Consider the following 57,671-nt stretch of genomic DNA (forward strand, 5'->3'; position numbering starts at 1 on the left):
GGTTACATTCCGAACCCGGAAGCTAAGCCTCACAGCGCCGATGGTACTGCAGGGGGGACCCTGTGGGAGAGTAGGACGCCGCCGAACAATCATTCCAAAAAGCCCCCTCCCCATCCGGGAGGGGGCTTTTTGCGTTACCCTCTGCCAATGCAGAACCTGACCCTGACCTGGCAGTCCGCCGGGGGCGCCGCGGCCGGCCTCTTCGCGGGTGCGTATGTCGCGTCGAGGGTCCGGAAGCCGTCGCTGTCGAGGCTGTTGCGGGAGGCCGGCACGCTGCTGGCGCTGTTCGCGCTCTGGCAGCTGGTCGGGCACCTGTCGGTGATGAGCGCGGACCACGCGCTGGACCGGGCGAGCTGGATCCACCACACCGAGCAGGTGATCGGGCTGCCCGACGAGGCGGCCTGGCAGGCGGCGGTCACGCCGTACCCGGTGCTGGTGCGGCTGGCGAACTACTACTACGCGGCCATGCACTTCGCGGTGATGCTCGGCGTCCTGCTCTGGGTGTTCCTGCGCCACCGCGAGCGGTACGCCTGGGTGCGGAACACGGTGGTGATCACGACCGCGGTCTGTCTGCTGGTGCAGTTCATCCCGGTGGCGCCGCCGCGGATGCTGCCGGAGAGCGGCTTCGTCGACGTGGCCGCCGAGTACGGGCAGTCGGTGTACGGGGCCGCCGTGGGCGGGGTCGTGGTGGCCGACCAGCTGTCGGCGATGCCCTCGGTGCACGTCGCCTGGTGCGTGCTGGCCGCGGTCGCGGTGATCCGGGTGTCGCGCAGTTCGCTGCGGTGGGTCATGGTGCTGCACCCGGTGCTGACGATCGCGGTGGTCGTCGTGACGGCCAACCACTTCTGGGCGGACGGCATCGTCGCCGTCGTGATCCTCCTCTTCGCCTACGCCGTACTGGCGTTGGTGGCACGCCGACGGGGCCGGGCCTCCGCCGAGACGGAGACCCGACCCCGCCGCTCCGCCGAGGAGCGGCTCGAACAGGTCGGCTGAGCCGACAGGCCGGTCGAACCGTCAGCGGCTCACTTGACCGGCAGGGCGAGCTTGCCCCAGGCGCCGTTGCTCAGTGCGGAGGTGGCCCAGTACCAGGCGGCGAGCCCGGAGACGGCCGCGACCCAGCCGGCCAGCTTGGCCAGGCCGCCGTAGCCGCCGAAGGTGGCGATGGCGGACAGCAGCAGGGAGAGCGTCAGCAGGCCGTAGACGGCACGGCTGACCAGGCCCGCGCCCCAGCTCGCCGCGGTGAGGGAGAGTGCGAGCAGGGCCCACAGGAGCAGGAACAGGCCGGCGGCGTTCTTGCCCGCTCCGCCGGCCGCCGACCAGGTCGCCCAGAAGGCGCCGAGGCTGGTGAAGGCGGTTCCGGTGAAGCCCTCGCCGCCGCGGAGCTGCCAGAGGCCCGCGATGAAGAGGGTGACGCCGCCGAGCAGGTGGGCGAGACGGGCCGCGTCCCCGACGCCGGCGCCGTGCAGGATGCCGGTGGAGAGCAGACCGTAGGCGAGGAGTGTCAGGCCGAGGGCGAGGTACCCGAGGTTACCCGCGTCGGCTCCCGTGGAGCGGGCGTTCGTTGCCCCGGTAGCGTCGTTGCTCACCGGAGGCTCCTTTCACTTTGGGCGCGCGCAGGGCGCAGTGACTCTGTGGTGGGGTGTCGATGAGTGGATGCGCGCGACCGCGCCGAGGGCGCACGGCTGCGAGCGTGCGCGGGCTGCGGTCAGAAGTGATGGGTCAGAAGTGATGGGCCAGCGGAGAGCCGCTGGTCACGTCCCCGCCGGGGGATTCCCCGGTGAGATCGGTGTACCCCACCCAGGGCGCTTGTACCATTGTGAAGATAACAATTTGTGACTGCGTCAGCTGCGGAGCGTTCACCAACCGCGTCACAACGCTCAGGGCTGGCGCTGGTTGGGCACCCGCAGGGTCAGGATCGCCATGTCGTCGGACGGCGGCTCGGGGGCGAAGCGTTCGACCGCGCGCTGGACGCGGGACGAGACGGCGCCGGCGGTCAGGCCGGTGCAGCCGGTGAGTACCTCGGCGAGGCCGTCGTCGCCCAGCATCCGTCGGCCCTCCCGGCGTTCGGTGACGCCGTCGGTGACGCACAGCAGGACCTCGCCGGGGGAGAGCACCAGGTGCTCGGCGGTGAGGTCGAGGTCGTCCATGACGCCGAGCAGCGGCTGCGGGGTGGCGGCGCGGTCGACCCGGCCGTCGGTGCGCAGCCGCAGCGGCAGCGGGTGGCCGGCGCAGACCAGGGAGAGTTCGGTGCTGCCGTCCGGGAGGGGTGTCAGCTCGCCGTAGAGCAGGGTGAGGAAGCGGCTGCGCGAACCCTCGTCCAGGATGGCCGCGTTGAGGCGGCGGAGCACCTGCGGGGCGTCCAGGCCCTCGCGGGCGAGCAGCCGCAGTGAGTGCCGGGCGAGGCCGGTGACCGAGGCGGCCTCGGGGCCGGTGCCGCAGACGTCGCCGATGGCGAAGCCGTAGGTGCCCTCGCGGATGGTGAACAGGTCGTAGAAGTCCCCGCCGACCTCGTTGCCCTCGCCGGCGGCCTGGTAGTAGACGTCCACCTCGACGCCGGGGATCTCCGGCAGGTCCGGCGGGAGCAGGCTGCGCTGGAGGGCCTGGCTGGTGGCGGTGCGCTCGGAGTAGAGGCGGGAGTTGTCGAGGGCGAGGGCGGCGCGGCGGGAGAGGTCCTCGGCGAGTTCGAGGATCTCCTGGCGGAACCGGACGCCGGCCGGGACGCCGAGCGCCAGCAGGCCGATGACGCGGTTGCGGGCGGTCAGCGCGATGGCGACGGTCTCGCCGAGCAGGCCGGCGAGTTCGGGGCTGTCGGTGAGGCCGCCGGCCTCGGCGGTGTCGGCGGGCGCCGTCCAGAAGCGGACGCCGTGGGTGGGCCCGGCTTCGGGAACGGGGGTCTTGTCGAGCAGGTCGCGCAGCGGGTCGATGCGGTCCTCGTCCTCGTGCAGGACGAAGGCGAGCCGGGCCGGGGAGGTGTGGTCGCCGGTGGTGTAGACGGCACACCAGGAGGCGAGGGTGGGGACGGCCATCTGGGCCATCAGCGCGAGGGTCTGCTCGTGTTCGAGGGTGCCGGCGAGCAGGTCGGAGGCCTCGACCAGGAAGGAGAGCGAGCCGCGGCGCAGCCGTTCCAGCTCGGTCAGCCGGGTGCTCTCGACGGCGAGGGCGACCCGGTCGGCGGCGAACTGCAGGCGCAGCGCGTCCTCGTTGTCGTAGCGGCCGGGCGCGGTGGCGGCGATGCCGAGCGAGCCGATCAGGCGGCCCTCGACCTTGAGCGGGACGGTCAGCAGGGAGCGCATGCCGCTGTCGGTGAGCAGGGGCAGGCCGGTGGGGCGGGCGCTGAGGTCCTCGTGGACGGAGGGCAGCCGGGCGGAGTGGTAGCGGTTGCCGGTCTCGACCGGGAAGCGGGCGTGCCGGCGGTGTCCGGAGGTGAGGCCGGTGGCGGCGCGGACCTCGAACTCGGTCTCGTCGTCGGTGGTGAGCAGCAGGTACGCGGCGTCGCCGTCGAGCAGGTCGCGGGCGCGTTCGACGGTGCGCTGCAGCAAGGTGTCGAGGTCGTCGGTGGCGACCGGGCCCGCGAGCAGGTCGAGCCGGGGTCCGGCCGGGTCGGGGCGCTCGCCGGGCAGGGCGCGGGCGGGGGAGCGCAGTACGGCGCGGTCGGGTTCGAGGACGAGCAGGCAGAGCGTGGAGGGGACGCCCTCGGTGTCCCGTACGCGGACCTGGACGCCGTACACCTCGACCTCGCGGCCGTCCTGGCAGCGGATCCCGTAGCCGCCCTCCCAGCGGGCCAGCCGCAGGGTGTCGGTGAGGCCGGGGCCGCGGCCGGCGGACTGCGGCCAGACGGCGAGGTCGGCCCAGGGGCGGCCGAGGACGGCGGTGGCGGGGTACCGGAAGAGGGCCTCGGCGTCCGGGTTCCAGGCCAGGACGTGGCCGTCCTCGTCGAGTTGGACGACGGCGACGTGCACCGGCCCGGCGCTGCTCGGCAGGTCGCTGCCGGGGGTGGCGGGAACGGCGTAGCGGGTGCCGAGCACGTGTGCGGGCAGCTGGAGGCGGAACCAGACGGTCTTGCAGCCGGCCGCGTACTCGACGCCCCACCGCTCGGCGAGGGCGGAGCACATCAGCAGACCGCGGCCGCCCTCGCCGTCGGGGTCGGCGTAGCGGTCGGAGGAGGTGACGGGCCCGTCGCCGAGGGAGGGCAGGCCGCGTTCGGGGTGGTGGTCGGTGACCTCGATCCGGACGGTCTCCTCCTCGCGCAGGCAGCAGACCTCGGCGGCGGTGCCGGCGTGCACGACGGCGTTGGTGACCAGTTCGCTGACCAGTACGACCGCGTCGTCGACGACCTCCGGCAGGCCCCAGCCGAGCAGCGCGTCCCGGACGAAGCCCCGGGCGGCGGCCGCGGACCGGCCGTCGGGGTCGAAGGTGGCGGCTGCGCGCGCGGTGACCACGTTGCCACTTCTCCTCTGCTGCTCTTGCCCTGGCTGTCCGGGGTGCGGCGCCGACCTCCCCGTGCGCGCCGTCGGGGTGAGCGGCGGCGCTGGGTCGGGTCGTGGCCCGGTGCAGCGCTCCACCCTACTTTCCGCTTGGTTCCCCGTGGGGGCGGGGCGTCGAAACAGGCACCTGAGGGTGATTCTGCCCACCTGTTTCGGACGGTGCGGTACCAACCGTGCGCAACCGGCCGTACACCGGGCGCGAGTGCTGCCAGACTGGGGGGTCCGCGATGACCGGTTCGGGCAGTACGGTCGTGTGGGTGCCGGTGCGCCGTAGGCCGCCGGTACGCAGCCCAGCCGGGCCGGTGCCCGGGCGCGTGCCGGGCCCGGCACGGGCGGTCACCGGACAGTTCACTATGTGGGAGGGGCCCGTTGAGTTCGGCCACCAAGGACGCAACCGGTACGACGCCGCCCGCCCAGCGCGGTGGCCGCTCCGGGACCGCGCCGCGGAACGCGGCCGGCCGGCGAGTGAGCCACAACCGCGGCGCGGAGCCCGCCGAGCTGCGCAAGCTGCTGTCCGCGCTGACCGCGATGCGGGACGGCAACTTCCGCCGCCGGCTGACGGTTCCGGGCGACGGGCCGCTGGCGGAGATCGCCGCGGTGTTCAACGAGGTCGCCGAGCGCAACCAGCACCTGACCGGTGAACTGGCCCGGGTCCGGCGGGCGGTGGGCCGCGAGGGGCGGCTGAACGAGCGGCTGGAGACCGGCGCGGGCGAGGGCGCCTGGATGGCGGCGGTCGACAACTGCAACGCGCTGATCGACGACCTGGCCCGCCCGATGGCCGAGGTGGGCCGGGTGCTGACCTCGATCGCCGAGGGCGACCTGGACCAGAAGATGGAGCTGCGCTCGCTGCACAGCAACGGGGTGAGCCATCCGCTGCGCGGCGAGTACCTGAGGATCGGGCGGACCGTCAACGGACTGGTCGACCAGCTCTCGGAGTTCACCGACGAGGTGACCCGGGTGGCCCGCGAGGTCGGCACCGAGGGCAAGCTCGGCGGGCAGGCCAAGGTCCGTAGCGTGTCGGGCAGTTGGAAGGACCTGGCGGACTCGGTCAACACCATGGCCGGGCGGCTGACCGCGCAGGTGCGCAACATCGCCCAGGTGACCACGGCGGTGGCCAAGGGCGACCTGTCCCGCAAGGTCACCGTCGAGGTGGCCGGCGAGATGCTGGAGCTGAAGAACACCGTCAACACGATGGTGGACCAGCTGAACGGCTTCGCCGCCCAGGTCACCACGGTGGCCCGGGACGTGGGGACGGAGGGGCGCCTGGGCGGTCAGGCGCAGGTGCCGGGCGTGGCCGGGGTCTGGCGGGACCTCACCGACTCGGTGAACTTCATGGCCGACAACCTGACCGGCCAGGTGCGCAACATCGCCCAGGTGACGACCGCGGTGGCGCGCGGGGACCTCTCGCAGAAGATCGAGGTGGACGCGCGCGGCGAGATGCTGGAGCTGAAGAACACCATCAACACGATGGTCGACCAGCTCTCCGGCTTCGCCGAGCAGGTGACCCGGGTGGCCCGCCAGGTGGGCACCGAGGGGCGGTTGGGCGGTCAGGCGCAGGTGCCCTGGGCGGCCGGGGTGTGGCGGGACCTCACCGACAACGTCAACTTCATGGCGAACAACCTCACCGACCAGGTGCGCAACATCGCCCAGGTGACCACCGCGGTCGCCAAGGGCGACCTGTCGCAGAAGATCCAGGTGGACGCGCGTGGGGAGATCCTGGAGCTGAAGAACACCATCAACACGATGGTGGACCAGCTGGGCGCCTTCGCGGACGAGGTCACCAGGGTCGCCCGGGACGTCGGCACCGAGGGCATCCTCGGCGGCCAGGCCAGCGTTCCGGGTGTGGCCGGCATCTGGAAGGACCTGACCAACTCCGTCAACCTGATGGCCAACAACCTGACCAGCCAGGTCCGCAACATCGCCGAGGTGACCACGGCGGTGGCGCGCGGGGACGTGTCGAAGAAGATCACCGTCGATGCCCGGGGCGAGATCCTGGAGCTGGTGACGACCGTCAACACCATGGTCGACCAGCTGTCGGCGTTCGCCGACGAGGTGACCCGGGTGGCCCGTGAGGTGGGCACCGAGGGGATCCTGGGCGGCCAGGCGCGGGTGCGCGGGGTGTCGGGCATCTGGAAGGACCTGACCGACAACGTCAACTTCATGGCGTCCAACCTGACCGGTCAGGTGCGCAACATCGCCGAGGTCGCCGGTGCGGTGGCCCGCGGCGACCTCTCCAAGAAGATCTCCATCGACGCCCAGGGCGAGGTGGCGGCGCTCGCCGCGACCCTCAACACCATGGTCGACCAGCTCTCCTCCTTCGCGGTGGAGGTCACCAGGGTGGCCCGCGAGGTGGGCACCGACGGCACCCTGGGCGGTCAGGCGAGCGTGCCGGGCGTGGCCGGCATCTGGAAGGACCTGACCGACAACGTCAACCTGATGGCGAACAACCTCACCGGCCAGGTGCGGAACATCGCGCTGGTGATCACCGCGGTCGCCCGCGGCGACCTCTCGCAGAAGATCGACGTCGACGCGCGCGGCGAGATCCTCCAGCTCAAGACCAGCATCAACACCATGGTCGACCAGCTCTCCGCCTTCGCCGACGAGGTCACCCGGGTCGCCCGCGAGGTGGGCACCGACGGACGGCTCGGCGGCCAGGCCCGGGTGCCCGGGGTGGACGGCACCTGGCAGGACCTGACCGAGTCGGTGAACGAACTCGCCAATAACTTGACCCGGCAGGTGCGCGCGATCGCCCAGGTCGCCACCGCGGTGACCAGGGGCGACCTGAGCCTGCGGATCGACGTGGACGCCGCGGGAGAGCTCGACGAGCTCAAGGACAACATCAACCAGATGATCGCCAACCTGCGCGAGACCACCCGCACCAACCAGGAGCAGGACTGGCTCAAGACCAACCTGGCCCGGATCTCCGGCCTGCTCCAGGGCCGCCGGGACCTGGAGGCGGTCGCCTCGCTGATCATGACCGAGCTGACCCCGGTGGTCTCCGCCCAGCACGGCGCCTTCTTCCTCGCCCAGCCGGCCGGGCGCACCGCCGAGCTGATCACCGAGGACGACGACGAGAACGACACCGTGCTGCGCCTGATCGGCAGCTACGGCTACCAGCGGCGGGCGATGCCGACCACCTTCCGCCCCGGCGAGTCGTTGATCGGCCAGGCCGCCGTGGAGAAGCGCGCGATCATCCTCAAGGAGGCGCCGCCCGGGTACCTCAAGATCGCCTCCGGCCTCGGCGAGGCCTCCCCGGCCCACATCGTGGTGCTGCCGGTGCTGTTCGAGGGCCGGCTGCTGGGCGTGATCGAGCTCGCCACCTTCAGCTCCTTCACTACCGTCGCACTGGACTTCCTGAACCAGATCGCCGACCTGATCGGCGTCACCGTCAACACCATCAGCGTCAACACCAAGACCGAGGGACTGCTGCTGGAGTCCCAGCGCCTCACCGCCGAACTCTCCATGCGGTCCGCCGAGTTGGAGGCGCGCCAGGAGGAACTGGAGCGCACCAACGAGGAGTTGCAGGAGAAGGCCGAGCAACTCGCCCAGCAGAACCGTGACATCGAGATCAAGAACAGCGAGATCGAGGAGGCCCGGCAGGTCCTGGAGGAGCGCGCCGAACAGCTCGCCCTGGCCTCCCGCTACAAGAGCGAGTTCCTCGCCAACATGTCGCACGAGCTGCGCACCCCGCTCAACTCGCTGCTGATCCTGGCCAAGCTGCTCTCCGACAACAACGAGGGCAACCTGTCGCCCAAGCAGGTCGAGTTCGCCGACACCATCCACGGCGCCGGCTCCGACCTGCTCCAGCTGATCAACGACATCCTCGACCTGTCCAAGGTCGAGGCCGGGAAGATGGACGTCCGCCCGGCCCGGATCGCCCTGGTCCAGCTGGTCGACTACGTGGAGGCCACCTTCCAGCCGGTCGCGCTGGACAAGAACCTGGACTTCGCCGTCCGGGTCTCGCCGACCCTGCCGGTCACCCTGCACACCGACGAGCAGCGGCTCCAGCAGGTGCTGCGCAACCTGATCTCCAACGCGGTGAAGTTCACCGACGCCGGGGCGGTGGACTTCTCGATCCGCCCGGCCGGCCGGGAGGTCCCGCAGCACGTGCGCGAGCGGCTGCTGGAGTCCGGCTCGATCCAGGGCCCGGACGACGAGCTGATCGCCTTCTCGGTCTCCGACACCGGCATCGGCATCCCCGACAACAAGCTTCGGGAGATCTTCGAGGCGTTCAAGCAGGCCGACGGCACCACCAGCCGCAAGTACGGCGGCACCGGCCTCGGACTGTCGATCAGTCGCGAGATCGCCCGGCTGCTCGGCGGCGAGATCCACGCCGAGAGCGAGCTGGGCAAGGGATCCACGTTCACGCTCTACCTGCCGCTGCGCACCGAGGCCCCGGACGCTGGAGAGCCGCGCCCGGGCGAGCGCCACCCGGTGTCGAACTCCCAGCCGCCGCGCGCCTCGGTCGGCGTGACCCCGGTGGGCCTGCCGGTGCCAGTCGGCGAGAACCCGGCCGACCACTGGGCGCAGGAGGTCCGCGAGCTGGCCGAGGAGCGCCGCCGCGGTGCCGTGGAGCGCCGGCGCAACGCCGCCCTGGAGAGCGCCGCCGGGCCCCGCCCGGTGGAGCCGGTGCCGCCCCGGCCGGTCAACGGCGGCCGGCGCTTCGACGGCCAGCAGGTGCTGATCGTGGACGACGACGTCCGCAACGTGTTCGCCCTCACCAGCGTGCTGGAGCAGCACGGCCTGACCGTCCTGTACGCCGAGAACGGCCGCGAGGGCATCGAGATGCTGGAGCAGCACGAGAACGTGGCGCTGGTCCTGATGGACATCATGATGCCGGAGATGGACGGCTACGCGACCACCGAGGCGATCCGCCGGATGCCCCAGTTCGCGGGCCTGCCGATCATCGCGCTGACCGCCAAGGCGATGAAGGGCGACCGGGAGAAGTCGCTGGAGGCCGGTGCCACGGACCACATCACCAAGCCGGTGGAGACCGACCACCTGCTGTCGGTGATGCGCGAGTGGCTGAGCGGGGACCGCGCGTGACGAGAGGGCGAGGCGTGAATCCCGGGACGGACCCCGGGGTTCGCGCCTGCCGGTCGGTCGGTTTGCTGGCGGTCGGGCCCGGGAACCCGGTAGGGTCACCGATCGTTGCGAACAGTGACCGGATGGCAACGCCCTGCTGAGCGTGCGCCGGAGCACTGGCTGCGCGCCGCTCCGGATCGGGTCACAACGGAGCGATGTGCCGGGCGAGGGGGTGCGGCTAGCATGACCGGGGTAGCTGTGGGCGGTACGCGGGTGCCGGCACCGGGCGGCAGGCAGGCGACAGGAGGGCGGGCCCTGATGCAGAAGGCGAAGATCCTCCTGGTCGACGACCGACCGGAGAACCTGCTGGCGTTGGAGGCGATCCTCTCCGCCCTGGACCAGACGCTGGTGCGGGCCGCCTCCGGCGAGGAGGCGCTCAAGGCGCTGCTCACCGACGACTTCGCGGTGATCCTGCTGGACGTCCAGATGCCCGGGATGGACGGCTTCGAGACCGCCGCCCACATCAAGCGCCGCGAGCGCACCCGGGACATCCCGATCATCTTCCTGACCGCGCTCAACCACGGTCCGCACCACACCTTCCGCGGCTACGCGGCCGGGGCGGTGGACTACATCTCCAAGCCCTTCGACCCGTGGGTGCTGCGCGCCAAGGTCTCCGTCTTCGTCGACCTGTACGTGAAGAACTGCCAGCTGAAGGAGCAGGCCGCGCTGCTGCGGCTGCAGCTGGAGGCGGGCGGCGGCGAGCCGGCCCTCGGCGGGGTGCTGCTGGGCGAGCTGTCCGCGCGGCTGGCGGCGGTCGAGGAGCAGGCGGAGTCGCTCGGCAAGCAGCTGGACGGGGTCGAGGACGCCGGAGTGGCGGCGACCGCGGCGCACCTGGAGCGCAAGCTCGCGGGGCTGCGCCGGGCGCTGGACGCGATGCGCCCCGGAAGCTCCTGATCCACTGCCCCACGTTCACCCGTCCGGGTGGTTCCGTGTGGCGTCCGGGTGAATCCCGGTCAGGGTGATGGTGTGTCTGCGACACGTCGGGGCGGCCCGGCTCGGGCGCATGTGCACCCGTGGTCCACACCGGTAGGCTGCTGACCCATGGCCACTCGCACGCCCGGGAACGCAGCACGTAAGACGAGTCCGGGACCGTCCAAGAAGGCCGCGGCGAAAGCCCCGGGCAAGCCGCCCGCGAAGAAGGCGGCGGCGAAGAAGGCGGCTCCCGCGAAGAAGGCGGCGGCCAAGTCGGCCGCACCGCCCGCGAAGCCGTCCCGGTCGGTGCTGATGGCCGCGCTCAACGCCCTGGGGAGCCCGATCGCCGCGGTCTTCCGGGGCTTCGGCGACGGTGCCAAGAACCTCGACCCCGCCCACCGCAAGGACGGGGTGGGCCTGCTGGTGTTCGCGCTCGCGCTGGTGACCGCCGCCGGCACCTGGTTCAGCCCGCAGGGCTGGCTGGGCACGGCCGCCACCGCGGTGGTGTCCGGGCTGTTCGGCCGGCTCGACGCACTGGTGCCCTTCCTGCTGGCCGGGATCGCGATCCGGCTCTGGCGCCACCCGGAGCTGCCGGAGGCCAACGGCCGGATCATGATCGGACTGAGCGCGCTGCTGGTCGGCGTCCTCGGCCTGGTCCACATCGGCTGCGGCGCGCCCACGATGGGCAGCGGCGCCTCCCGGATAAGGACGGCCGGCGGCATCATCGGCTGGGCCGCGTCCACCCCGATGATGGCCGCGGCGGGGGCGGCGCTCGCCGTGCCGCTGCTCCTGCTGCTGGCCTTCTTCGGGCTGCTGGTGGTCACCGCCACGCCCGTCAACCGCATCGGCGAGCGGGTCCGGGGCGTCGGCATACGGCTCGGTGTGGTCGAGCCCGGGCCGGAGGACGAGCTGCGCGGCGGGCGTACGCCGGAGCGCGAGCTGTCCAGCGAGCCGCCGGAGGACGCCGACTACGACGCGCTGCCGTTCACCGTGGACACCGGTGGTGACGACCCGACGGACGAGGTGGCCGCCCGCCGGCGCCGCCGCCGGCGCAGGCAGAGCGACGCGGACGACCAGCCCGACGCCCTTCGGGTCTCCCTGGACAAGGAGCCGCTGGACCCGTACACCACCCGCAACCTCGCCGCCGGCGCGGCCGCCGACCTGGACGGCGCGCTGGTCTACGGCGTGCCCGCCTCCTCCGCGGTGGCGGACATGATGCACCAGGTGCAGGACCACACCGCCCCGCCGGAGGAGCCCGCCGTCCCGGCCGCCCGCAGCGGCGGCCCGGGCGCGCCCGAGGAGCACGGCCCGGCGCCGGTGCGGATGGAGCAGCTCCAGCTCGGCGAGGGCGTCACCTACGCGCTGCCCTCGCTCGACCTGCTGGAGCGCGGCGGCCCGGCCAAGGCCCGCAGCGCCCTCAACGACGACGTGGTCGCCCAGCTCACCGGCACCTTCTCCGAGTTCAAGGTGGACGCCAGGGTCACCGGCTTCACCCGCGGCCCGACGGTCACCCGCTACGAGGTCGAGCTCGGCCCGGCCGTCAAGGTGGAGCGGATCACCGCGCTCGCCAAGAACATCGCGTACGCGGTGGCCAGCCCGGACGTGCGGATCATCAGCCCGATCCCGGGCAAGTCCGCGGTCGGCATCGAGATCCCCAACCGGGACCGCGAGATGGTCAACCTCGGCGACCTGCTGCGCTCGCGCACGGCCGCCGAGGACCCGCACCCGATGGTCGTCGGCATGGGCAAGGACGTCGAGGGCCACACCGTGATGGCCAACCTCGCCAAGATGCCGCACATCCTGGTGGCCGGCGCGACCGGTGCGGGCAAGTCGTCCTGCATCAACTGCCTGATCACCTCGATCCTCGCCCGGGCCACCCCGGACGAGGTGCGGATGGTGCTGGTCGACCCCAAGCGGGTCGAGCTGACCGCGTACGAGGGCATCCCGCACCTGATCACGCCGATCATCACCAACCCCAAGAAGGCCGCCGAGGCCCTCCAGTGGGTGGTGCGCGAGATGGACATGCGCTACGACGACCTCGCGGCGTTCGGCTTCCGGCACGTGGACGACTTCAACGCGGCGGTGCGGGCCGGCAAGGTCACCCCGCCGCTGGGCAGCGAGCGGGAGCTGCGTCCGTACCCGTACCTGCTGGTGATCGTCGACGAGCTGGCGGACCTGATGATGGTCGCGCCGCGCGACGTCGAGGACTCGGTGGTCCGGATCACCCAGCTGGCCCGCGCGGCCGGCATCCACCTGGTGCTCGCCACCCAGCGGCCCTCGGTGGACGTGGTCACCGGTCTGATCAAGGCCAACGTGCCGTCCCGGCTGGCCTTCGCGACCTCCGCGATGGCCGACTCCCGGGTCATCCTGGACCAGCCCGGCGCGGAGAAGCTGATCGGCAAGGGCGACGCGCTCTTCCTGCCGATGGGCGCCAGCAAGCCGATCCGCATGCAGGGCGCGTTCGTCACCGAGGCGGAGATCGCCAAGGTGGTGCAGCACTGCAAGGACCAGCTGACCGCCGTCTACCGGGACGACGTGATGGTCGGCGGCGGGCCGAAGAAGGAGATCGACGAGGAGATCGGCGACGACCTGGACCTGCTGATCCAGGCGGCCGAGCTGGTGGTCTCCACCCAGTTCGGCTCGACCTCGATGCTCCAGCGCAAGCTCCGGGTCGGCTTCGCCAAGGCGGGCCGGCTGATGGACCTGATGGAGTCGCGCGGGATCGTCGGTCCCAGCGAGGGCTCCAAGGCCCGCGACGTCCTGGTGAAGCCGGACGAGTTGGACGGGGTGCTGATCACCCTGCGGGGCTGACCTCGGCCGGCCGCGCCGACGCCGGCCCCCGCAGGGGCTGACGCCGGCCCCGCGGGGCTCGGGCGGGCCCTCTGCGGGGCCGACGAGCCCGTGTCCCGGACGAGGTGTCACTCGTTCGGAGGAGGGTAGGCGCCGTTCGTGGAACCCTGGGGAACCGAAGGTCCGTACGCCGCGTCACAGGCCGGAAAGCGAACCCCGGGTTCCTCCGCGCGGCTCCGCTGACGTCCGGTCAGCGGGGTGTCGGACCCCGGTCGGAGCGGGTGCACGCATTCGGTCCCGTTCCGCTTGAGAAACGATCCGCCCACACCCCTAGACTGTTCCCCAGCAGGTGGCCATCCGCTCGAAAGGCGTGCCCCGTGACCATCGGCAAGTCCACCGACCGCGAGAACGCCCCGTCGTCCGTCGAGCCGACCGACGACGCGGTGCAGGCGGCCGATGCCCCGAGCATCGGCCGGGTGCTGTCCGCCGCCCGGATCGACGCGGGACTCACGGTGGACCAGGTGAGTACCGCCACCCGCGTCCGGGTGCCGATCGTCCATGCCATCGAGGAGGACGACTTCGGCCGCTGCGGAGGCGACTTCTACGCCCGCGGGCACATCCGGCTGATCGCCCGCGCCGTCGGCGTGGACGGCGAGGAGCTGGTCGCCCGCTACGACGCCGCGCACGGCGGCCCGCCGGCCGCCAAGCGGTCGGCGAGCCAGCTGATCGACAGCGGCCCGATCAAGGTGCCCACCCACGGCCGGCCGAACTGGGCGGCCGCGATGGTCGCCGCGATCGTCGCGGTGGTCGCCCTGATCGGGTTCAACCTGGTCAGCGGCAAGGGCGGGCACGGCACCACCGGCTCCGCCAGCGCGCCGCTGCCCAGCGGTTCCGGCACCGGCTCGGTCGCGCCCGCCGCGTCGCCCGCCGTCCAGCCGCCGGCGCCCGCGCCGAGCGCCGCCGCGATCGCCGCCGTCCCGGCCGACAAGGTCACCGTGAAGCTGGTCGCCGAGGGCACCAGCTGGGTCTCGGCGAGCAACAGCAGCGGCAAGTCGCTGTTCCAGAACAACATCAGCGACGGCCAGGACCAGACCTTCACCGACCCCAAGCAGATCAAGCTGGTGCTGGGCAACGGCGGGGCCGTGCACGCGTACGTCAACGGCAAGGACCTCGGCCTCCTCGGCAAGGACGGGCAGGTGGTGCACGTCACGTACACCCCCGGAGACCCGCAGGCGGGCTGACCACAGGGGCCGGCCGGGTCCGGTGATGATCAGCTGATTCGGGGCGCGCGGCCTCCGGGGCGAACGGCACCGGAGGCCGCGCGTTAATCTTGGGCCTATGCCTGAACGCCGTACTGTCGCCCTTGTCACGCTCGGATGCGCCCGCAACGAGGTGGACTCCGAGGAACTCGCCGGGCGACTGGAAGCCGACGGCTGGTTGCTCGTCGACGACGCCGCCGAGGCGGACGTCGCAGTCGTCAACACCTGCGGCTTCGTCGAGGCCGCCAAGAAGGACTCCGTGGACGCCCTGCTGGAGGCCAACGACCTCAAGGGGCACGGCCGCACCCAGGCCGTCGTCGCGGTCGGCTGCATGGCCGAGCGGTACGGCAAGGAGCTCGCCGACGCGCTGCCCGAGGCGGACGGCGTGCTCGGCTTCGACGACTACTCCGACATCTCCGACCGCCTGCAGACCATCCTCTCCGGCGGCCACCACGCCCCGCACATCCCGCGCGACCGCCGCAAGCTGCTGCCGATCAGCCCCGCCGAGCGGCAGTCCGCCGCCGAGGCCGTCGCCCTGCCCGGCCACGGCGCCGAGGCCGCCGCCGAGCCGATCGCCGACCTGCCCGAGGGCCTCGCCCCGGCCTCCGGCCCGCGCACCCTGCGCAAGCGGCTGGACGACAACCCGGTCGCCTCGGTCAAGCTCGCCTCCGGCTGCGACCGGCGCTGCTCCTTCTGCGCCATCCCGGCCTTCCGCGGCTCGTTCATCTCCCGCCGCCCCTCCGACGTGCTGAGCGAGGCCCAATGGCTGGCCGGGCAGGGCGTCCGCGAGATCGTCCTGGTCAGCGAGAACAACACCTCGTACGGCAAGGACCTCGGCGACATCCGGCTGCTGGAGACGCTGCTCGGCGAGATCTCCGCGATCGAGGGCGTCGAGCGGGTGCGGGTCTCCTACCTGCAGCCGGCCGAGATGCGCCCGGGCCTGATCGACGCGATGACCGGCACCGCCGACGTGGTGCCCTACTTCGACCTGTCCTTCCAGCACTCGGCGCCCGCCGTGCTGCGCCGGATGCGCCGCTTCGGCTCCACCGACCAGTTCCTGGAGCTGCTGGGGACCATCCGCGGCAAGGCCCCGCAGGCCGGCGCCCGGTCCAACTTCATCGTCGGCTTCCCCGGCGAGACCGAGGAGGACTTCGCCGAGCTGGAGCGCTTCGTCACGCACGCCGGCCTGGACGCGATCGGCGTCTTCGGCTACTCGGACGAGGACGGCACCGAGGCCGCGACCTACGACGGCAAGCTCCCCGAGGACGTGATCGCCGAGCGGGTGGACCGGCTCAGCCGGCTGGCCGAGGAGATGACCGCCCAGCGGGCCGAGCAGCGGATCGGCACCGAGGTCGAGGTGCTGATCGAGTCGATCGAGGACGGCGTGGTCGAGGGCCGGGCCGGCCACCAGGCCCCCGAGACCGACGGCCTGACCACCCTCGAGGGCGTCGAGGCCCCCGAGGTCGGACAGTTCTGGCGGGCCAAGGTGGTCGCCAGCGAGGGCGTCGACCTGGTCGCCGAGGCGCTGGAGCAGGTGCGACTGCCCGCGACCGCGGGGGCCGAGGCGCCGGGAGCCGGGGAATGACCAAGGGGCCAGGCGCCCCGGCAGCGGCCTACCCGGGCAGGCCGGCGGCCGCGGTGCCGTCGACCCCGGGGGTCTGGAACATCGCCAACGTGCTCACGATGGTCCGGGTGCTGCTGGTGCCGGTCTTCGTGCTGCTGCTGTTCGCCGACGGCGGGCACGACCCCAAGTGGCGCTCGGTCGCCTGGGCCTCGTTCGCGATCGCGATGATCACCGACCTGTTCGACGGTGAACTGGCCCGCCGCAAGGGTCTGGTCACCGACTTCGGGAAGATCGCCGACCCGATCGCGGACAAGGCGATCATGGGCTCGGCGCTGATCGGCCTCTCGCTGCTCGGGGACCTGCCCTGGTGGGTCACCGTGGTGATCCTGGCCCGCGAGCTGGGCATCACGCTGATGCGGTTCTGGGTGATCCGCTACGGGGTCATCCCGGCCAGCCGCGGCGGCAAGCTCAAGACGCTGACCCAGGGCACCGCGGTCGGCATGTACGTCCTGGCCCTGACCGGCTGGCTGGCCACCGGGCGGGCCGTGCTGATGGGGCTGGCGGTGCTGCTGACCGTCGGCACCGCGCTGGACTACATCGGACAGGCGCTGCGACTGCGCCGCGAGGGACGGGCCGCGGAGCGCGCGGGGCGTTGAACGACGACGGGGGAGAGCGGATGGCGGAGCACGACTACCGGCTGGCCGAGCGGGCGCACGCCGCGCTGCGGGCCGAGGGCGGCACGCTGGCGGTCGCCGAGTCGCTGACCGGCGGGCTGCTGGCCGCCGCGCTGGTGGACGTCCCCGGGGCGTCCGCGACCTTCCGGGGCTCGGTCACCGCGTACGCGACCGAGCTGAAGGCCTCCGTGCTCGGGGTGGACGAGGGCCTGCTGGACGTCCACGGGCCGGTCCACCCGGTGGTGGCCCGGCAGATGGCCGAGGGCGTGCGCGGGCTGCTGGGGGCGACGTACGGGCTCGCGACGACCGGGGTGGCCGGTCCGGATCCGCAGGACGGGCAGCCGGTGGGCACCGTACACCTGGCGGTCGCCGGTCCGGGGGGAACTCTGGTCAGTTCGCCCCTGCTGTCGGGCGGGCGTGCCACAATCCGTCACGGGGCGGTGACCGCCGCGCTGGAGCTGCTGGTCGGCCGGCTCGCACGATGACGGGCCCGCTCCGGCGGATCTCCACCGGAGGATCTCCACCGAACCGAGATCTGCCGATCTGGCGCTCGGGCATGACACAGCTGGAGGATCGTGTTACATCCAACAGCCTGGTTGGGCAGAAACCAGGTGGCGAACGAGTTGCGTGACGGTGGCCGGGTGGCCCGCGTCGGGTACCACGAGGGGCCCGCAAACCCGGGTACGACACCGGAACGAGGAGGGGGACAGCCTTGCAGCCCAGAGTGAACACGACCAGGGTCCCCGCACGCGAAGCGGGCAAGGCGGTACGGTGGGGGCGTGACATCTCGATCCGCAGTCCGAGGAGGGAGGCACCGATGATCCTGCTCCGTCGCCTACTGGGCGATGTACTGCGTCGGCAGCGCCAGCGCCAGGGCCGCACACTCCGCGAGGTGTCGGCGGCCGCCAGGGTTTCGCTCGGGTACCTCTCCGAGGTCGAGCGGGGACAGAAGGAGGCCTCCTCGGAGCTGCTCTCCGCCATCTGCGACGCACTCGACGTCCGGATGTCCGAGGTCATGCGCGAGGTCAGCGACGAGCTGTCGCTCGCCGAACTTGCGGCGATGGCCACCCTCTCCGAAGGTGATCTGCTGAGGCCGGTACTCGAACCGGTTCCGCTGCCCGCCCCTGGCACCGACCGGGCGAACATGTCGCCCAAGGCCGCTGCGATGGACGTGGTCGCCGCCTGATCCCGGCCTCGACTCCCGGGCGTCCGTGCCCGGGGCGAGCGAAGGGAGGACGGTCGTGCGGAAAGACGCGATGGTGCGCCCGGTGGCCCGAATACGGGCCGGGGCGCGGAGGTTGCTCCCGGTGCCGCGCCCGCTGTGGTGGCTCCCGGCAGCCGTGACGGCCGGGCTCGCCTGGTGGCTCCTGGTCGTCCGGGGGCAGGCGGCCGACGGTGCGGCGCTCGGACTGCTCGCGGCCGGAGGCTGGGGGCTCGGTCTCATCCCGGTCCATGCCGACCGGAACGCGACCGGACCGGCCCCGCGCCGGCGCGCGGAGGCGGGTCGGCAGGTGGAGGCGCCACCGCCGCTGATCGGGTGATTCGACGTGGCCGGAGGCCGCGGGGTCCTGGACCCCGCGGCCTCCGGTGCGTCCGGGGGCGGTTCGCGTCGCCGGTTCAGGGGCGCAGCCGCAGGCCGCGCGGGGTGGCGTGGAAGCCGGCCTCCTCCAGGGCCCGGCCGAGGTCCGAGCCGAGGGCGGGCTCGCCGTTGGCCCGCTCCACCGTGACGCTGCCGAGCGCGCCCGCGCGGGCGGCTTCGGCCAGCGCCCCGGCGGCGAGCGCCCGGGTGGCTCCGTCCTCGGGCCAGGCCAGCAGGGACTTGCCGCCGCGCTCGACGTACAGTGCCAGCTCGCCGTCCACCAGGACCACCAGTGCGCCCGCCTTGCGGCCCGGGCGGTGCGCCGTGGACTCCTTGCCGCCCGGGGCGGTGGGCGGCTCGGGCCAGGGCAGGGCGGCGCCGTAGGCGTTCGCCGGGTCGGCGGCGGCCAGCACCAGCGTCTGTGGCGGCTCGGTGGTCGGGGCGGCCGGCCACTCGGTGGCCCGGGCGCGCTCCAGCTTGCCGTTGACCGAGCGCAGCCGGTCGGCCGCGCCCTCCATGGCGAACTGGGCGCCGCCGAGGCCCTCGACGAAGTAGCCCCGGCGGGCCCGGCCGCGCTCCTCCATCGCGGCCAGCACCCGGTAGACCCCGGCGAAGCCGCCGGGCACCCGCTCGGCCGCCACCGCGCCCCGGGTGAGCAGGCCGTGCCGGTCGAGCAGGCTCTGCACCTGGGCGGTGGCCCGGACCGTCGGGTCGGCGGCGAAGGCGGGCAGCAGCGACCAGCGCCCGGCCACCGTCGGCGGGCCGCTGCGCAGGGCGCCGCCAGCCCGGCCGAAGGCACGGCCGGCGCCGCCGTAGCGGCCGCGCGGGGTGGACCGGGGTGCGCGGTGCGCGGTGGCGCCCGCCGTCCGGCCGGAGCCCAGCAGGGCGCGCAGCGGGGCGAGGGTGTCGTTGGTGACGTAGCCGGCCCAGACGAGGTCCCAGAGGGCCGAGACGACCTCGGGCTCCGGGGTCTCCTCCGGGAGCTGCTGGACGAGTTGGCGGAAGAACAGGCCGTAGCCGCCGGCCAGCGCGGACATCAGGGCGCTGTGCAGCGGGGTGAGTGCGGGCGGGACGGGCTCGGGGCGCAGCAGGTGGGCGTTCTCGGCGAGGTGGAGGCTGAGCCAGCCGTCCTTGCCGGGCAGTGCGCCGGCCCCGCACCAGCCGATCTCGCCGGCCGCCGTCAACTCGTCCAGCAGGCCGGGGGAGTAGTCGGCGAGCCGGGCCGGGAGGATCAGCTTCTCCAGGGCGGAGGCGGGCAGTGCGGTGCCCTGGAGCTGCTCGACCACCCGGAGCAGGCCGTCCGGGCCGCGCAGCCGGTGGCCGGCCAGGTGCTGCCACTGCGGGAGGAAGGCGGCCAGGGCGCGCGGCGGGACGGGCTCGACCTCCTGGCGCAGCGCGGCCAGCGAGCGGCGGCGCAGTCGGCGCAGCACCTCGGCGTCGCACCACTCGAGGGCGGTGTGCCACTCGGGATCGGTGAGGCTTCCGGCGGGCCTGAAGTGGCCCTGGACCAGGCGGCCCGCGGCGGTGAGGCGGTGCAGGGTGCCGGTGACGACGGCGGTGCCGAGGCCGTAGCGGGCGGCGGCCTCGGCGGCGGTGAACGGGCCGTGGGTGCGGGCGTGGCGGGCGACCAGATCGCCCAGCGGGTCCTTGACCGGTTCGGTGAAGGCCTCGGGCACGCCGACCGGCAGCGGGGTGCCGAGCGCGTCGCGCAGCCGTCCGGCGTCCTCGATCGCGGCCCAGCGCTGCTCGCCGGCGATCCGGACCTGGATCACCCGGCGCGCGGCCTCCAGCTCCAGGGCCCAGAGCGGCTCGGCGCCGCGGACGGTCAACTCGGCCTCGGTGAGCGGGCCGAGCAGGCGCAGGGCGTCGGCGACGCCCTCGGCGTCCTTGATCCGGCGCTCGGGGGTGAGGCGCTGGAGCTCGGCCTCCAGCTCGGCGAGCACCCGGGGGTCGAGCAGTTCGCTCAGCTCGGCCTGGCCGAGGAGTTCGGACAGCAGCCGGGAGTCCAGCGAGAGGGCGGCGGCGCGGCGCTCGGCGAGCGGGGAGTCGCCCTCGTAGAGGAACTGGGCGACGTAGCCGAAGAGCAGCGAGCGGGCGAAGGGGGAGGGCTCGGGGGTGGTGACCTCGACCAGGCGGACGGCGCGGGATTCGAGGTCGCCCATCAGCTCGACCAGGCCGGGGACGTCGAAGACGTCCTGCAGGCACTCCCGGACGGCCTCCAGGACGATCGGGAACGAGCCGTACTCGGAGGCGACTTCGAGGAGTTGGGCGGCGCGCTGGCGTTGCTGCCAGAGCGGGGTGCGGCGGCCGGGGTTGCGGCGGGGGAGCAGCAGGGCGCGGCCGGCGCACTCGCGGAAGCGGGAGGCGAACAGGGCGGAGCCGCCGACCTGGTCGGTGACCAGCTGCTCGATCTCGCCGGGGTCGAACAGGGCGGCGTCGGCGCCGACCGGGGCGTCGTCCGGCGTCGGACTCGCGGGTTCGGAAGGGAAGTCCAGCAGGTCCGCGTCGGGCAGGCGGAGCACGATGCCGTCGTCGGCGTGCATGACCTGCGGGTCCAGGCCGTGCTTCTCGCGCAGCCGGGCGCCGAGGGCGAGGGCCCAGGGGGCGTGCACCTGTGCGCCGAAGGGGGAGTGGATGACGATCCGCCAGTCGCCGAGCTCGTCCCGGAAGCGTTCGACCACGATGGTGCGGTCGTCCGGGAGGTGGCCGCAGGCGGCGCGCTGCTCGGCGAGGTAGTCGAGCAGGTTGGCGGCGGCCCAGTCGTCCAGGCCGGCCTGCTTGAGGCGTTGGGTGGCGGCCTCGGGCTGCAGGGCGCCCAGCTCGCGGGTGAACGCGCCGAGGGCGCGGCCGAGTTCGAGCGGGCGGCCGAGGGTGTCGCCCTTCCAGAACGGCAGCCGGCCGGGGATGCCGGGGGCGGGGGTGACCAGCACCTTGTCGTGGGTGATCTCCTCGATCCGCCAGGAGGTGGTGCCCAGGGTGAAGACGTCGCCGACGCGGGACTCGTAGACCATCTCCTCGTCGAGCTCTCCGACCCTGCCGCCGCCCTTTTTCCCCGTCTTCGAATCGGCCGCCGTGGATCCGGCGATGAAGACGCCGAACAGGCCGCGGTCGGGGATGGTGCCGCCGGAGGTGACGGCCAGGCGCTGGGCGCCGGGGCGGCCGGTCACGGTGCCGGCCACCCGGTCCCAGACCACGCGGGGGCGCAGCTCGGCGAAGGCGTCCGAGGGGTAGCGGCCGGCCAGCATGTCGAGCACGGCGTCGAAGGCGGACTGGGGGAGGGTGGCGAAGGGCGCGGCGCGGCGGACCACGGTGAGCAGGTCGTCCACCGGCCAGGAGTCCAGGGCCGTCATGGCGACCAGCTGCTGGGCGAGCACGTCCAGCGGGTTGCGGGGGATGCGCAGCGCCTCGATCCGGCCGGCCCGCATCCGCTCGGTGACCACGGCGGACTGCACGAGGTCGCCCCGGTACTTGGGGAAGAAGACGCCGGTGGAGACGGCGCCGACCTGGTGGCCGGCCCGGCCGACCCGCTGCAGGCCGGAGGCGACCGAGGGCGGGGACTCGACCTGGACGACGAGTTCGACGGCGCCCATGTCGATGCCCAGCTCCAGGCTGGAGGTGGCGACCACGGCGGGCAGCCGGCCGGCCTTCAGCTCCTCCTCGACCAGGGAGCGCTGCTCCTTGGAGACGGAGCCGTGGTGGGCCCGGGCGATGACCGCGGGAGCGCCCTTGGCGGCGCCGGAGCCGCCCATCAGCTGGGCCGGGGCGTGGGCCTCGGGGACGGGGGCGCCGGTGGCGCGCTCGTGGGCGATCTCGTTCAGCCGGTTGCACAGGCGCTCGGCCAGGCGGCGGGAGTTGGCGAAGACGATGGTCGAGCGGTGGGCCTCGACCAGGTCGACGATCCGCTCCTCGACGTGCGGCCAGATCGAGGCCTGCCGCTGCGGGTCGCTGTCGGCGGCGCCGCCGGTGGCCGGGGCGGCGGGCAGGTCGTCCAGGTCGGGGACGGGGACGACCACCGAGAGGTCGAAGTCCTTGGCGGCGGGGGGCTGGACGACGGTGGCGCCGCGCTGCGGGCTGAGGAAACGGGCCACCTCCTCGACCGGGCGGACCGTCGCGGACAGGCCGATCCGGCGGGCTGGGCGGTCCAGCAGCTCGTCCAGCCGCTCCAGGGTGAGCGCGAGGTGGGCGCCGCGCTTGGTGCCGGCGACCGCGTGCACCTCGTCCAGGATCACCGTGTCCACGCCGCGCAGGGCCTCCCGGGAGGCGGAGGTGAGCAGCAGGAACAGCGACTCGGGGGTGGTGATCAGGATGTCCGGCGGGTGGGTCGCGAAGCGGCGGCGGTCGGCGGCGGGGGTGTCGCCGGAGCGGATGGCGACCTGGACCTCCGGCTCGGGCAGGCCGAGCCGGACGGCGGCCTGACGCAGGCCGGCCAGCGGGGCGCGCAGGTTGCGTTCGACGTCCACCGCGAGTGCCTTGAGCGGTGAGACGTAGAGGACCCGGCAGCGGCGCTTGGGCTCGGCCGGGGGCGGGGTGCTGCTGAGCCGGTCCAGGGCGGAGAGGAAGGCGGCGAGCGTCTTGCCGGAGCCGGTGGGGGCGACGACCAGGACGTCCGTCTCCCGCCGGATGGCGCGCCAGGCCTCGGCCTGGGCGGTGGTGGGGGCGGAGAAGGCGCCGGTGAACCAGGCCCGGGTGGTCGGGGCGAAGCCGGCCAGGGGGTCGTCGGCGGGCGGGGTCGGTTGCTGGGGCGCCATGCCCCCATGGTGCCGGGTGGGACCGACAACCGGGGGTTGGCGGGAGGGGTGTAAGCCGGGAAGCAGAAACGACAATCCGCTCATATGGTGATGATTCGGAATCATGATCCATCCGTGACCCACCGGACCGACGAGCGGAGGCCGTGCGATGGCGCAGGCGCACCCGTCGGGCAGGCCCGCCCGGCGCCGCCGGGTCGGCGGGCCCGCCCGGGCGCTGCTCGCGATGCTGCTCACGGCGCTCGTGGTGGGCGGGGCCGTCCCGTACGTCTCCGGACCCGGTCGGGCCTACCTGAGCTACCTGGTGCTGGCCGAGCGGGCGGACGCGTCCGGCGCGGACCGGGCCGGGGCGGAGAGCCGGGCGGCGGGCGGGCGGGTGGTGCAGGGGTACCCGCAGATCGGGGCCGTCCTGGCGTACGCGACCGGGGGGTTCGCCGACCGGGTGCGGGCCAGGCCGGGGATCGCCGCCGTCGGGGCGACCCGGACCGCGCCGGTGGTGGCGCCGCCCCGCGCGGTGGACGGGGCCGGGGACTTCACGGCGGGCGCGGACACCCGCTGGCCCGGGACCGCCGACGCGGACCGCGCGGGCGGCGGCGACCGGAGGGACGGCGGGGACCGCGCGGGCGGCGGCGACCGGGGTGACGGCACCGCCACCGTCCCCGACCCGGCCGAGGGCAGCGCCTGGAACCTCGCCATGCTCGGTGCGGCCTCCGCCCGGGCCGGCGACGCCTCCCCGGGCCCGGGCGGAATCCCCGCAGGCGGCGTGCCGGGCCCCGAGGTGCTGCACCGGGTGCTGGTCGCGGTGCTGGACTCCGGCGTCGACGACACCCACCCGGACCTGCGCGCCGCCGTCGACCCCAAGGCCTCCGCCTCCTGCGCCGACGGCCGGCCCGACGCCCGCACCGGCGCCTGGCGGCCCGATCCCGGGGTGGGCGAGAGCGGCCACGGCACCCACGTCGCCGGGATCGTCGGGGCCGCCCGGGACGGCCGCGGCGTCACCGGGGTCGCGCCGGGCGTGCGGATCGCCGCCGTCCGGCTGCTCGGACCGCTCGGGCAGTACTACGCCGAGAACATCGTCTGCGGGTTGCTCTGGGCCGCCGACCACGGCGCCAAGGCGGTCAACAACAGCTACTTCGCCGACCCGTGGAAGTACAACTGCCCCGAGGACCGGGACCAGGCCGCGCTGATCGCCGCCGTCGACCGGGCCGCCCGGTACGCCCGGAGCAAGGGCGCGGTGGTGGTCGCCTCGGCGGGCAACGACGCGCAGGACCTCGGTGCCGAGCGGACCGACGAGCGCAGCCCCAACGACCGGGTCTCCGGCCCGGCGCAGACCCGCTACCTGGGCACCGAGTGCATCCGGCTGCCCGGCGAACTGCCCGGCGTCGTCACCGTCACCGCCGTCGACCGGGACGGCCACCCTTCCGCCTACTCCAACTACGGGCGCGGCCGGGTCTCGCTGGCCGCTCCCGGCGGCGACCCGGACGGCGGGCCCCAGACCGCGGTCGTCTCCGACTGGCCCGGCGGGCAGTACACGGCGCTGGCCGGCACCTCGATGGCGGCCGCGCACGTGACCGGCGCGATCGCGGTGGCGGCCGCGCTGCACCCGGACCTCGGCTCCGACGCGCTGGCGGCACTGCTCGCGACCACGGCGGCGGCCGCCTGCCCGCCGGGGCCGTACGCCTGCGGTGACCGGCAGTACTCCGGGGCGGGACTGCTGACGCTGCCGCGGTGAGCCCGGTGGCCGCGCGGCGGTGGAAAACCGGGTGACGGGCGCTCCGACGGCGGGTGAGGATCCGTACATGAACGATCCCGGCACGTCCGTGCACCTCGCCACCGAGCGGCTGGTGCTGCGCCGCTTCACCCCCGCCGACGTCGACGCACTGGTGGGGCTGGACGGCGACCCCGAGGTGATGCGCTACCTCACCGGCGGGAAGCCGAGCGCGCGGGAGTGGGTGGAGTCCACGCTGGTCCCGCGCTACCTGGAGCACTACCGCCGCTACGGCGACCTCGGCTGGTGGGCGGCCGAGGAGCGGGCGAGCGGGGAGTTCCTGGGCTGGTTCGAGTTCCGGCCGACGGTGGAGGGCGAGCGCGCCGAGATCGAGCTCGGCTACCGGCTGCGCCGGGCCGGCTGGGGGCGCGGGTACGCGACCGAGGGCGCGCGGGCGCTGGTCCACCGCGGCTTCACCGACCCCGGCTCGGGCGTCGAGCGCGTGGTGGCGTACACCATGACGGTGAACGCGCGCTCGCGGCGGGTGATGGAGAAGAGCGGGCTCACGTACGTCCGCACCTTCCACGAGGACTACCCGGAGATGATCGCCGGCAGCGAGCACGGCGAGGTCGAGTACGCGCTGACCGCCGAGCAGTGGCGGGCCCGGGGCGGTGCGGACCGGTCCGGGATACTGGAGGCATGAGGCTGACGGAGTTCTGGCGACGGATGTACGCGCACTTCGGCGAGGCGTACGCGGAGTCGTTCGCGACCGACCACGTGATGGCCGAGCTGGGCGGGCGGACGGTGCGCCAGGCGCTGGACGCGGGCTGGGAGGCCAAGGACGTCTGGCGCGTGCTCTGCGAGACCCAGGGGATCTCGACGCTGCTGCGCTGACCGCGCTGCGGTTGGCGTCGCCGCCGCCGAGTTCCCGGTATGGGACAGACTGTCCCGGTGACAAGCAGCGCAGAACAGAAGAATTCGGGCAGTGCGGTGCGGGCCGCCGACGGTGAACGGGCCGGCGGCGGCCCGGCCGGTGGCGGCGCGCTGTGGGGCAGCGGGATGCCGCGCTGGCTGCCCCGGGCGATGGTGCTGTTCCTGGTGCTGGTCGGGCTGTTCCAGCTGGCCGACTGGGCCTTCCGGCAGCTGACCGACCTCTTCGTGATGCTGCTGGTGGCCTTCTTCCTCTCGCTCGCGCTGGAGCCGGCCGTGGACCGGATGGCGGCCCGCGGAGTGCGCCGGGGCGTCGGCACCCTCCTGGTGTTCGTCACGGTCGGGATCGCGGTGCTCGGCTTCCTCGCGGCGCTCGGCACGCTGCTGGTCGACCAGGTGGCGAAGATCGCCGGGGACCTGCCGCACCTGGTCGACAACCTGATCGGCTGGATCAACCGGACCTTCCACCAGGACCTGTCGCTGGGCGAGCTGCAGAAGAAGCTGCTCAAGGACTCCGGCACCATCGAGAACTACGCCCAGCAGGCCGCCGACAACGTCTGGGGCGTCTCCTCCACCGTGATCGGCGGGCTCTTCCAGGCCTTCACGGTCGGGCTGTTCACTTTCTACTTCACCGCCGAGGGCCCCCGGGTGCGCCGGACGGTCTGCTCGCTGCTGCCGCCCGCCAAGCAGGGCGAGGTGCTGCGGGCCTGGGAGATCGCGCTCGCCAAGACCGGCGGGTATCTCTACTCCCGGGCGCTGCTCGCGGTGGTGTCGGCCGCCGGGCACTGGGTGATGTTCGCGCTGCTGGACCTGCCGTACTCGGCGGCGCTGGCGGTCTGGGTGGGCGTCATGTCGCAGTTCGTGCCGACCATCGGGACGTACCTGGCCGGGGCGCTGCCGGTGCTGGTGGCGCTGACCGTCGAGCCGGTGGACGCGCTCTGGGTGCTGGTCTTCGTGGTGGTCTACCAGCAGGTCGAGAACTACCTGCTGCACCCGAGGATCACCGCGCGGACGGTGGACGTGCACCCGGCGGTGGCCTTCGGCGCGGTGATCGCGGGCGCGGCACTGCTCGGCGCGGTGGGTGCACTGATCGCGATCCCGGCGGCGGCGACCCTGCAGGGCTTCGTCGGGACGTACGTGCGGCGGTACGAGGTGGCCACCGATCCGCGGATCGACCGGGGCGAGCAGCGGCGGGCCCGCCGGGAGCTGCGCCGGGAGGCGGCGCGGCGGCTGCGCCGGATGGTCGGCGGGGACGGGGACTGAGCCGGGGGCGGCGCCCGGGCGGCGGGACCGGGGCGCCACCGCGCGGACGTGCGAGGCTTGAATCGAACAAATGTTCTTTGTACTCTCCGGCGAAGAGTTTTCCACAGGGCGAGCCCGGTCGGGCTCGTTTGTCAGTGGGACGCGCTAGCGTCGATGACGATGAAGCGCACAGCACAGAACCCGAGGGAAAAAGCCATGGCAGGTACGGACCGCGAGAAGGCCCTGGAAACCGCGCTCGCCCAGATCGAGCGGCAGTTCGGCAAGGGCTCGGTGATGCGCCTCGGCGAGAAGGCCAACGAGCCGGTCGAGGTGATCTCCACCGGATCCACCGCCCTGGATGTCGCCCTCGGGGTCGGCGGCATCCCGCGCGGCCGCGTGATCGAGATCTACGGCCCCGAGTCCTCCGGCAAGACCACCCTGACCCTGCACCTGGCGGCCAACGCCCAGAAGGCCGGCGGCACGGTCGCCTTCGTCGACGCGGAGCACGCGCTCGACCCGGAGTACGCCAAGAAGCTCGGCGTGGACACCGACGCCCTGCTGGTCAGCCAGCCGGACACCGGTGAGCAGGCCCTGGAGATCACCGACATGCTGATCCGCTCCGGCGCGATCGACCTGGTGATCATCGACTCGGTCGCGGCACTCGTCCCGCGCGCCGAGATCGAGGGTGAGATGGGCGACTCGCACGTCGGTCTGCAGGCGCGACTGATGAGCCAGGCGCTGCGCAAGATCGCCGGTGCGCTGAACCAGTCGAACACCACCGCGATCTTCATCAACCAGCTGCGCGAGAAGATCGGCGTGATGTTCGGCTCGCCGGAGACCACGACCGGTGGCCGGGCGCTGAAGTTCTACGCCTCGGTCCGTCTGGACATCCGCCGGATCGAGACCCTGAAGGACGGCACCGAGGCGGTCGGCAACCGCACCCGCGTCAAGGTGGTCAAGAACAAGGTCGCCGCGCCGTTCAAGCAGGCCGAGTTCGACATCCTCTACGGCGTGGGCATCAGCCGCGAGGGCGGCCTGATCGACATGGGCGTCGAGCACGGCTTCATCCGCAAGTCGGGTGCCTGGTACACCTACGAGGGCGACCAGCTCGGCCAGGGCAAGGAGAACGCTCGCAACTTCCTGCGGGACAACCCGCAGCTCGCCGACGAGATCGAGCGGAAGATCAAGGGCAAGCTCGGCATCGGCCCGAAGACCGAGGAGCCGGCTGAGGGCACGGCGGACGCCGCCGCCGCCGACGGCGCCGCGAAGCCGATCACCGCGACCGTCGCCAAGACGGCCGCGGCGAAGAAGACGGCGGCGGCCAAGGCCTGAGCCGTTGACGCAGTACGACACGGTGGGCGGCGGCCCGGCGGGCCCGGAGGACGACGACTACGGGCCGCCGGACTGGTTCGCCGCGGTCGCGGAGGAGCCGGAGCCTCCCGCGCCGGAGCCTCCCGCGCCGTCGCGCTCACGCCGGGAGCGGTGGGAGCGGCCGTCCACCGCGCGATGGACGTCCGGTCAGGAGCCGGAGTCCGACAGGGCCCCGGCCCGGGTGGCGCGCGGCGCGGCGCCCGGGCCGGCTTCGAAGTGGGAGCAGCCGGCGGAGGTCTCGGTCGAGGCGCTCGGGCTGCTCTCCGCCTCCGAGCTGCCCACCGGCCGCCGTCGTCGGCGCTCGGCGCTGGCGGCCGAGGAGCCCGCAGCGGGCCTGCCCGCGTCCGCCGCGGAGGAGACGGAACGCGGCACGGGCGCGTTCGGGGCGGCCGGTCACGGGGGTGCGGCCGCCTCGACCTCCCGCTCCGGCGTTCGCCGGAGCCGCAGCCGGCGCGGGCGATCCGCCGAGGGCCCGCCGGGTGGAGAGCCGCCGGGCGAGGGGCTGTTCGACGAGGAGCCGTCCGGTGAGCGCGTCGGCCGTGGCTCCCGGAAGAGGCAGTCCGAGGAGTCGGTCGATCCGGAGACCCGCGCCCGGGACATCTGTCTGCGGCTGCTGACCGGTGCCGCCAAGACCCGCAAGCAGCTCGGCGACGCCCTGCGCAAGCGGGAGATCCCGGACGAGGTAGCCGACGAGGTGCTCACCCGGCTCGAAGAGGTCGGGCTGATCGACGACGCGGCCTTCGCCGCGGCCTGGGTGGAGTCCCGGCACGCCGTCCGCGGTCTGTCCCGGCGGGCGCTGGCCCAGGAGCTGCGCACCAAGGGGGTGGCCGCCGACCTGGTCGAGCAGGCCCTCGCCCAAGTCGACCACGACGACGAGGAGGAGGCGGCCCGGGCCCTGGTCGAGCGCAAGCTGCGGTCCACCCGGGGGCTGGACCGGCAGGTCCGCACCCGGCGGCTGGTCGGGGTGCTCGCCCGGCGCGGCTACTCCGAGGGGCTGGCCTTCCGGGTGGTGCGCGGTGCGCTGGACGAGGAGGAGGGCGAGCCGTCGGAGAGCGCCTGGGAGTAGCGGCAGTCCCGTACGGGTCCCGGTGCGGACCGGGCCGACTGTCGACCGCCTCGTGACCCCACCCGGGCTCGCTGGTCGCCGAACGGACCCTAGCTCGGGGAGTCGACCTGCTGCGGAGCGTGCCGGTCGGCGCGCTCCGGGGTGTGCTCGGGCGCGGGTTCCGGGGCGTGCTCCGGGGCGGGGGCGAGGGTGGCGGGGCCGCCGCGGGCGCGGTCGGCCAAGGCGAGGAGGTCCTCGGCGACGGCGCCCTGAGTGACGCCGACCAGGTGCCCGTCGGGGCGGATCAGCAGGACGGTGTGCGGTCCGGCGCCCGGGTACTCCTCGGTGACCAGGACCTCGGCGGGGACGGGCAGGGCGGCGGCGACCTCGGCGAGCCGGGGCATCAGACCGGCGCCGAGCCAGTGCTCGGACGACCAGACGGCGGTGCCGGGTGCGACCAGCAGCAGCAGGAAGGTGGCGCCGAGGCGGGCGTGCAGGTGGTCGGGGGTGCCGTCGGTGGCGAGCACCGGCAGGTCCGGGACGAGCACGCCGGGCGCGGTGGCGGGTAGCAGTTCGCTGAGCGAGGTGGTGGCGCCGCGCGCGCCGCGCTGCAGCGGGACCCGCCCGGGGACGCCGGAGGGAGCCGCCGGGTAGGCGGGCGCGCCGCCGAAGCGTCCGGTGCCGAGCTGGCCGTCGGCGAGCAGCGGGGCGTGCTTGCGGAAACCGCCGACCAGCAGCGAACGCCGGGTCTGCTGCCAGCCGCGCAGCGGGCGCAGCAGCGGCATGGACTGGTCGACGGCGCGCAGCCGGGCGCCGACCGCGCCGCGCCGCTCGGCCTCGTAGCCGTCCAGCAGCGAGCCGCCGGGCTGCGGGCCGCCGGAGTGGAGGTGCCAGGCGAGGGCGAGCCGCCAGGCGAGGTTGTCGGCGTCGCGCAGCCCGTCGGCGAGGTTCTGCATGCCGAGCGCGCCGTGCAGGTGGGCGGCGTCGCCGGCCAGGAAGCAGCGGCCGACCCGGAACCGGGCGGCGAGGCGCTGCTGGGCGGTGTGGTCGGCGGCGGCGAGCAGCTCGAAGCGGGGGAGTCCGCCGCACCAGCCGGTGAGGGTGGAGGTGACCCGGGTGAGCAGGGTGTCGCCGGTGACGATGCCCGGCCAGGTGGCGTGCGGGTCGACCGTCTCGGTGGGGGCGGGGCGGCCCGGGGGCAGCCGCCAGTCGAGCCGCCAGACGCCGTCCGGCAGCGGACGGGCGGAGGCCTCGCGGTCGCCGCGCCACGGGGGCTCGCGGTGCAACCGGGCGCCGTCGAAGGGCAGGTCGACCCGGACGGTGGCGATGGCGTTGCGGTCGACCGCCGGGCGGCCGGGGAAGCGGATCTTCAGGAGCTTGCGGACGGTGGATCTCGCGCCGTCGCAGCCGACCAGGTGGCTGCCGCGCCACCAGGTGGTGGAGCCGTCCTGGGTGCCCACGGTGCGGACGCTGACGCCGTCCCGGTCCTGTTCCAGTTCCAGGACGCGGTGAAGCGGGACCAGCTTGATCAGCGGGGTGCCGGTCAGGGCGTCGCGCAGGCCGCGCTGGAGGCGGTGCTGGGGGAGGTGGAAGGTGGGCGAGTCGGTGAGGTCGATCCGCAGCATCTCCTGGCGGCGCCGCCAGATGGTGAAGGAGTCCCACAGGGCGGAGTCCGAGACGGCCCGCGGGTAGCCGATCCGGGTCAGGAAGGCGGCCGTGTCGGCGCCGATGACGAGGCTGCGAGGGCCCTCGGGGCAGAGCCCGGAGCCCTCGTCCAGGACGATGGTCGGCACCTCGTGCCGGGCCAGGGCGAGGGCCAGGGCCAGACCGACCGGTCCGGCCCCGACCACGATCACCGGGTCCATGAGGGGACCTCCGGGCACGAACCGGCCGATCGGCCGGCGTCAGTTACCGCTGCCGCATATGCCGCGTGGATGCTCCCGGGAGGTGTCACGAAGAGCAATGCAACAGTTCACCTGCGTGTCCGTCAAGCAGCAGCTGAAGTGCGCCGGTTCGCGCCGCGACGGCCACGTGCTTCGATCCAGCGCGCGAGCGCGGTCAGCAGCATGCACATGGCGATGTAGATCGGGCCGATCACGAGCACCACGGGGATGTAGGGGAACCCGGCGGCGTTCATCGGCTGGCTGGCGATCTTCTTGCCCATGAACAGCAGCTCGTTGTAGGTGATGATGAAGCCGAGCGAGGTGTCCTTGAGGGTGACGACCAGCTGGCCGATCATCGAGGGCAGCATCGAGCGGACCGCCTGCGGCACCAGGATGCCGCTCATCACCTGCGTCTTGCGCATGCCGAGGGCATAGGCCGCCTCACCCTGTCCGCGAGGGACGGCGTTGACGCCGCTGCGGATGATCTCCGCCTGGACCGCGCCGTTGTAGAGGGTGAGCCCGAGCACCAGGGCCCACATCGGGTCCTTGGCGAAGAAGGCGTAGTAGAGCCCGACGATCAGGATCAGCAGCGGCATCGCCCGGAAGAACTGGACGAAGCCGACGCAGACCCAGCGGACCGGCTTGTGGTCGGAGAGCTGCCCGGCGGCCAGCAGCGCGCCCAGGGTGAGCGAGAACGCCGCCGCCAGGCCGAAGGCCTCCAGGGTGGACATCAGGCCGTCCACGATCATCTGCTGGACGAACGTGTACTGGAACGGGTCCCACAGGTCGGCGTCGAACTGGCCATTGTCGGCGAGCGCGCTGATCACGTACCAGAGGAGCCCGGCGACGCCGATCAGGGACAGGACGCCGAACGCGCGGTAGCGGGCGCGGGTCTTCGGGCCGGGGGTGTCGTAGAGGACGCTGGCGGATGCCTGGCGCTGAAAGAGGCTCATGCGCCCACCTCGCTGCGCTCGGCAGGGGCACTCGCCCCCGCGCACCTCTTGATCGTTCGCTCGCTGCGCTCGCTCATCGGGCCACCGCCAGTCGGGATTCCAGGAAGCGGAAGAGCGTGGCGACCGTCGCGCTGATCAGCAGGTAGGCGCAGGCCACCCAGAAGAAGATCGCGAAGATCGAGTAGCCGCGCTCGGAGAAGGTCTGCTGGGCGCTGTACAGCTCGGGGACGCTGAACGCGCCGGCGATCGCCGAGTTCCTCGGCAGGGCGATGAACACGCTGCTCATCGGGGCCAGGACGGTCCGGGCGGCCTGCGGCAGGACGACCATGGTGAGGGTCTGGCCGAAGGTCATGCCGAGGCTGCGGGCGGCCTCCGCCTGGCCGAGCGGCACGGTGTTGATGCCGGAGCGGATCACCTCGCAGACGAACGAGGCGGTGTACCCGCCGAGCGCCAGCACCGCGAAGGCCAGGTGGCTGAAGTGCACGCCCAGCGGCGGCAGGCCGAAGGTGACGGCGAAGAACAGCAGGGTCAGCGGGGTGTTGCGGAAGAGCGTCACCCAGGTGGTGCCGAAGGCGCGCAGGACCGGCACCGGGGAGACCCGGAAGGCCGCCAGCAGGGTGCCCAGCAGCAGGGCGAGCAGTGCGCTGAGCGCGCTCAGCTCGATCGTCTGCAGGAAGCCGTCTCGGAACAACGCGAAGTTGTCGTCCTCGAACAGGAACCCCATCCGGCGGCCCTCCTCTCAATCAGGGTCGGGAATGTCGTGCGGCGGGCGGATCGATGCCCGGGCGGATCAGTAGCGGTCGAGGGCCGGGACGTCGGGCGCGGCGGAGCCGGAGGCGGCCAGCGTCGCGTCGTAGGCCTTCTTCCAGTCGCCGTTGTCCTCGTGGGCCTTCAGGGCGTCGCTGATGGCGTTGCGCAGCACCGTGTCGTTCTTGTTCAGGCCGACGCCGTAGTTCTCCTTGGTGAACGGCTTGCCGACGACCTTGAGCTTGCCGGCGTACTTGGAGGCGTAGCCCTTGAGGATGGCGTCGTCGGTGGTGACGGCGTCGACCTCGCCGGAGAGGAGCTTCTCGACGCAGGCCGAGTAGGTGTCGAACTGCGTGATCTTCGGGCCGTACTGCTGGATGTTCTTGATCGAGGTCGAGCCGGTGGCGGTGCAGACGTTCTTGCCGTTCACGCTCTCCGGGCCGGTGATCGAGGTGTTGTCCTGCTTCACCAGCAGGTCCTGGCCGGCGATGTAGTACGGGCCGGCGAAGGAGACGGTCTTCTTGCGCTCGTCGTTGATGCTGTAGGTGCCGACGTAGAAGTCGATCTGACCCTTGTCGATGGCCGGCTCGCGCTGCGAGGAGACCAGGGTCTGCCACTTGATCTGCTGCGGGGTGAAGCCGAGGTCGGCGGCGATCATCTTGGCGATCTCGATGTCGAAGCCGCTGCGGTCGCCGCTGGAGACGTCCTCCCAGCCGAGGTTCGGCTGGTCGGCCTTGGCGCCGATGATCAGCTGGCCGCGCTTCTTGGCCTCGGCGATGACCGGGGAGTCGATCTTGGCGTCGGTCTTGACCGTGTAGGTCGGCGGCTTCGCGGCGTTGCCGGAGCTGGCGGCGGCGCCGCCGGGGGTGCCGTCCTTGCCGCAGGCGGCGGTGGCGGTGAGCGCGACGGCACAGAGCGCGACGGCGAGGGTGCGGGAAGTCCTCATGAGGGTGTTCTCCTGGGGCTGGGCCGCGGTGTCAACCGGGCTCTGGCGTCTGGAAGTTGTGCGCGGGCAGGGTCGATCGGCGCCGTTGCCGGAGGCGGCCCCGCGTGGTCTCGAAGCGTCAGTGGTGGAGGATCTTCGAGAGGAAGTCCTTGGCGCGGTCCGACCGCGGCGCGGTGAAGAACGCGTCCGGGGTGTTCTGCTCGACGATCTTGCCGTCGGCCATGAACAGCACGCGGTTGGCGGCGGAGCGGGCGAAGCCCATCTCGTGGGTGACCACGACCATCGTCATGCCGTCCGCGGCCAGCTGGCGCATGACCTCGAGCACCTCGTTGACCATCTCCGGGTCGAGCGCCGAGGTGGGCTCGTCGAAGAGCATCACCTTGGGCTTCATCGCCAGTGCCCGGGCGATCGCGACGCGCTGCTGCTGGCCGCCGGAGAGCTGGGCCGGGAACTTGTCCGCCTGCGCGCCGACGCCGACGCGCTCGAGCAGCTCCCGGGCGGTCTTCTCGGCCTGCGCGCGGGGCACCTTGCGCACCTTGACCTGGCCGATGACCACGTTCTCCAGCACGGTCTTGTGCGCGAACAGGTTGAAGCCCTGGAACACCATGCCGACCTCGGCGCGCAGCCGGGCCAGTTCCTTGCCCTCGGCGGGCAGCGGCCGGCCGTCGATGGTGATCGTGCCCGAGTCGATGGTCTCCAGCCGGTTGATCGTCCGGCAGAGCGTGGACTTGCCCGAGCCGGACGGGCCGATCAGCACGACCACTTCGCCCTGGGCGATCTTCAGGTCGATGTCCTGCAGTACGTGCAATGCGCCGTAGTGCTTGTTGACGTTGCTCAGCACGACCAGCGGGGCGGCTGCGGGGGTGGAGTCCTGTGCGGGGCTCTCGGTCATCGCGCCTGCTCCCTCTGTATCGAAAACGTGCCTACCTGAGAAGTCCCAACTCCCTTGGGAGGCAATGGTGGTGCGAATCCGGGAGCCGCGACCGGCGGAGCCGCAGCCCCCGGTGGGCCGACCATAGGAGGCGTGACCGCGCGGCGTCAGCCGATCTGAGCGGAACTTGAGGATCACGAAACGGCCACACGGTGGGCGCGCACTGTTCGCAAGGGCGCCGACGGGGCATGTCACAGCGGGAATCCGCGCCGGTGCTCCCCGTCCCCCACGAGCCCGGTGCGCGGTCGAACCTGGCGCCGGGCGGCTCGCTGGCCCATACTGCGCAGGACCGGGCCTGACCGATCGGTTCGGTGATCATCGGTGATCACATGGGGGAAGGAGGAGAACAGGATGCGACTGCTGCTCGTCGAGGACGACGAACGCGTGGCCGCCGCGCTGGTCGCGGTGCTGGGCCGGCACGGCTTCCAGGTCCGGCACGCCCGCAGCGGGCACGAGGCACTGGACGCCCTGGTGCCGGACGGCAACGAGCCGTACCGGGTGGTGCTGCTCGACCTCGGGCTGCCCGATCGCGACGGCTTCGAGGTGTGCAGCCGGATCAGGGCCGGCAGCGGCGTTCCGGTGATCATGGTCACCGCCCGTGCCGACGTCCGCTCCCGGATCCACGGCCTCAACCTGGGCGCCGACGACTACGTCACCAAGCCGTACGACATGGGCGAGCTGCTCGCCCGCATCCACGCGGTGGCCCGCCGCGGTGCCGCCCCCTCCTCGGTGTCGGTGCCCGCGCCCGACGCCGTACCGCAGCAGCGCGGCCCGCTGGAGTCCCGCGGCATCCGGATCGACCGGGAGCGCCGCCGGGTCAGCGTGGACGGACGCGACGTGCCGCTCACCCGCAAGGAGTTCGACCTGCTCGCCCTGCTCGCGCAGAGCCCGGGCGTGGTCTACCGGCGCGAGCAGATCTTCAGCGAGGTCTGGCGCAGCGGCTGGGAGGGCAACGGGCGCACCCTCGAGGTGCACATCGGCTCGCTGCGCAACAAGCTCGCGCTGCCCGGCCTGGTCGAGGCCGTCCGCGGCGTGGGCTACCGGCTGATCCCCGAGAGCCCGGCGCCCGCCGCGGCGGACCCGGCCCCGAACGCCCCCGCGGAGCACTGACCGCACGTGCGCACCCGCCTGCTCGGCATCCTGATCGCCCTCATGCTCTGCGTCCTGGCCGCCCTGGGGCTGCCGCTCGCGGCGGCGGTCGCGGCGGCCGAGCAGACCAGGGTGGTCGTCGACCGGCTCGACGACGCCGCCCGCTTCGCCCAGGACCTGCCCACCTCCGGAGCCAACGACTCCGCCCGCAAGGGCGAGCCGGACCCGGCCCCCGGCGACCTCAGCCGCCAGCACTCGATCGACGCCGAGGTCAGCCGCTACTTCGACCTGTACGGCGTGCGCCTGGGCATCTTCCAGCGCGACGGCCTGCCGATCGCCGCCGCGCCCGGGAACTGGCGGGTGCCCGCCTCGGGCTGGGGCGCCCAGGCCTTCCAGGAGGCGCTGGACGGGCGGCGCAGCCACAACCCGCCGCAGGTCTGGCCGTGGACGCCGGACCGCACCATCACCGTCGCCGCCCCGGTGGTGCGCGACGGCGACGTGGTCGCGGTGGTGCTGAGCGAGTCCCCGACCGGGGCGCTGCGCACCCGGGTGGTGCACAAGTGGCTGGTGCTGGTGGCGGGCGAGGCCGCCGCGATGATCGTCGCCGTGCTGCTGGCCGTCCGGCTCACCGAATGGGTGCTGCGCCCGGTGCGCACCCTGGACCGGGCCACCCACGACATCGCCACCGGCCGGATGGCCGCCCGGGTCGCCCCCGGCGGCGGCCCGCCCGAGCTGCAGCGGCTGGCGCGCTCGTTCAACGAGATGGCCGACCACGTGGTGCTCGCGATGGACCAGCAGAAGGCCTTCGTCGCGGACGCCTCCCACCAGCTGCGCAACCCGCTCTCGGCACTGCTGCTGCGGGTCGAGGTGCTCGGTCTGGAGCTCCCCGAGGGCCACGAGGAGGAGCTCAGCGGCGTACGGGAGGAGGGCGCCCGGCTGGCCCGGGTGCTGGACGACCTGCTCGGGCTGGCCACCGCCGAGCACGCCCGCCCCGAGCCGGAGCGCACCGACCTCGCCGAGCTCACCCTGGCCCGGATGGACGCCTGGCGGCCGGTCGCCGAGCAGCGCGGGATCGCGCTGCGCTGGGACGGCCCCGCACTGGCGATCGGCATGGCCGACCCGATCGGCTTCGGCTCGGCCCTGGACGCCGTGGTGGACAACGCGATCAAGTTCAGCCCGGCCGACAGCGAGGTCCGGGTGCGGGTCGCGGTGCGCCGGGACGAGGTCGCGGTGACCGTCACCGACGCAGGGCCCGGCCTCACCGAGGACGAGCTGTCCCGGGCCGGCGACCGCTTCTGGCGCAGCCCGCGGCACCAGAACGTGGACGGTTCCGGGCTGGGCCTGTCCATCGCCCGCACCCTGCTGGCGGCCGGCGGCGGCTCGCTCGCCTTCGCGCCGGTCAAGCCGACCGGGCTCGCGGTGACGCTGGTGGTGCCGCGGCCGGAGTGACCGCCGGGCCCTGAGCGAGGCTAGGGCTTGACCGAGCGGTAGTAGCGCGCCGCGCCGGTGTGCAGCGGGAGCGGATCGGTGTAGACGGCGGTGCGCAGGTCGACCAGCTGGGCGGCGTGCACCTGGGCGCCGATCTGGTCCCGGCTGTCGATCACCGCCCGGGTCATGCCCTCGACCAGGCCCGGGTCCGCGTCGTCCCGGGTGATCAGCAGGTTGGGCACGGCCACCGTGGCGACGGCGTCCTTGGGCTCGGCGTTCGGGTAGGTGCCCTTGGGCATGGTGGCCGCCCGGTAGGCGTCGGTGCCGCCGCCCTCGGCCCTGTGCAGCGCCTCGGACAGGTCGTTCAGCGGCACGATCCGGATCTTGACGTGGTCGGAGAGGTCGGTGAGCGCGCTGGTGGGCAGGCCGCCGGACCAGAAGAAGGCGTCCAGCTCGCCCGCGCGCAGCGCGTCGGCGGCCTCGCCGACCCCGGCCGGGACGGCGACGATGTCGTGCTCCGGGTTCAGCCCGGCCGCGGTCAGCAGCCGCTTGGTCACCAGGTTCACCCCGGACTGCTTCAGGCCGACGCCCACCCGCAACCCCTTGAGGTCGGCGGTGCGGCGCACCGGGGAGGAGGCCGGGACGACCAGCTGCAGGTAGTCGTCGTACAGCCGGGCGATCGCCCGCATCCGCTCCTTGCCGGGGCCCTGGTAGTCGGCGACCGCGTCGGCGGTGGCGATCGCGAAGGCGTCCCGGCCGGTGATCACCCGGGTGAGGTTGTCTATCGAGCCCTCGGTGTTGTCCAGGGCCAGCCGCACCCCCGGCATCGTCCGGGAGACGTGCGCCTGCAGCAGCTGCCCGTACCGGTCGTAGACGCCGCGCTGCACGCCGGTCGCGAAGCGGACCTCCCCGCGCGGGTACCCCGGCGAGCGGCCCGCCGACAGCCACCAGCCGCCGAACCCGGCGACCAGCAGCACCAGCACCAGCACCGTCCGCCACAGCGGGCTGCGGGCCGCGGTGCGGACGGCGGCGCCGAGACGGGACGGGGAGGTGGGGGCCATGCCAGGGATACTGCCAGGCGCTCCGGCCGAACGGGAGTGGAACGGGAAGGGGAAAGTTCTGTGAAAGGGATGGGGACGGTCGCCGCGGCGGGCGGGGGAGGCCGCCGGACCGGGGAGGGGGAAGCTCCGGGAAAAGCGCTTCGCGGCTGCCCGTACCCTGGTCTGGTGAGCGGTGAGAGCGGATTGAAGAGCTACAAGGTCGTCACGCACGGCTGTCAGATGAACGTCCACGACTCCGAGCGGCTGTCCGGGCTGCTGGAGGAGGCGGGCTACGTCAAGGCCGGGCCCGAGGGCGACCCGGACCTGGTGGTGTTCAACACCTGCGCGGTGCGCGAGAACGCCGACAACAAGCTGTACGGCAACCTCGGCCAGCTGGCGCCGGTCAAGACCCGCCACAAGGGCATGCAGATCGCCGTCGGCGGCTGCCTGGCCCAGAAGGACCGCGACAGCATCGTCAAGCGCGCCCCCTGGGTCGACGTGGTGTTCGGCACCCACAACATCGGGCACCTGCCGGCGCTGCTGGAGCGGGCCGCGATCGAGAAGAAGGCCCAGGTCGAGATCCTCGAGTCGCTGGAGACCTTCCCCTCCACCCTGCCGACCCGCCGCGACTCCGCGTACGCCGCCTGGGTCTCCATCTCGGTCGGCTGCAACAACACCTGCACCTTCTGCATCGTCCCCGCGCTGCGCGGCAAGGAGGAGGACCGCCGCCCCGGCGACGTCCTCGCCGAGATCGAGGCACTGGTGGACGAGGGCGTCATCGAGGTGACCCTGCTCGGCCAGAACGTCAACGCCTACGGCTCCGACCTGGGCGACCGCGAGGCCTTCTCCAAGCTGCTGCGCGCCGCCGGCCAGACCGAGGGCCTGGAGCGGATCCGCTTCACCTCGCCGCACCCGCGCGACTTCACCGACGACGTGATCGCCGCGATGGCCGAGACCCCGACCGTGATGCACCAGCTGCACATGCCGCTGCAGTCCGGCTCGGACCGGGTGCTCAAGGCGATGCGCCGCTCCTACCGGCAGGAGCGTTTCCTCGGGATCATCAAGAAGGTCCGCGAGGCGATGCCGGACGCGGCGATCTCCACCGACATCATCGTGGGCTTCCCCGGCGAGACCGAGGAGGACTTCGAGGAGACGATGCACGTCGTCCGCGAGGCCCGCTTCACCAACGCCTTCACCTTCCAGTACTCCAAGCGCCCCGGCACCCCGGCGGCGGAGATGGAGGACCAGGTGCCGAAGGAGGTCGTGCAGGCCCGCTACGACCGGCTGATCGCCCTCCAGGAGGAGATCTCCTGGGAGGAGAACAAGAAGCAGGTCGGACGGACCCTGGAGATCCTGGTCGCCGAGGGCGAGGGCAAGAAGGACGACCAGACCCGGCGGCTCTCCGGGCGCGCGCCCGACAACCGGCTGGTCCACTTCGCGAAGCCGGACGAGCCGGTGCGCCCGGGCGACATGGTGACCGTCGAGATCACCTACGCCGCCCCGCACCACCTGCTCGCCGAGGGCCCGGCGCTCGCGGTGCGCCGCACCCGGGCCGGCGACGCCTGGGAGAAGCGCCAGGCCAAGCCCGCCGCCAAGCCGGCCGGCGTGATGCTCGGCCTGCCGTCCATCGGCGCCCCGGCCGCGCTGCCGCTCTCCGCCCCGGCGGGCGGGGCCTGCTGCGGCGACTGACGCGCTGCTCGTACACCGGCGGCCCGGTGGGACTCCCGAGTCCTGCTGGGCCGCCGTTGTCGTTGGCTAGAGTGATCCACATGCTGGTAGCCGCCGCCGTGTGCCCCTGTCCGCCGCTGCTCGTCCCGGAGATCGCCGCCGGGGCGGCGGCCGAGCTGGACGCGCTGCGCGCCGCCTGCGACGAGGCGCTGGCGGCGCTGGTCGCGGCCGGGCCGCAGCTGGTCGTGGTGGTCGGCACCGGCCCGCAGGCCGAGGTGTGGACCGAGGGCGGGGCCGGCTCCTTCCGCCGCTACGGGGTGCCGCTGGTCGCCAAGCTGCCCGGGGACCGGGTCGAGGGGCCGGAGCTGGCGCCCTCGCTGACCGTCGGCGCCTGGCTGCTGGAGCGCGCCGGGGTGACCCTGCCGACGCACGCCTGCGCGGTGCCCGCAGACGCCCCGGCCGACCGGATGCTCGGCCTCGGGCAGGGCCTGGCCGGGCTCGCCGACCGGGTCGCCCTGCTGGTGCTCGGCGACGGCAGCGCCTGCCGCTCGGTGAAGGCACCCGGCTACCTGGACGAGCGGGCCGAGGGCTTCGACGCCGCGCTGGCCGCCGCCCTGGGCTCGGCCGACCTGCCCGCCCTCGCCGCCCTGGACGCCGGCCTGGCCGCCGAACTCAAGGCGGAGGGCCGGGCGCCCTGGCAGGTGCTGGCCGGCGCCGCCGAGGGCGCCGGCCTCACCGGGCGGCTGGGCTACCAGGACGCCCCCTACGGGGTCGGGTACTTCGTGGCCGCCTGGAGCTGAGTCCGCTCGGGCGGTCAGGACCGCGGGGGCTGCCCGGGCTCGCCCGGCTTCGGCTTGTGGGCGAAGTCGCCGACGGCGTCCTTGGCCTTGCCGGCGCCGTGCTCGATCTTGTCGCTGTACTTGCCCCTGGTCGCCTTGTCGATCGCGCCGCCGGTCTTGTCCACGATGTGCTCGATCTGGTCGCTGTGCTTGCCCGCCAGCTCGCTGGCCTTCTCCTTGAGCTCCTCGGCCTTGCCCTTGAGGTTGTCCATCAGACCCATGGCGGTCTCACCCTTCCCTGTCGTCCTTCGGTCCCCGTCTCCTGCACAACGTCCGTGCTCGGCGAAGTGTTCGCAAACGGGGCATCACCAGGGGAAACGGCCGGAAACGGTCCCGGGAACAGCCATATCGTCGCGCAGCGGCGGGAGACCGGCAGCCCGGTCTCCGGTGCCGCGGGGGTTTTGCGAGACTGGAACGGTGAGCAGCCTCCGTACCCCGCGCGTCATCTCGATCGTCGGCGCGACCGCCGCCGGCAAGTCCGACCTGGCCGTCGCCATCGCCCGCAGCCTCGACGGCGAGGTGATCAACACCGACTCGATGCAGCTGTACCGGGGCATGGACATCGGCACTGCCAAGCTCACCATGGCCGAGCGCGGCGGGGTGCCGCACCACCTGATGGACGTCTGGGACGTCACCGAGGCCGCCAGCGTCGCCGAGTACCAGCGCCTCGCCCGGGCCGAGATCGACCGGCTGCTCGCCGCCGGACGCACGCCCGTCCTGGTCGGCGGCTCCGGACTGTACGTCCGGGCGGCGATCGACGAGATGGAGTTCCCCGGCACCGACCCGGAGGTCCGGGCCCGGCTGGAGGCCGAGCTGGAGCAGCTCGGCCCGTTCGCGCTGCACCGGCGGCTGGCCGAGCTGGACCCGGCGGCGGCCGAGGCGATCCTGACGAGCAACGGGCGGCGGATCGTCCGCGCGCTGGAGGTCATCGAGATCACCGGGCAGCCGTTCACCGCCAACCTGCCGAGCAACACCGCCGTCTACGAGGCGGTGCAGATCGGCGTCGCCGTGCCGCGCCCCGAACTGGACGAGCGGATCGCGCTGCGCGTGGACCGGATGTGGGAGGCCGGGCTGCTGGACGAGGTGCGGGCGCTGGAGGAGGTCGGACTGCGGGAGGGCAGGACCGCCTCCCGGGCGCTCGGCTACCAGCAGGTGCTCGACCACTTCGCCGGCGAGTGCACCGAGGACGAGGCGCGGGCCGAGACCGTCCGGGCCACCAAGCGCTTCGCCCGCCGGCAGGAGTCCTGGTTCCGCCGGGACGACCGGATCCACTGGCTCTCCCGGCCGGCCGGCACCGACCCCGTCGAGCTGCTGGAGAACGCCCTCGAACTGATCGGCCGTCAGGGAGTTCCGGCCGCGTAGGACGGGTTCCGGCCAATTCGGCGGTGCACCTGCGCGCGCAGGTGACCGTGCAGGACGAACCGGCGGTCACGGCCCGATCACGTGATGGCCACGGATCACCCGTCGACCCCGGTCAGGCCCCGGAACGCCCCTCTGGACATGCCATCATCGATGCCATAAGGGTCGGCCGAACGGGCCGACCGCGTCCGGCCGCGAGTCCGCTCGTGTCGAACTGTCAGGGGAGGCCGTGTGTCGACGGGTACCGGCCCCGAACCCGGCCAGAGCGGGAGCGTCACCGCGCCGGCCGAGGAGTTCGACGAGTCGACGATGGGAGACCTCCCCGTGCTGACCGGACTGGAGGCGCCGACCTCGTACGCGACCGCTGTGCCCGCCCTGGACACCCGTACTCCGCCCGGCGGCGCGGTGCACGAGCGGGAGATCCGGCCGCTGCGCCGACTGCGCTGGTGGCAGACGCTGCCGATCGCGCTGGTGGGCACCCTCGGCTCGCTGATGTTCGCCTTCCCGCTCGCCTTCGGCTCGGCCGGGGCGCGCGCCACCATGGTCGGCATGCTCGGGCTGCTGCTCACCGCCGCCTCGGTCGGCTGGGGCGCGATGGCCGCCCGGCACGCCGGCTACAAGTGGCCGGGGCTGCCCCGCCGGGGCTCCGGGCAACGGGCCGGCTGGAAGGCGATCGTGCTCTACACCCTGATCGCGCTGGCCGCCTGCGCACTCGCGGTCTGGCGGGTCGCCTACCTGCGCTGAGGGCCCGCTCGTCGGCTCAGTACCATCGGGAGGGTGAGCGCATCCTCTCCTCGGCACGGCGGCATCCCCTTCTTCAAGGGGCACGGCACCCAGAACGACTTCGTCATCGTCCCGGACCCGGACGGCGCGCTGGACATCGGTCCCGGGACCGTCGCCGCGCTGTGCGACCGGCGGGCGGGCCTCGGCGGGGACGGGCTGCTGCGCGTGGTGCGCTCGGCCGCCGACCCGGCCTCGGCGGGGATGGCCGACCGGGCCGAGTGGTTCATGGACTACCGCAACTCCGACGGCAGCATCGCCGAGATGTGCGGCAACGGCCTGCGGGTCTTCGCCCGCTTCCTGGTCGAGGCGGGCCTCGCCGAGCCCGGTGAGCTGGCCATCGCCACCCGCTCCGGGGTGCTCACCGCGAAGGTCGCCGAGGACGCCGAGGACGGCACGCCCGGTGACGTCACCATCGACATGGGCCGCGCCCGGCTGCCCGGACCGGACGGCATCGAGGTCGCGGTCGGCGAGCGTCGCTGGCCCGCACTGAACGTCAACATGGGCAACCCGCACGCGGTGGCGTTCGTGGAGAGCCTGGACCATGCCGGCGACCTGTTCGCCGCGCCGCTCACCAGCCCCGAGGGCGCCTACCCGGAGGGCGTCAACGTCGAGTTCGTGGTGGACCGGGGCCCGCGGCACGTCGCGATGCGGGTGCACGAGCGCGGCTCGGGCGAGACCCGCTCCTGCGGCACCGGCGCCTGCGCCGTCGCGGTGGCCGCCATCCGCCGGGACGGCGCCGACCCGGCGGTCACCGGTGAGGCCGTCGCGTACACCGTGGACGTGCTGGGCGGCCGGCTGGTCATCACCGAGCACCCGGACGGCCGGGTGGAGATGACCGGGCCGGCCGTGATCGTGGCCGAGGGGCGGCTGGACGAGCGCTGGTGGGAGGCCGTCCGCCGGAGCTGACAGCCCGGTTTGCCCATTTCGTACGGCGACGAATCCCCCCGATCGGGTGATACCGGTCGCGGACGGGAATCACGGCGTCGCGGAACGTGCTCTGCTCGGTAGCATGGACCACCGGGTCGCCCCATGGGGAGGGGCAGCACCCGGCGACCGTTGCCGGAGGTGCGCCGATGACCATCGAAGCCGGGCAGTCCCTGACGGGGCAGCCGACGACCGTACGGCAGGCCGGGGCCAGGAGGCCCCTCGGAGAGCTGCTCGGCCGGGCCGCCCTCGGCCGGGCCGGGCGGGCCGCATTACTGGCCACCGGCCGGCCGCCCGTGCCGGACGCCCTGGAACCGCTCGTCCGGGTCCACCGGCAGCACCATCCGCAGGCCGACCTCGGCCTGCTCGCCCGGGCGTACCGGCTCGCCGAGGCCAGCCACCGCGGCCAGAAGCGCAAGAGCGGCGAGCCGTACATCACCCACCCGCTGGCCGTCACCATGATCCTGGCCCAACTCGGCGCCGGGACCACCACCTTGGTCGCCTCGCTGCTCCACGACACCGTCGAGGACACCGAGTTGACGCTGGAGCAGGTGGGCGCCGGGTTCGGTCCCGAAGTCGCCTACCTGGTCGACGGGGTGACGAAGCTGGAGAAGGTCGACTTCGGCGCCGCCGCCGAGGCCGAGACCTTCCGCAAGATGCTGGTCGCCACCGGGGACGACGTCCGGGTGATGGTGATCAAGCTGGCCGACCGGCTGCACAACATGCGCACCATCCGGCACATGAAGCCGGCCAGCCAGGCGCGGATCGCCAAGGTCACCCGGGACGTGCTGATCCCGCTGGCCGAACGGCTCGGGATCCAGGTGCTCAAGGCGGAGCTGGAGGACATCGTCTTCGCCACCCTGCACCCGGAGGAGCACGCCCGCACCCGCGCCCTGATGGCCGGGCACGAGGCCGAACCGGACACCGTGCTGGAGCCCTTCGCCCGGCAGCTGGCCCGGCAGCTGGCCGAGGCCGGGGTGGCCGCCGAGGTGACCGTCCGGCCCCGGCACTGCGTCTCGCTGCACCGGGTGCTGCTCAAGCGCTCCGGCACGCCCGGGCCGGACGGGTGGCCGCAGGGGCCGCGGCCGGCCGACTTCGGGCGGCTGCTGGTGGTGGTCGAGGAGAACGCGGACTGCTACGCCGTGCTCGGCGAACTGCACACCTGCTGGACGCCGCTGCCCAGAGAGTTCAAGGACTTCGTCGCCGCGCCCAAGTTCAACCTCTACCAGTCGCTGCACACCGCCGTGGCGCTGAGCGGCGGCGCGGTGGTCGAGGTGCTGGTCCGCACCCGCCGGATGCACGAGGTCGCCGAGACCGGGGTGGTCGCGCTGGGCGACCCGTCCCCGGCCGGCGCCGCCCAGGACACCGACGAGCTGGACCGCACCGACCCGGCTCGGCCCGGCTGGCTCAGCCGGCTGCTGGAGTGGCAGCAGGAGACGCCCGACCCGGACGCCTTCTGGTCCGCGCTCACCGCCGACCTGGCCGGAGACCGCGAGATCACCGTCGTGGCGGAGAGCGGCGAAACGCTTCAGCTGAGGGCCGGGGCCACCTGTGTGGACGCGGCCTACCTGCTCGGCGAGGAGACCGGCCACCGATGTATCGGCGTGCGGGTCAACGGGCGGCTCAGCGCGCTCTCCACCGTGCTGGAGGACGGCGACCTGATCGCGGTGCTCACCGAGACCCTCCCGGCCGGCGGCGGGCAGCCCTCCGGCCCCGCCCCCGAATGGCTGGCGCACGCCCGCACCCCCGCCGCCCGGCTCGCCATCGAGCGCTGGCTGGCCGATCCCCCGGCCCGGCCGCCGGCGGTCCGCACCGGCCCGGCCGCGGCGCTGCCCGCCCCGCCCGGCCGCCGCACCGGCGAGAAGCGGTCCGCCCCCGTCACCGTGGCCGGACGGCCCGGGGCGACGGTACGGCTGGCGCGCTGCTGCACGCCCGTCCCGCCGGACGAGGTCACCGGCTACCCGATCCGCGGCGGCGCGGTGGCCGTACACCGCACCGGCTGCCCGGCGGGGGATCGGATGCGGGCGGACGGACGGGCCGCGCTGGAGGTCCGCTGGCAGCCGCAGGACGCCCCGGCCGCCGGGCACCGGGCCACCCTGCGGGCCGAGGCGCTGAACCGGCCCCGGCTGCTCGCCGACGTCACCGCGGCGATCTCCGCCGAGGGCGTCGGCATCGTCTCGGCCGAGGTCGAGCCGCCGCAGGAGTCGCGGGTCCGGCACACCTACACCGTGGAACTGCCCGAGCCGGGGGCACTGCCCGGGCTGATGCGGGCGATGCTGCGGGTCTCCGGGGTGTACGACGTCAGCCGCCCGCACGCCCCGGAGGTCGGATAGGCCCGCCGGCCCGCCGTCTCCGTCGTCCGGACGCCGCCGCGCCCGAAATGGGGATGACCGGCCGGTGCCGGGCGTGGGACCATCATGGGGAATTCACGGCCGGTCCGCGGCGTTCACAGGGCACAGGAGCCCGGGTGGCACCCGAGGACCTGAGGGGTAGCTCACCCCGCCCGGACGGTAACCGGGGCGGCAGCTGGGCAGACTCCGTACGGGACCGCCCGCCGGTCCCCGAAGGCCACCCGTACCAGCGAGCCAAAGGACAGAATGACCTCCACGTTCGACACCCGCGACCACGCCGACGCCACGCGCCGCATCGACGGTCTGCGGGCGGAAGCCCTCATGGACGAGGACCTCGCGGCCATCGACGAGGACCTCGGCCACCACTACGACGGCGACCAGTACGACCGCAGCGAGCGCGCAGCCCTGCGGCGAGTCGTCGGCCTCTCCACCGAACTCGAAGACGTCACCGAGGTCGAGTACCGCCAGCTCCGCCTGGAGCGCGTGGTGCTCGTCGGCGTCTGGACCGACGGCACGCTGGAGGAGGCGGAGAACTCCATGGCGGAGCTCGCCGCCCTCGCCGAGACCGCCGGCTCCCAGGTGCTGGACGGCGTCATCCAGCGCCGCGACAAGCCCGACGCGGCGACGTACATCGGCTCCGGCAAGGCGAAGGAGCTGCGCGACATCGTCGCCTCCACCGGCGCCGACACCGTGGTCTGCGACGGTGAGCTCACCCCCGGCCAGCTGATCCACCTGGAGGACGTGGTCAAGGTCAAGGTCGTCGACCGGACGGCCCTGATCCTGGACATCTTCGCCCAGCACGCCAAGTCCCGGGAGGGCAAGGCGCAGGTCTCGCTCGCGCAGATGCAGTACATGCTGCCGCGGCTGCGAGGCTGGGGTCAGTCGCTGTCCCGGCAGATGGGTGGTGGCGGCTCCGGTTCGTCCGGCGGCGGCATGGCCACCCGTGGTCCCGGTGAGACCAAGATCGAGACCGACCGGCGCCGGATCCGCGAGAAGATGGCGAAGCTCCGCAAGGAGATCGCCGACATGAAGAAGGGCCGCGACACCAAGCGCCAGGAGCGCCGGCGCCACCAGGTGCCGTCCGTGGCCATCGCCGGGTACACCAACGCCGGCAAGTCCTCCCTGCTCAACCGGCTCACCGGCGCGGGCGTGCTGGTGGAGAACGCGCTGTTCGCCACCCTGGACCCGACCGTGCGCCGGGCCCAGACCCCGAGCGGGCGGGTCTACACCCTGGCCGACACCGTCGGCTTCGTCCGGCACCTGCCGCACCACCTGGTCGAGGCCTTCCGCTCGACCATGGAGGAGGTCGCCGACGCGGACCTCATCCTGCACGTGGTGGACGGCTCGCACCCCGAGCCGGAGACGCAGCTGGCCGCCGTCCGCGAGGTCATCGTCTCGGTCGACGCGCAGAACGTGCCCGAGATCGTGGTGATCAACAAGGCGGACGCCGCCGACCCGCACGTGCTGCAGCGCCTGCTGCGCCGCGAGCCGCACGCCATCGTGGTCTCGGCGCGCAGCGGCGCGGGCATCGACGAGCTGCTGAAGCTCATCGACGACGAGCTGCCGCGACCGGCCGTCGAGGTGCGGGCCCTGGTGCCCTACACCCAGGGCGCGCTGGTCTCCCGGGTGCACGCGGAGGGCGAGCTGCTCGCCACCGAGCACACCGCCGAGGGCACCCTGGTGCACGCCAAGGTGCCGGCCGAGCTGGCCGCCGAGCTGGAGCACTTCGCGGTGGCCCTGCAGGGCTGAGGCGCGAGCACGAGTGCGACGGAGGGCCCCCGGGACCGTACTGGTCCCGGGGGCCCTCTCGCGTGCCCGCGGGCCGCCTGCGTGTGCCTGCGGGCCGCCTGCGTGTGCCTGCGGGCCGCCTGCGTGTGCCCGCGGGCCGCCTCCGCGTGCTCCGCGGCCTACCTGACGTTCTTGGCGAAGTAGTCGAAGGCCTGCTTCGCCTGCTCCTGCAGCGAGGGGCCGGCCTGGTACCCGGCCGGGTTGCGGTTGCCGATCGCGCCGACGCTGATCAGGTTGGGCTTGCCGTCCCTGGTGACGAACCAGCCGCCGCCGCTCGAGCCGGCGGTCATGCCGCAGCCGATCACGTACATCGGCGGGCGGGTCCGGTCGAAGGAGAGCCGGGCGGGCGGGACGGGGGAGTCGCAGTGGTCCAGCTCCATGCCGTCGAAGGGCCGCTCGACCGGGTAGCCGTAGGCGGCGGCCGAGGTGATCTGGTCGCGCGGGGCGTTGAACCAGATCGGGACCGAGCCGCCGACCGTCTCCTCCAGGGACTTGCCGGAGTCGTTCTCGGCGCGCACCCGGAGGATCCCGTAGTCGAACTGGTTGTGGGCGCCGACGCCGGTCTCCTGGAGCCAGGTCGGCGACACCAGCGCGTGCACCGCCGTCCACCGGCCGTACGGGGCGGCCTGCGCGTCCGGGTACGGCTTGCCGTGGCTCGCCTGGCCGTCCCGGTTGAAGCCGGGGACGAACACCAGGTTCTTCAGCCAGCCGCCGCCCTTGCCGTCGTGCAGGCAGTGCGCGGCGGTGTAGACGAGGTTGCTGCGGCCGGGGTTGACCGGGTCCGAGACCACGGTCGCGGAGCAGGCCGCGTCGCCCTGCGGGGCGGTCAGGAAGAGCCGGCCGACCACGGCGGCGGCCTGGCCGTACGGGTGCGGCTGCGGCTCGGCCGGGACGACGGCGGGCGGGGCGTCCCGCTCGACGCCCTGGGCCGCGGGGGCGGTGAGCGAGTACTCCGGGGTGGGCCGGGCCTTGGCCGCGTCCATCCGGGCGGGGGACCAGTAGCCCGGGGCGGTGTCGTTGGCGAACCTGCTGTCGGCGACGTACTTCGTCCAGTCCTCCAGCTTCCAGCCCGTCAGGTCGCCCAGGCTGGTGGGCGCGGACTTGGGGAGGGCCGGGGGCGGGGTGGCGGGCCTGGCGGGGCCGGCCGGGCCGCAGGCCGCCGCGGCCAGGGCGGTCACGGCGAGCAGCGCGGCGCCGGCCGTCCCGGCGCGGCGGCGCCGACTGGTGGTTCTGGGCATGCTGCATCGTCCCCCGTGCTGTGCTGGTGTTTCCGTACCGTCCCCCGGTGGCGGCTACTGCTTCCTGGAGATCCAGTCCAGGGCCTGCTTGGCGACCGCCTCCAGGTAGGGGCCGCTGAGCGAGGTGTGCTCCTGGGTGCCGATCGAGGTGTTGCTGACCAGGGCGGTCTTCCCGTCGGGCATGGTGGCGAACCAGCCGCCGCCGCTGGAGCCCTGGGTCATGTTGCAGCCGATGGTGAGCATCGAGGGGCGCTTGGCGTCGAAGGAGAGCCGGGTCGGCTTGCCGCCGTCGCACTTGTACAGCTCCTGGCCGTCGAACGGCTTGAGCAGCGGGTAGCCGACGGCCGAGACGGCGAGCTTGTCGCGCGGCGCGTCGAACCACACCGGGACGGCCGAACCGACCGTCTCCTCCAGGGACTTGCCGGTGTCGTTCTGGTTGTGCACGCGCATCACGGCGAAGTCGTACTGGTTGGCGGCGTCGCCGGTGCCGCCGCCCTCGACCATCCACTGCGGCGAGGTGGTGACCTGGTCGGCCCACCAGGTGCCGAGCGGGGCCAGTTCGGACAGCGGGGCGCGCTTGCCGCCGCTGGAGGCACCCGAGTTGTTGTAGGCGGGCACGAAGACCAGGTCCTTGTAGAAGTTCCCGCCCTTGCCCTCGTGCACGCAGTGGCCTGCCGTCCAGACCAGGTTGCTCTTGCCCGGGCGCTGCGGGTCGGCGATCACGGTCGCCGAGCAGTTGCCGCGGCCGCCCTTGGCGGAGAAGAACACCTTGCCGGAGGGCTGCTTGGTGTACGGGCGGGGCTGCGCCACGGCGTTGACCACCGGCGGCTCGGGGTCGGTCACGCCGTCGTCGGTGGCGGGCTTGGGGGTGGCCGGGGCGGGCTTGGTGGCGGGCGGGGCCGGGTCGGCGGGCTTGGAGTCGCCCATCTTGTCCGGGTCCCAGAAGTCCTTCACCACCGGGTTGTTGAAGACGTGCTTGGACGCCCACTTGTCCCAGTCCTCGAACTTCCACTTCTTCAGGTCGTCCCAGGACCTCGGCAGGCCCTCCAGCAGGCTGGTCGGCAGGCCGGACGGCAGGGTGATCCCGCCGATCACGCCGCCCCCGCCCGCACCGCCGCTCGCGGCGGCCGAGGAGGGCGGCGGCGCGGCGCTGCCCGCGCCGTCGCCCGCCGGGCCGTCCGGCCCGCAGGCGCTCACGGCGAGCAGCGTCCCCGCGACCACGGCGGCGGCCAGGGCTGACCGGTGGATCGTAGGCATCTGTGCGATTCCCCCTGTGCTCGGTCGGTCTACGGTGCGGCGGCTTGCCGCCCTGGAGTCTTCCATCGCGGACGAGGACGGCCGTGCCCGCCCCCCGGGTTGCGGCGGCGCGGCGGGGTCACCGATCCGTGACACGGACGCGGTCGGCCGGTTGGCACAGCAGGGCTTTCGGCCCCGTTGGCGGACAATCCCCGATCTTCACCCGGACGAGTGAGCCGTCCTTGTGATCACCCCTCAGGGATAGGTAACCCTTACCTGACGCGACGGTGCGAGCGCCCGCCGACCCCCTCCACCACAGTGCGCGTCCGCACCCCCACGCGCCCCAAGGAGCAGCCTTGAGCACCGCCCTCACCGGAGCCCCGCCCGAACTGCCGCTGCCCGGGCAGCCCCCGAGTGAGGAGCACCTGCGCGAGCCCGACCCGCTGCTGCACCCCGACCCCGCCGTCGCCGCCGAACAGGCCGCCCTGGAAGCCCTGTTGCGCTGCTGGACGCGGGAGACCGGGGCCCGGCCCGGGCCGGACGGGCGGCTGCGGATCGCCGTCCTCGGCGGGGCGGCCCGGCTCACCGCCCCGGTCCGCTACTGGTCGCCCGGCGGCTGGCACCGGTTCGGCCCGGCCACCCTCGCGACCGGAGGGGAGGGCACCGACTCCCCGGTGGACGCCGTCACCGCCGCCGCACTGCTGGCCGCCGCGGCCGCCGAGCGGCCCGACCCCGGGCAGATCGCCGACCTCGCCGGGCGGGTCGCCGACTCGGTGGTCCGCACCGCCGAGATCCTCGCCCACCGCCGGACCGCCGCCGCGCCCGGCGGCCCGGAGCGCTCGCAGTTCCTCGCCGCCGAGCAGTCCCTGCTGCTCGGCCACCCGCTGCACCCGACCCCGAAGAGCCGCGACGGCCTCGGCCCGGCCCAGAGCGTCGCCTACTCGCCCGAACTGCACGGCTCCTTCCGGCTCCACTGGTACGCCGTGGACCTTGGGCTGCTCGCCGCGGGCTCCGCCGTCGCCGAGAGCGCCGAACAGCTCACCGCCGGCCTGCTCGACGGCTGCCTCGCGCTGCCGCCCGGCACCGCCGCCCTGCCGCTGCACCCCTGGCAGGCCCGCGAACTCGCCCACCGCCCGGCCGTCGCCGCACTGCTCGCCGACGGGCTGCTGCACGACCTCGGACCGGCCGGCGAGCCCTGGCACCCCACCTCCTCGGTGCGCACCGTCTACCGGCCCGGCACCCCGTGGATGCTCAAGCTCTCGCTCGGCCTGCGGATCACCAACTCCCGCCGGGAGAACCTGCGCAAGGAGCTGCACCGCGGCCTGGAGATGCACCGGCTGCTGGAGAGCGGACTGGCCGCCGAGTGGCGGGCCGTCCACCCCGGGTTCGACATCGTCCGCGACCCGGCCTGGATCGGCGTCGACCATCCGGCGCTCGGCGACCCGGGCGGCCTGGACACCGTGCTGCGCGCCCAGCCGTTCGCCCCCGCCGAGCGCGCGCTGTGCGTCGCCGGGCTGGTCGCCGAGCAGCCGCTCGGCACCGGCGACACCGTGCCGTCCCGGCTCGGCGACACCCTGCGGGCGCTCGCCGCGCGCTGCGGCCGCCCGCTGCCGACCGTGGCCGCCGAATGGTTCCTGCGCTACCTGGACGCCGTCGTGCTGCCCGTCCTGTGGCTGGACGGCCGGGGCGGCATCGCCCTGGAGGCGCACCAGCAGAACAGCCTCGTCCTGCTCGACGACGACGGCTGGCCGAGCGGCGGCCGCTACCGCGACAACCAGGGCTACTACTACCGGGAGAGCGCCGCCGAGCGGCTCACCGCCCGGCTGCCCGGACTCGGCGCCGACAGCGACACCTTCCTGCCCGACCCGGTGATCGACCACCACTTCGCCTACTACCTCGGCATCAACCACGTCCTCGGCCTGATCGGCGCCTTCGGCTCCCAGCGGCTCGCCGACGAGACGGTGCTGCTGGCCGCGCTGCGCCGGTTCCTGGCCGGACCGCGGGTCGCCGCCACCCGGTCCTCGCTGCCCGGGCTGCTGCTGGACGCGCCCACACTGCCCTGCAAGGCCAACCTGCTCACCCGGATCAACGGCATGGACGAGCTGGTCGGCCCGGTCGCCAGCCAGTCCGTCTACGTGGACATCCCCAACCCGGTGGCGGGTGGCTGATGTTGGACGACCTGCCCGGGTGGGGCGCGATCCCCACCCCGGCCGGCGAGTTCCGGCTCAGCCCGGTCCGGCTGCCCGCCGACCTGGGGCTGCTCGCCGGATGGATGAACGACCCCGAGGTCGCCGCCTTCTGGGAGCTCTCCGGCCCGCCGGAGGTCACCGACCGGCACGTCCGGGCCCAACTGGACGGCGACGGCCGCAGCCTGCCCTGCCTCGGCCTGCTCGACGGCGAGCCGATGAGCTACTGGGAGGTCTACCGCGCCGACCTCGACCCGCTGGCCGCGCACTACCCGGCCCGCCCGCACGACACCGGCGTCCACCTGCTGCTCGGCCCCGCCGCCAGCCGCGGCCGGGGGCTGGGCGCCGTCCTGCTGGCCGCCCTCGCGGAGCGGATCCTGTGCCGCCGCCCGTCCTGCGAACGGGTCGTCGCCGAACCGGACGTCCGCAACCGGCGCTCGGTCCGGGCCTTCGAACGGGCCGGGTTCCGGGCGGCCGGCGAACTCGACCTGCCCGACAAGCGCGCCGCCCTGATGGTGCGCGGCCGAGCACCCCGCCCCCGATCCGCAGCCCCGGACCCGATCCCGACCTGCCCAGACCCCGCCTAGCCCGATCCCGACCTGCCCAGACCCCGGCCTGCCCAGACCCCGCCTAGCCCCGATCCCGCCTAGGACATCCCGTGGACACCCCTGCATCGCCGCCGCCGTACGACCTGCTCGGCGTCGGCATCGGCCCGTTCAACCTCTCGCTCGCCGCGCTCGCCGAGCCCGTCCCCGGCCTGCGCACGCTCTTCTGCGACCAGCGCCCGGAGTTCCGCTGGCACCACGGGATGCTGGTGGACGGGGCCCGGATGCAGGTGCCGTTCCTCGCCGACCTGGTCTCGCTGGTGGACCCGACCAACCCGTGGTCCTTCCTCAACTACCTGCGCGAGCAGGACCGGCTGTTCCCGTTCTACTTCGCCGAGCGCTTCCAACTGCCGCGCCGCGAGTACGACCACTACTGCCGCTGGGCCGCCGAACGGCTGGCCAACTGCCGCTTCGGCACCGAGGTCACCGCCCTGCACTGGGACCACGCAGCCGGCGAGGACCCGTGCTACCGGGTCGAGTTGACCGACACCGCGACCGGTCGGAAGTCCTCCGTGCGGGCCCGCAACCTCGCCCTCGGCGTCGGCACCCGGCCGGTGCTGCCGGAGGCCTTCGCCGGGCTGGCCGGCCACCCGCGGGCCTTCCACTCCGCCGACTACCTGGACCGCCGCGCCGACCTGTCCGGCGCCCGGGACATCACCGTGGTCGGCAGCGGGCAGTCCGGCGCCGAGGTCTTCCTCGACCTGCTCCGCCGCCACGAGGACGACGGCGTCCGGCTGCGCTGGCTCACCCGCACCAGGGCGCTCGCGCCCATGGAGTACTCCAAGCTCGGCCTGGAGCACTTCACCCCCGACTACACCCGCTACTTCCACGGTCTGCCCGGGCCCGTCCGGGACGCCCTGGTCGCCGCCCAGTGGCAGCTGCACAAGGCCGCCAGCGCCGAGACCCTCGCCGAGATCCACGACCACCTCTACGAGCGCACCATCGGCCGCCCGATCGACACCGCCCCGGTCGAGATCACCCCCGGCACCGCCGTCACCGACACCCGTCCCGGCCCCTGCGGCGGCCTCGAACTGCACTGCCGGCACAACGACTCCGGCGCCGAGCACGTCCTGCGCACCGACGCCGTGGTGCTCGCCACCGGCTACCGGGCCGCCCGCCCGGCCGCGCTCGAACCGCTCGCCGACCTGATCGACTGGGACGAGGCCGGGCGCTACCGGGTCGACCTGGACCACCGGGTCGCCACCCGGCCCGGGCTCACCGGCGGCCTCTACGTCCAGAACGCCGAACTGCACACCCACGGCGTCGGCGCGCCCGACCTCGGGCTCGGCGCCCACCGCGCCGCCGTGATCCTCAACGCCGTCACCGGCCGGACCGTCCACCGACTGCCCGACCGCACCGCCTGGACCGGTTTCGCGCCGCCCACCACCGCCCCCCTCGACCGGACCCCCGTCCTCCCTCGCCCCCAGGAGCTGACCCGTGCCGCAACCGTCGGCCGCTGAACCGCCGCTCTACCTGCCCCCCCACCTCACCGCCGGGCACTGGCAGCGGGCCGGCCGGGCCCTGCTGGCCAAGATGCTCGGCGAGTTCGCCTACGAGGACCTGCTCACACCCGTCCCCGGCGCCCTCGACGGCGAGTACCTGGTGAAGCTGCCCGAAGCCGAGTACCGCTTCACCGCCCGGCGCGGCGCCTACGACGGCTGGCAGGTCGACCCGGAGTCGGTCCGGTGCTCCCGACCGGACGGCCTGGACCCGCTGCGCTTCCTCCCGTACGCCCGGCAGACCCTCGGGATGCTCGGCGAGACCACCGCCCACCTGATCCGCGAGCTCTCCGCCACCCTCACCGCCGACGCCCGCCAGCTCGCCACCGCGCTCACCGCCGCCGAACTCGCCGACCTCGACCACGCCGCGCTGGAAGGCCGGCAGGGCGGCCACCCCTGGATCGTCCCCAACAAGGGCCGGATCGGCTTCTCCGCCGCCGACGCCGCCCGCTGGGCACCGGAGGCCCGCAGCCCGCGCCCGCTGCCCTGGATCGCCGTCCACCGCCGGCTCGCCGAGTACCGCGGCGTACCCGGCCTGGAGCACCCCGAGCAGCTGTACGCCCGCGAGCTGGACGACCCGGACGTACTGCGCGCCGCCCTCGGCCCGGACGCCGACGACTACCTGCTGCTGCCCGTCCACCCCTGGCAGTGGGACGAGACGATCCTGCCGCTGTTCGCGCCCTGGATCGCCTCCGGCGAGATCGTCCCGCTGACCTCGGACGGCGACCCACGGCTGCCCCAGCAGTCCATCCGCTCCTTCTTCAACACCGCCCGCCCCGAGCGCTGCACCGTCAAGCTGCCGCTGTCCATCCTGAACACCCTGGTCTGGCGCGGCCTGCCCACCGAACGCACCCTCGCCGCGCCCGCCGTCACCGCCTGGCTGCACGGACTGCGCGACGCCGACCCGTTCCTGCGCGACGAATGCCGGGTGATCCTGCTCGGCGAGATCGCCTCCGTCACCGTCGACCACCCGCTGTACCGGGAGATGCCCGAGGCGCCGTACCAGTACAAGGAGCTGCTCGGCGCGATCTGGCGCGAACCGCTCGGCCCCTTCCTGGACACCGGCGAACGCGCCCGCACCCTCGCCGCCCTGCTGCAGACCGGCTCCGACGGGCGGGCGCTCGCCGCCGAGCTGATCGCCCGCTCCGGACTCACCCCGGCCGAGTGGACCGGCCGGCTGTTCGCCGCGATGCTCCCGCCGCTGCTGCACTTCCTCTACCGGTACGGGCTGGTCTTCTCCCCGCACGGCGAGAACGCCATCGTGGTCTTCGACGAGCGCGACACCCCGGCCCGGCTCGCGGTCAAGGACTTCGTGGACGACGTCAACCTCAGCTCGCAGGACCTGCCCGAGCTGCGCGACCTGCCCGCCGAGGTGGCCGACGTCCTGCTGCGGGACAGCGCGCAGGACCTCTGCCAGTTCATCCACTCCGGGCTGTTCATCGGCGTCTTCCGCTACCTCGCCCCACTGCTGGAGGCGCAGACCGGACTGCCCGAGACCGAGTTCTGGGCCCTGCTGCGCGCCGAGGTCCTGCGCCACCAGGACCGCTTCCCCGAGCTGCGCGAGCGCTTCGAGCTGTTCGACCTGTTCCGGCCCCGGATCGACCGGCTCTGCCTCAACCGCAACCGGCTGGTCCTCGACGGCTACCAGGACCGCCCGCACCGCCCGCACGCCGCCCGGTTCGGCACGGTGCCGAACGCACTGGTGTCGGTGGACGTGCGGCAGCCCGCGCGACGGGACCGGATTGTCACCCCCGCCCCGTAGGGTGGGAGGGTCATGACGAACGACTCCGAATCCCACGACTCCGAATCCCCCGACTCCGAGTCCCCGCGCGCGGCGGACCTCGGCGACGAGGCCGGGGAAGCCGTCGCCGTCCCGCGCTCGCGGATCCCCGAACTGCTGCACGCCGCGGTGGCGGCCGTCGGCGGCGTCGAGCGCCCCGGCCAGGTCCGGATGGCCGAGGCCGTCGCCGACGCCGTCGACCACGGCGAGCACCTGCTCGTCCAGGCCGGCACCGGCACCGGCAAGTCCCTCGCCTACCTGGTGCCCGCGCTCGCCCACGGGGACCGCGTGGTGGTCGCCACCGCCACCCTGGCGCTGCAACGCCAGCTGGTGGAGCGGGACTTGCCGCGCACCGTCGAGGCGCTGCACCCGGTGCTGCGCCGCCGCCCGCTGTTCGCGATGCTCAAGGGCCGCTCCAACTACCTGTGCCTGCACCGGGCCAACGAGGGCACCCCGAGCGAGGAGGGCGAGGGCCTGTTCGACCCGGTGGACGCGCTCGGCGGGCCCACCGGCAAGCTCGGGCAGGAGGTCCTGCGGCTGCGTGACTGGGCCGACGAGACCGAGACCGGGGACCGCGACGACATGAGCCCCGGCGTCTCCGACAAGGCCTGGGCCCAGCTCTCGGTCACCTCCAAGGAGTGCCTGGGCGCCACCCGCTGCGCGTACGGGCAGGAGTGCTTCGCCGAGAAGGCGCGGGAGCGGGCCAAGCTGGCGGACGTCGTGGTCACCAACCACGCGATGCTCGCGATCGACGCGATCGAGGGCGCGCCGGTGCTGCCCGAGCACGGGCTGCTGATCGTGGACGAGGCGCACGAGCTGGTCAACCGGGTCACCGGCGCGGCCACCGCCGAGCTGACCGTCGGCGCGGTCAACCGGGCGGTGAAGCGGGCCGCCCGGCTCGCCAACGAGAAGGCCGTGGACGCCCTGCAGGCCGCCGCCGAGAACTACCACGGCCTGATGGAGACCGCCCAGCCCGGCCGGGTCGAGGAGCTGCCCGAGTACCTGGCGTA

The 57,671-nt window shown here is 73.5% G+C and carries 42 protein-coding genes and 1 rRNA gene (1 of these 43 running past the window's edge); 31 read left to right on the forward strand and 12 right to left on the reverse strand.

Features of this window, described 5'->3' with window-relative positions; translation table 11 throughout:
* Both rrf and ACZ3TI_RS30130 read left to right on the forward strand, forming a co-directional pair.
* Window positions 1-87, forward strand: a 5S ribosomal RNA gene (rrf, locus tag ACZ3TI_RS30125); the annotation flags it as partial.
* 60 nt (window positions 88-147) lie between these two features.
* Window positions 148-993, forward strand: coding sequence for a phosphatase PAP2 family protein (locus ACZ3TI_RS30130; protein WP_465731713.1), 846 nt, complete (start codon window positions 148-150; stop codon window positions 991-993).
* 29 nt (window positions 994-1,022) lie between these two features.
* On the opposite strand, the gene ACZ3TI_RS30135 is transcribed toward ACZ3TI_RS30130, so the two are convergent.
* Both ACZ3TI_RS30135 and ACZ3TI_RS30140 read right to left on the reverse strand, forming a co-directional pair.
* A complete protein-coding gene (locus ACZ3TI_RS30135) occupies window positions 1,023-1,586 on the reverse strand; it encodes an acetate uptake transporter (RefSeq protein ID WP_465731715.1) in 564 nt (187 codons plus the stop codon).
* A gap of 291 nt (window positions 1,587-1,877) precedes the next feature.
* On the reverse strand, window positions 1,878-4,439 hold the full coding sequence (locus ACZ3TI_RS30140) for a SpoIIE family protein phosphatase (RefSeq protein WP_465731717.1): 2,562 nt from the start codon (window positions 4,437-4,439) through the stop codon (window positions 1,878-1,880).
* Between the two features lie 510 nt (window positions 4,440-4,949).
* On the opposite strand from ACZ3TI_RS30140, the gene ACZ3TI_RS30145 reads away from it, so the two are divergent.
* From ACZ3TI_RS30145 to ACZ3TI_RS30185, 9 genes are all read left to right on the forward strand, one after another.
* Window positions 4,950-9,530: a HAMP domain-containing protein gene (locus tag ACZ3TI_RS30145; protein ID WP_465731906.1), complete on the forward strand. Its 4,581-nt coding sequence runs from the start codon at window positions 4,950-4,952 to the stop codon at window positions 9,528-9,530.
* Window positions 9,531-9,824: 294 nt separating this feature from the next.
* Window positions 9,825-10,463: a response regulator gene (locus tag ACZ3TI_RS30150; RefSeq protein ID WP_465731908.1), complete on the forward strand. Its 639-nt coding sequence runs from the start codon at window positions 9,825-9,827 to the stop codon at window positions 10,461-10,463.
* Between the two features lie 147 nt (window positions 10,464-10,610).
* The gene (locus ACZ3TI_RS30155) at window positions 10,611-13,292 is read left to right on the forward strand and encodes an FtsK/SpoIIIE family DNA translocase (protein WP_465731719.1); all 2,682 of its coding nucleotides are present in this window, start codon (window positions 10,611-10,613) and stop codon (window positions 13,290-13,292) included.
* Between the two features lie 356 nt (window positions 13,293-13,648).
* Window positions 13,649-14,512 carry a helix-turn-helix domain-containing protein gene (locus ACZ3TI_RS30160; protein ID WP_465731721.1) on the forward strand — a complete coding sequence of 288 codons (864 nt, stop codon included), beginning with the start codon at window positions 13,649-13,651 and terminating at the stop codon, window positions 14,510-14,512.
* Between the two features lie 97 nt (window positions 14,513-14,609).
* Window positions 14,610-16,115 (forward strand): 30S ribosomal protein S12 methylthiotransferase RimO, encoded by a 1,506-nt coding sequence (rimO, locus tag ACZ3TI_RS30165; protein WP_465731723.1) that lies wholly within the window; start codon window positions 14,610-14,612, stop codon window positions 16,113-16,115.
* Entirely contained in the window at window positions 16,112-16,750 is a 639-nt protein-coding gene (gene pgsA / locus ACZ3TI_RS30170) for a CDP-diacylglycerol--glycerol-3-phosphate 3-phosphatidyltransferase (protein WP_465731725.1), read from the forward strand. Before rimO ends, pgsA begins: the two co-directional genes overlap by 4 nt.
* 20 nt (window positions 16,751-16,770) lie before the next feature.
* The gene (locus ACZ3TI_RS30175) at window positions 16,771-17,253 is read left to right on the forward strand and encodes a CinA family protein (protein ID WP_465731727.1); all 483 of its coding nucleotides are present in this window, start codon (window positions 16,771-16,773) and stop codon (window positions 17,251-17,253) included.
* Between the two features lie 332 nt (window positions 17,254-17,585).
* A complete protein-coding gene (locus tag ACZ3TI_RS30180; RefSeq protein ID WP_049660741.1) occupies window positions 17,586-17,954 on the forward strand; it encodes a helix-turn-helix domain-containing protein in 369 nt (122 codons plus the stop codon).
* A gap of 121 nt (window positions 17,955-18,075) precedes the next feature.
* Window positions 18,076-18,309, forward strand: a complete 234-nt coding sequence (locus ACZ3TI_RS30185) for a hypothetical protein (protein ID WP_465731729.1) — start codon at window positions 18,076-18,078, stop codon at window positions 18,307-18,309.
* A 76-nt stretch (window positions 18,310-18,385) separates the two neighbouring features.
* Here the strand turns inward: ACZ3TI_RS30185 and ACZ3TI_RS30190 are convergent, their stop codons facing one another.
* Window positions 18,386-23,095 (reverse strand): ATP-dependent helicase, encoded by a 4,710-nt coding sequence (locus ACZ3TI_RS30190; RefSeq protein ID WP_465731731.1) that lies wholly within the window; start codon window positions 23,093-23,095, stop codon window positions 18,386-18,388.
* Window positions 23,096-23,243: 148 nt separating this feature from the next.
* Between ACZ3TI_RS30190 and ACZ3TI_RS30195 the strand changes: the two genes are divergently transcribed.
* From ACZ3TI_RS30195 to ACZ3TI_RS30220, 6 genes are all read left to right on the forward strand, one after another.
* The gene (locus tag ACZ3TI_RS30195) at window positions 23,244-24,824 is read left to right on the forward strand and encodes a S8 family serine peptidase (RefSeq protein ID WP_465731733.1); all 1,581 of its coding nucleotides are present in this window, start codon (window positions 23,244-23,246) and stop codon (window positions 24,822-24,824) included.
* A gap of 67 nt (window positions 24,825-24,891) precedes the next feature.
* Window positions 24,892-25,503 (forward strand): GNAT family N-acetyltransferase, encoded by a 612-nt coding sequence (locus ACZ3TI_RS30200; protein WP_465731735.1) that lies wholly within the window; start codon window positions 24,892-24,894, stop codon window positions 25,501-25,503.
* The gene (locus ACZ3TI_RS30205; protein ID WP_465731737.1) at window positions 25,500-25,694 is read left to right on the forward strand and encodes a DUF3046 domain-containing protein; all 195 of its coding nucleotides are present in this window, start codon (window positions 25,500-25,502) and stop codon (window positions 25,692-25,694) included. Before ACZ3TI_RS30200 ends, ACZ3TI_RS30205 begins: the two co-directional genes overlap by 4 nt.
* A gap of 57 nt (window positions 25,695-25,751) precedes the next feature.
* On the forward strand, window positions 25,752-26,993 hold the full coding sequence (locus tag ACZ3TI_RS30210; protein ID WP_465731739.1) for an AI-2E family transporter: 1,242 nt from the start codon (window positions 25,752-25,754) through the stop codon (window positions 26,991-26,993).
* 195 nt (window positions 26,994-27,188) lie between these two features.
* Window positions 27,189-28,304, forward strand: coding sequence for a recombinase RecA (recA, locus tag ACZ3TI_RS30215; protein WP_465731741.1), 1,116 nt, complete (start codon window positions 27,189-27,191; stop codon window positions 28,302-28,304).
* A 4-nt stretch (window positions 28,305-28,308) separates the two neighbouring features.
* Entirely contained in the window at window positions 28,309-29,409 is a 1,101-nt protein-coding gene (locus ACZ3TI_RS30220; RefSeq protein ID WP_465731743.1) for a regulatory protein RecX, read from the forward strand.
* An 89-nt stretch (window positions 29,410-29,498) separates the two neighbouring features.
* Here the strand turns inward: ACZ3TI_RS30220 and ACZ3TI_RS30225 are convergent, their stop codons facing one another.
* From ACZ3TI_RS30225 to ACZ3TI_RS30245, 5 genes are all read right to left on the reverse strand, one after another.
* Window positions 29,499-31,253, reverse strand: a complete 1,755-nt coding sequence (locus tag ACZ3TI_RS30225; RefSeq protein ID WP_465731745.1) for an FAD-dependent monooxygenase — start codon at window positions 31,251-31,253, stop codon at window positions 29,499-29,501.
* Between the two features lie 122 nt (window positions 31,254-31,375).
* Window positions 31,376-32,224 (reverse strand): amino acid ABC transporter permease, encoded by an 849-nt coding sequence (locus tag ACZ3TI_RS30230; RefSeq protein WP_465731747.1) that lies wholly within the window; start codon window positions 32,222-32,224, stop codon window positions 31,376-31,378.
* A 73-nt stretch (window positions 32,225-32,297) separates the two neighbouring features.
* Window positions 32,298-32,948, reverse strand: a complete 651-nt coding sequence (locus ACZ3TI_RS30235) for an amino acid ABC transporter permease (protein ID WP_465731749.1) — start codon at window positions 32,946-32,948, stop codon at window positions 32,298-32,300.
* Window positions 32,949-33,014: 66 nt separating this feature from the next.
* Window positions 33,015-33,917, reverse strand: coding sequence for a glutamate ABC transporter substrate-binding protein (locus tag ACZ3TI_RS30240; protein WP_465731751.1), 903 nt, complete (start codon window positions 33,915-33,917; stop codon window positions 33,015-33,017).
* A gap of 118 nt (window positions 33,918-34,035) precedes the next feature.
* Window positions 34,036-34,809 (reverse strand): amino acid ABC transporter ATP-binding protein, encoded by a 774-nt coding sequence (locus tag ACZ3TI_RS30245; protein WP_465731753.1) that lies wholly within the window; start codon window positions 34,807-34,809, stop codon window positions 34,036-34,038.
* Between the two features lie 390 nt (window positions 34,810-35,199).
* Here ACZ3TI_RS30245 and ACZ3TI_RS30250 point away from each other — a divergent pair, with 390 nt between their 5' ends.
* Window positions 35,200-35,958, forward strand: a complete 759-nt coding sequence (locus tag ACZ3TI_RS30250) for a response regulator transcription factor (protein ID WP_465731755.1) — start codon at window positions 35,200-35,202, stop codon at window positions 35,956-35,958.
* A gap of 6 nt (window positions 35,959-35,964) precedes the next feature.
* Window positions 35,965-37,386, forward strand: coding sequence for a sensor histidine kinase (locus ACZ3TI_RS30255; RefSeq protein WP_465731757.1), 1,422 nt, complete (start codon window positions 35,965-35,967; stop codon window positions 37,384-37,386).
* Between the two features lie 20 nt (window positions 37,387-37,406).
* On the opposite strand, the gene ACZ3TI_RS30260 is transcribed toward ACZ3TI_RS30255, so the two are convergent.
* Window positions 37,407-38,426, reverse strand: coding sequence for a TAXI family TRAP transporter solute-binding subunit (locus ACZ3TI_RS30260; protein ID WP_465731759.1), 1,020 nt, complete (start codon window positions 38,424-38,426; stop codon window positions 37,407-37,409).
* A gap of 165 nt (window positions 38,427-38,591) precedes the next feature.
* Between ACZ3TI_RS30260 and miaB the strand changes: the two genes are divergently transcribed.
* On the forward strand, window positions 38,592-40,094 hold the full coding sequence (gene miaB, locus ACZ3TI_RS30265) for a tRNA (N6-isopentenyl adenosine(37)-C2)-methylthiotransferase MiaB (RefSeq protein ID WP_465731761.1): 1,503 nt from the start codon (window positions 38,592-38,594) through the stop codon (window positions 40,092-40,094).
* A gap of 80 nt (window positions 40,095-40,174) precedes the next feature.
* On the forward strand, window positions 40,175-40,873 hold the full coding sequence (locus tag ACZ3TI_RS30270; RefSeq protein ID WP_465731763.1) for a class III extradiol ring-cleavage dioxygenase family protein: 699 nt from the start codon (window positions 40,175-40,177) through the stop codon (window positions 40,871-40,873).
* A gap of 14 nt (window positions 40,874-40,887) precedes the next feature.
* Here the strand turns inward: ACZ3TI_RS30270 and ACZ3TI_RS30275 are convergent, their stop codons facing one another.
* Complete coding sequence (locus tag ACZ3TI_RS30275; RefSeq protein WP_465731764.1) at window positions 40,888-41,133, reverse strand: antitoxin; 246 nt, start codon at window positions 41,131-41,133, stop codon at window positions 40,888-40,890.
* A 196-nt stretch (window positions 41,134-41,329) separates the two neighbouring features.
* Here ACZ3TI_RS30275 and miaA point away from each other — a divergent pair, with 196 nt between their 5' ends.
* The 5 genes from miaA (at window position 41,330) to hflX (ending at window position 48,078) form a co-directional block, all read left to right on the forward strand.
* Window positions 41,330-42,274: a tRNA (adenosine(37)-N6)-dimethylallyltransferase MiaA gene (gene miaA, locus ACZ3TI_RS30280; RefSeq protein ID WP_465731765.1), complete on the forward strand. Its 945-nt coding sequence runs from the start codon at window positions 41,330-41,332 to the stop codon at window positions 42,272-42,274.
* Between the two features lie 228 nt (window positions 42,275-42,502).
* The gene (locus ACZ3TI_RS30285) at window positions 42,503-43,015 is read left to right on the forward strand and encodes a hypothetical protein (RefSeq protein WP_465731767.1); all 513 of its coding nucleotides are present in this window, start codon (window positions 42,503-42,505) and stop codon (window positions 43,013-43,015) included.
* Between the two features lie 33 nt (window positions 43,016-43,048).
* The gene (gene dapF / locus ACZ3TI_RS30290) at window positions 43,049-43,960 is read left to right on the forward strand and encodes a diaminopimelate epimerase (protein ID WP_465731769.1); all 912 of its coding nucleotides are present in this window, start codon (window positions 43,049-43,051) and stop codon (window positions 43,958-43,960) included.
* A 167-nt stretch (window positions 43,961-44,127) separates the two neighbouring features.
* Entirely contained in the window at window positions 44,128-46,311 is a 2,184-nt protein-coding gene (locus ACZ3TI_RS30295; RefSeq protein ID WP_465731771.1) for a RelA/SpoT family protein, read from the forward strand.
* Between the two features lie 264 nt (window positions 46,312-46,575).
* Window positions 46,576-48,078: a GTPase HflX gene (gene hflX, locus ACZ3TI_RS30300; protein ID WP_465731773.1), complete on the forward strand. Its 1,503-nt coding sequence runs from the start codon at window positions 46,576-46,578 to the stop codon at window positions 48,076-48,078.
* A gap of 158 nt (window positions 48,079-48,236) precedes the next feature.
* Here hflX and ACZ3TI_RS30305 read toward each other — a convergent pair whose 3' ends face one another.
* Both ACZ3TI_RS30305 and ACZ3TI_RS30310 read right to left on the reverse strand, forming a co-directional pair.
* A complete protein-coding gene (locus ACZ3TI_RS30305) occupies window positions 48,237-49,355 on the reverse strand; it encodes a trypsin-like serine peptidase (RefSeq protein WP_465731775.1) in 1,119 nt (372 codons plus the stop codon).
* A gap of 54 nt (window positions 49,356-49,409) precedes the next feature.
* Entirely contained in the window at window positions 49,410-50,612 is a 1,203-nt protein-coding gene (locus tag ACZ3TI_RS30310) for a trypsin-like serine peptidase (RefSeq protein ID WP_465731777.1), read from the reverse strand.
* Window positions 50,613-50,947: 335 nt separating this feature from the next.
* Here ACZ3TI_RS30310 and ACZ3TI_RS30315 point away from each other — a divergent pair, with 335 nt between their 5' ends.
* From ACZ3TI_RS30315 to ACZ3TI_RS30335, 5 genes are all read left to right on the forward strand, one after another.
* The gene (locus ACZ3TI_RS30315) at window positions 50,948-52,759 is read left to right on the forward strand and encodes an IucA/IucC family protein (protein ID WP_465731779.1); all 1,812 of its coding nucleotides are present in this window, start codon (window positions 50,948-50,950) and stop codon (window positions 52,757-52,759) included.
* Window positions 52,651-53,364 (forward strand): GNAT family N-acetyltransferase, encoded by a 714-nt coding sequence (locus tag ACZ3TI_RS30320; protein ID WP_465731910.1) that lies wholly within the window; start codon window positions 52,651-52,653, stop codon window positions 53,362-53,364. Before ACZ3TI_RS30315 ends, ACZ3TI_RS30320 begins: the two co-directional genes overlap by 109 nt.
* Before the next feature lie 71 nt (window positions 53,365-53,435).
* On the forward strand, window positions 53,436-54,842 hold the full coding sequence (locus ACZ3TI_RS30325; RefSeq protein WP_465731781.1) for a lysine N(6)-hydroxylase/L-ornithine N(5)-oxygenase family protein: 1,407 nt from the start codon (window positions 53,436-53,438) through the stop codon (window positions 54,840-54,842).
* Window positions 54,820-56,643: an IucA/IucC family protein gene (locus ACZ3TI_RS30330; RefSeq protein ID WP_465731783.1), complete on the forward strand. Its 1,824-nt coding sequence runs from the start codon at window positions 54,820-54,822 to the stop codon at window positions 56,641-56,643. The genes ACZ3TI_RS30325 and ACZ3TI_RS30330 overlap by 23 nt, the downstream gene beginning before the upstream one ends.
* A 12-nt stretch (window positions 56,644-56,655) precedes the next feature.
* Window positions 56,656-57,671 carry the beginning of an ATP-dependent DNA helicase gene (locus tag ACZ3TI_RS30335; protein ID WP_465731785.1) on the forward strand. The gene runs 1,129 nt beyond the window's last position, so only the first 1,016 of its 2,145 coding nucleotides appear in the window; it begins with the start codon at window positions 56,656-56,658; its stop codon lies beyond the right edge, outside the window.

It is taken from the genome of Kitasatospora sp. NPDC023120 (assembly GCF_055560835.1).

Coding starts and splice junctions, on each gene's coding strand:
- ACZ3TI_RS30130 (WP_465731713.1), top strand. CDS start 148: ATGCAGAACCTGACCCTGACCTGGCAGTCCGCCGGGGGCGCCGCGGCC.
- ACZ3TI_RS30155 (WP_465731719.1), top strand. CDS start 10,611: ATGGCCACTCGCACGCCCGGGAACGCAGCACGTAAGACGAGTCCGGGA.
- rimO (WP_465731723.1), top strand. CDS start 14,610: ATGCCTGAACGCCGTACTGTCGCCCTTGTCACGCTCGGATGCGCCCGC.
- pgsA (WP_465731725.1), top strand. CDS start 16,112: ATGACCAAGGGGCCAGGCGCCCCGGCAGCGGCCTACCCGGGCAGGCCG.
- ACZ3TI_RS30175 (WP_465731727.1), top strand. CDS start 16,771: ATGGCGGAGCACGACTACCGGCTGGCCGAGCGGGCGCACGCCGCGCTG.
- ACZ3TI_RS30180 (WP_049660741.1), top strand. CDS start 17,586: ATGATCCTGCTCCGTCGCCTACTGGGCGATGTACTGCGTCGGCAGCGC.
- ACZ3TI_RS30190 (WP_465731731.1), bottom strand. CDS start 23,095: ATGGCGCCCCAGCAACCGACCCCGCCCGCCGACGACCCCCTGGCCGGC.
- ACZ3TI_RS30195 (WP_465731733.1), top strand. CDS start 23,244: ATGGCGCAGGCGCACCCGTCGGGCAGGCCCGCCCGGCGCCGCCGGGTC.
- ACZ3TI_RS30200 (WP_465731735.1), top strand. CDS start 24,892: ATGAACGATCCCGGCACGTCCGTGCACCTCGCCACCGAGCGGCTGGTG.
- ACZ3TI_RS30205 (WP_465731737.1), top strand. CDS start 25,500: ATGAGGCTGACGGAGTTCTGGCGACGGATGTACGCGCACTTCGGCGAG.
- recA (WP_465731741.1), top strand. CDS start 27,189: ATGGCAGGTACGGACCGCGAGAAGGCCCTGGAAACCGCGCTCGCCCAG.
- ACZ3TI_RS30225 (WP_465731745.1), bottom strand. CDS start 31,253: ATGGACCCGGTGATCGTGGTCGGGGCCGGACCGGTCGGTCTGGCCCTG.
- ACZ3TI_RS30230 (WP_465731747.1), bottom strand. CDS start 32,224: ATGAGCCTCTTTCAGCGCCAGGCATCCGCCAGCGTCCTCTACGACACC.
- ACZ3TI_RS30235 (WP_465731749.1), bottom strand. CDS start 32,948: ATGGGGTTCCTGTTCGAGGACGACAACTTCGCGTTGTTCCGAGACGGC.
- ACZ3TI_RS30240 (WP_465731751.1), bottom strand. CDS start 33,917: ATGAGGACTTCCCGCACCCTCGCCGTCGCGCTCTGTGCCGTCGCGCTC.
- ACZ3TI_RS30245 (WP_465731753.1), bottom strand. CDS start 34,809: ATGACCGAGAGCCCCGCACAGGACTCCACCCCCGCAGCCGCCCCGCTG.
- ACZ3TI_RS30250 (WP_465731755.1), top strand. CDS start 35,200: ATGCGACTGCTGCTCGTCGAGGACGACGAACGCGTGGCCGCCGCGCTG.
- ACZ3TI_RS30260 (WP_465731759.1), bottom strand. CDS start 38,426: ATGGCCCCCACCTCCCCGTCCCGTCTCGGCGCCGCCGTCCGCACCGCG.
- ACZ3TI_RS30270 (WP_465731763.1), top strand. CDS start 40,175: ATGCTGGTAGCCGCCGCCGTGTGCCCCTGTCCGCCGCTGCTCGTCCCG.
- ACZ3TI_RS30275 (WP_465731764.1), bottom strand. CDS start 41,133: ATGGGTCTGATGGACAACCTCAAGGGCAAGGCCGAGGAGCTCAAGGAG.
- ACZ3TI_RS30295 (WP_465731771.1), top strand. CDS start 44,128: ATGACCATCGAAGCCGGGCAGTCCCTGACGGGGCAGCCGACGACCGTA.
- hflX (WP_465731773.1), top strand. CDS start 46,576: ATGACCTCCACGTTCGACACCCGCGACCACGCCGACGCCACGCGCCGC.
- ACZ3TI_RS30305 (WP_465731775.1), bottom strand. CDS start 49,355: ATGCCCAGAACCACCAGTCGGCGCCGCCGCGCCGGGACGGCCGGCGCC.
- ACZ3TI_RS30310 (WP_465731777.1), bottom strand. CDS start 50,612: ATGCCTACGATCCACCGGTCAGCCCTGGCCGCCGCCGTGGTCGCGGGG.